Genomic DNA, 56,792 nt, shown 5'->3' on the forward strand with positions numbered 1-56,792 from the left:
ACGATCGTCCTGCAGGACGACCCGGCCGCCGGCGAGTGGCCGACGCCGGCCGCAACGGTCGGCGGGGACCCGACGGCGGTCGGACGGGTCCGGCAGGCGCTGGACTTCCCGAACACGCTCGACCTGTTCCTCTGCGGGGACAACCTGCGCAAGGGCGCCGCGCTCAACACCTACGAGATCGCGGAGACGATCGCCGACCAGGTGTGACCGGGATCGATCGGGTGGCTCGGTGACGACCGGGTGAGATTACTCGCAGACGGGCCGTCGGGACTCCCGGCGGCCCGTTCGGCGTGGTTGGTTGGGTGTCGTGAGCAACGAGGAACTCCTGCGCCGGTACGAGGCCGGCGGCGGACACCTGGCGGCGGCGCGCGCCGACGGGCTGGCGGTGCCGCCGTCGCTGCAGACCGCCGTGGTGACCTGCATGGACTCCCGCATCGACGTCTTCGCCCTCTTCGGGATGAAGATCGGCGAGGTGCACGTCCTGCGCAACGCGGGCGGCGTCGTCACCGACGACGTGATCCGCTCGCTGACGATCAGCCAGCGCAAGCTGGACACCCGGGACGTGCTGCTCGTGCAGCACAGCGGATGCGGCCTCGCCACCTTCACCGACGACGACTTCTCCGAGGAGCTCGCCGAGGAGACCGGGATGCGGCCGCCGTGGCGCACGCACGCGTTCCGGGACCCGAAGACGAGCGTCCGTCGGGGCATCGCCCAGCTGCGCCACGACCCGTTCCTGCACCCCGACACCCGGGTCCGGGGCTTCGTGCTGGACATCGAGTCGTTCGCGCTGGACGAGGTGTTCGTCGGCGACGGGACGGACGAGGTCAGGGCACCCGCAGCGTCGTGACGATCGGGCGGTGGTCGCTCCCGTCGACCTGCCGCACCTCGAACGACTCGGACACGATCCCCGTCGTCGCGAGCACGTGGTCGATCTGCGGGCCGACCCACTCCGGCGCCCAGGACGGCCACGTTCCGAGCAGTCCCTCGCCGCGCTGGGCGGCGGCGTCCCCGCATCCCTGGGCGTCCTCCCGCAGCGGGGAGTGGTCGTAGGTGGCGTTGAAGTCCCCGGCGACGATCGTCGGGAGGTTCCCGCTGCACCAGTCCCGCAGGTGCGCGAGGTCCTCGGCCCACAGCCGCGTCGCGCCCGGGGTGGGGGCGACCGCGTGGAAGCCGATGAAACGCAGGGAGCCGAGGGCGCCGCCGGTCACCTCCATGTTGGTGAAGGCCTTGCCCCGGATGCCGCGCTTGATCGTCACGTCCCCCATGCGCTCGGAGACCGCGACGGTGACGCCGGCGACGTCGCCCTGGCGGGGGCCGACGGAGGCCTGGATCCGGTAGCCGAGGGGTGCGATCAGCGGACCCAGCCGGGTCGCGAACCCCTGGCCCGCCTCCGGCATCGCCACCAGGTCCGGCCGCTCCTCGGCGATCAGCGCGGTCAGCTGGTCCAGGTCCGCGGAGCCCTCGAAGACGTTGAAGGAGAGGACCTTCAGCGCGGTCCCGGTGGTCGGCACCGGTTCGGCGGTGGTGCGCGGCACCACCATCGCGACGCCGACGCCCAGGATGACGAGCAGCGCCGTCGGGATCGGCCAGGTCCAGCGCAGCTGCAGCGCGACCAGGACGAGCACGACGATCACCACGGCCAGCGCGACGAGGAGCGCCGGCCGGAACGAGACGAGCTGGGCGAACGGGCTGAAGCGGTCCAGGCCCACGAGGTCCGGGAGGATCGCGAGGGCGGTCGCGGCGGCCAGGGCCACCGCGAAGACGAAGCGCCCGGCACCCGGGCGCGGGCGGGTGAGGGGGCGCGCGGGGGAGGGGGGTTGCGACGGGGCGGTCATCACCCGCCAGTGTGCCCTATGCGGGATAGTAGATGTCACGGTCCGCCCCGCCCCGGGTGGCGACGAGAGCTGCGATCCCCGCCACGGCGACGCCCGTCGCACCCACGAGCAGCAGGGCCGCCGCGGGCGACAGGAGGTCCACCGCCAGCCCGGTCAGCGGGGTCGCGAGCGCGGCCCCGAGGGTGATGGCGGAGCCGAGCAGCCCGGTGACCAGGCCGCGGACCCGCTCGGGCGCCAGCTCGGTGACGGCGGCGGTGCTCGCCGCGAGGGACGGGGCGCAGAAGAGCCCGGCCGGGACGAGCAGGAGGGCGGCAGCCCACCACGGCCCCGCGAGCGAGACCGGCAGGGTGGCGACGCCCATCGCCGCGAGCAGCAGGTACGGGGACACGGGCCGGGGCAGGGCCCCGTAGAGGAACCCGCCGATCAGCGACGCCACGCACCACACCGCGTTGACGACGGCGATCCAGCCCGCCCGGCCCGTCGTCTGCAGGTGGGCGATCACCGCGAGCTCGGTGCCGAAGACCAGCAGCGACGCCGCCGCCGCGCCGAGCAGCGAGGCGACGAGCGGGGCCCGCAGCCAGCTTCGCGTGGGCGGCCGGGCTGCGCGCCCGCCGTCGTCGTCGAGCTCGTGGACCGGCGGGTCCAGCACCAGCAGCGCGATCGCCGCGAGCACGAAGCAGACCCCCACCACCCGCATCGCCACGGCGCTCGAGAGTCGCAGCACCAGCACGGACCCGAGCGCGGGCCCGAGGATGTAGGACACCTCGACGGACATCGAGTCCAGCGCGAACGCCGTGCGCCGACGGGCCTGCGGGACGAGCACGGCGATCGACTGCCGCACCACGGAGTACACCGGCAGCCCGAGCAGGCCGCCGAGGAACGCTCCCGCGAGCAGCGCCGGGAGCCCCAGCACCGGCGCGACCGACCAGAAGACGGCCGCGCTGACCAGCGCGAGGACGAGCACGGGCCGCAGGCCGCGGGCGTCGACGACCCGGCCGAGCAGCGGCGCGCCGAGGGCCATCCCGACCGTCGTCGCCGCGCCGACGCTCCCCGCGGCGGCGTAGCCGTGTCCCAGGGTGAGCACCACGTGCAGGGTGATCGTCACCGCCGCGGCGGAGGCCGGGACACGCGCGAGGAACGCGAGGGCGGACAGCCCGGGGAACCCGGGGACGGCGAGGACGGCCCGGTACCCGGCCATTCCCGCGGAGCTCACCGACGCATCGTGCCTCCCCTCCCGCCCGTCGCTCCACCGGCCACCCCCGGTCCCGACGAAATTTGACTCATTCCAGAAAAGGTGGTCAGGTGTGCCCGATGGAATCTTCAGCCGCCGAGGTCGTGCAACGGCTCCGAGACGCCGGGCTCAGGGTCACCGCGCCCCGCGTCGCCGTGCTCGAGGTGCTGGCCGGGCACCCGCACGCCACGGTGGACACGGTGGCCACCCTGACCAGGCAGCGGCTCGGCCGCGTCTCCACCCAGGCCGTGTACGACGTGCTCGCCGCCTGTGCCGACGCCGGGCTCGTCCGGCGGATCGAACCCGCCGGCTCGGCGGCTCGATTCGAGACACGCACCGGTGACGACCACCACCACCTGGTATGCCGATCATGCGGCCGCACGACCGATGTCGACTGCGCGATCGGGCAGCGGCCGTGCCTCACCCCCAGCGATGACGCCGGCTACCTGCTCGACGAGGCCGAGGTCGTCTTCTGGGGCCTGTGTCCGGGCTGCAGGACGGACCGGGCGGGCGCCCCGGCTCCGAGCTCCACCCGCTCCACCTGATCGACACCGAACGACCGCACCAGAACCGAAGAAGGAGGCGTCCGTGACCGCGACGCAACCCCGTCCGACGACGAACAACGTCGGCATCCCCGTGGCCAGCGACAACGATTCGCTGACCATCGGCACCAACGGCCCGATCCTGCTGCAGGACCACTACCTCATCGAGAAGAACGCCCAGTTCAACCGGGAGCGCGTGCCCGAGCGCGTGGTGCACGCCAAGGGCGGTGGCGCGTTCGGCTTCCTCGAGGTCACCAACCCCGAGATCGCCAACTACACCAAGGCCGCGCTGTTCCAGCCGGGCGTGCGGACCGAGAGCCTTGTGCGCTTCTCGTCCGTCGCCGGCGAGAACGGTTCGCCGGACACCTGGCGTGACCCCCGCGGATTCGCGGTGAAGTTCTACACGACCGAGGGCAACTACGACATCGTCGGCAACAACACCCCGGTCTTCTTCATCCGTGACCCCATCAAGTTCCCGGACTTCATCCGCTCCCAGAAGCGCCGCGCGGACAACCACCTGCGCGACCACGACATGCAGTGGGACTTCTGGACCCTGCGGCCGGAGTCGGCGCACCAGGTCACCTGGCTGATGGGCGACCGGGGCATCCCGTCGTCGTGGCGGCACCAGAACGGCTACTCCTCGCACACCTACCTGTGGGAGAACGCCGGCGGCGAGAAGTTCTGGGTCAAGTACCACTTCAAGACCGACCAGGGCCACGGTTACCTGACGCAGGCCGACGCGGACCGGATCGCCGGTGAGGACGCGGACTACTTCATCCGCGATCTCTACAACTCGATCAAGAAGGGCGACCACCCGAGCTGGTCGCTCAAGGTCCAGGTCATGCCGTACGCCGACGCGGCGGACTACCGGTTCAACCCGTTCGACCTCACCAAGGTGTGGCCGCACGGCGACTACCCGCTGATCGACGTGGGCCGCTGGGTGCTCGACCGCAACCCGGAGAACTACTTCGCGCAGATCGAGCAGAGCGCGTTCGAGCCGTCGAACCTGGTCCCCGGCATCGGCCCCTCGCCGGACAAGATGCTGCAGGGCCGCCTGTTCGCCTACCCGGACGCGCACCGCTACCGGATCGGTGCGAACTACCAGCAGCTCCCGGTCAACGCCGCGAAGTCGCCGGTGAACAGCTACGGCAAGGACGGCGCCATGCGCTTCTCCAACCCGAGCGACCCGGTGTACGCCCCGAACTCCTACGGTGGCCCGCACGCCGACCCGGCGATCGCCGGCGAGACGGCTTCGGCCTACGGGGTGGAGGACGAGGTCGTCCGCTCGGCGTACCGGCTGCACTCCGAGGACGACGACTTCGGCCAGCCCGGCACCATGGTCCGCAACGTGTGGAACGACGGCGAGCGTGAGCGCTTCGTGGACAACGTGACCGGCCACCTGCTCGCCGACGTCTCCGAGCCCGTCCTGCAGCGCGCGTTCGAGTACTGGAAGAACGTGGACAAGGAGCAGGGCGAGAAGATCGAGGCCAAGGTCCGCGAGGGTCTGGGTCAGCCGTACGACAAGTGAGCCCGAAGCCCAGGTGAGTCGCCACGCGCTGCACCACCACCGTGGACGGCCCCCGCACCCGCGAGGGTGCGGGGGCCGTCCCGCGTCATGGAGCCACAACGCGGTCAGAACGGCTCAGGAAGCGCGTGGAGCCATGACGCGGTCCTCGGGCGTCCAAGACCGCGTTGTGGCTCCGTGACGCGGCTCTAGGATTCCGCGCGTGGACCCGACCGAGCCCGTCACCCTCTGGCACAACCCGCGCTGCTCCAAGAGCCGCGGGGCGCTCGCGCTGCTCGCCGAGCAGGGCGTCGAGCCGGAGGTGGTGCGCTACCTCGACGCCCGCCCGGACCGGGCCGCGCTCGAGGACGTCCTGCGCCGCCTCGGGACGGACGACCCGCGCGCGATCCTCCGCACCGGTGAGAAGGCCTACCGCGAGCGTGGCCTCGCCGACGCGGACCGGGACACGCTGCTGGACGCGATGGCAGCCGACCCGATCCTGATCGAGCGGCCGATCGCGATGGTCGGGGACCGGGCCGTCGTCGGACGGCCGCCGGAGCGCGTGCTCGAGCTCCTGGACGCTCCTACGCCACCCCGTGGCGGCCGCTGACGGCTCCCGCGGGGGACAACAGCGGGGCCCTGACCTGCAGCATTCCGCCGGCGATCTCGGCCGTCGGGCGCAGGCCGGCGCGGCGGAGCAGCCGGGTGATCCGCAGGTTGTGGGTGGGCGTGGTGGCGGTGAGCTCGTCGTTGCCCTGCTCGGTGGCGAGCTCCGCGGCCCGGCGGACCAGCGCGGTGCCCAGCCCACGGCCCTGCCACGCGTCCTCGACGACGACGGAGAAGCCCGCGCCCTCGGCGTTCGTGCGCTCGAGGTTCATCATCCCGACCGCGCTGCCGCCGTCGGTCGTCAGGGCCAGCACCGTGCGCGCCGCGCCCAGCAGGCCCTCCGCGCCGCCGAGCAGCCGGCCCAGCTCCGCCGGCTCCATCCGCGGGGCGGGGAGAGGAACCGCGCGTTGCGCGTCGACGGCGAGCAGCGGGCGTGCATGGCCCCGACGAGCGGGGCGTCCGCCGGGAGGGCGGCGCGCAGCCGCACCTCGGAGCCGTCGTGCAGCAGCAGGATGTGGTCCACGACCGGCACGTGCCGCGCGGGCGGGTCCGTGAGGCTCAGCTGCGCCGCCAGCTCCAGCAGTGCCGCGGCCCGGGACAGCTCGGTGGCGGTGAACGGCCACGCCCGGCCCAGGTGCACGTGCCGCTGTCCGACGCGCAGCGTGTGCGAATGCCCGGTGGGCGGGGCCGACGGGTCCACGAGCCGGGCCCGAAGCAGCGTCGCGACCGCCTCCGGTGCGCTGCCCGGGTCCGCCGCGACCATCCGGGCCAGCGCGAGTGCCGTGGTGGCGCCGTCCGCGAGCTCGGCGGCGTCCGCCGGCACCATGAGGGTGCACGGGATCCGGGCCGCCTCGACGGCCCTGGCCAGCTCCGTGTGCGTCGTCCCCTCCGGGACCTTCACCAGCAGCTCGTCGGTGACCGAGCCGTCGTCGGCCGGTTCCCCCACGACGTGCAACGAGAGGATGTTGCACCCGGCGCCGCCGACCGCCGTGGCCAGCTCACCGAGCCGGCCTGGCCGGTCCTCCAGCTCCACGTGCACGCGCCATAGCGCCACCGCGACCGCCTCCTTGCAGAACGACCTCCATCGTCCCGACGGAGTGTTACCGATCAGTTACGTGAGGATGTCCCATGGTGGATCGGCTCTGTGATCCTTTCCAGCGTCCGCCGCGCGAAGTCGATCTCCGTGGCGACGTGCCGGATCGTCTCCTCGACCACGAGCGACCCGTGCCCGGCGTCGAACCGGGCGACCTCGTAGGGCAGGTTCCCCCGGCGCCGCAGAGCATGCAGGTAGTTGTCGATTTGACGGATCGGGCACCGCGGGTCGTTCTCTCCGGCCAGGACCAGTACCGGAGCCCGCACCGCATCGACGTAGGTCAGCGGGGACCCGGCCCGGTAGGTCTCCGGGACCTGCTCCGGGGTGCCGCCGAAGAGCGCCCGGTCGAACGCCCGCAGCTGCTCCATCTCGTCCTCGAAGGCCGCCAGGTAGTCCGCGACGGGCACGCCCGCCAGCGCCGCCGCCCACCGGCCCGGCTGCGTCCCGGCGGCGAGGAGGGCCAGGTAGCCGCCCCAGGACCAGCCCTCGACGACGGTCCGCGCGGGGTCCGCGAGCCCCGAGCCGACGACCGCGTCGTACACCGCGGCGACGTCCTCCAGCTCGGTGAGCCCGGGCCGCCCCTCGATCGCGTCCCGCCAGGTCGAGCCGTAGCCCGTCGAGCCGCGGTAGTTGACCTCGACGACCGCGAACCCCGCGTCCACCCACGCCGCGCGCATCGCGGAGAACCGGTCCTCGTCCGCCGCGTGCGGGCCGCCGTGCAGGCTGAAGACCGTCGGGAAGGGGCCCTCACCGGAAGGGGAGGCGACGAGCGCGTGCACGCGTCCGCCGGGGCCCTCGACCCACAGGTCCTCGACCGGGACCGACCCCGGGGCGGGCTCGCCCGGCGGGAGCAGCAGCCGGCGGTCCGTGCCGTCCGGGTGCAGCGCCCGAACCTCCGACGGCGTCGCGGCGGACGAGCAGGAGTACTCGACGGTGCCGTCCGGCCGGACGTCCGCGGAGCCGACGCAACCGGGCGCGACCTTCAGCTCGGTGAGCGCGCCGGTGGAGAGCTCGTAGCGGTGGAGCCGGGTGCGGGCGGCGTGGGTGTGCCACACGAGCAGCGCGTCCGGGCCGCCCGCGGTCACCGGGTAGAAGTCCGCCGTGATCTCGCCCGGAAGGTCGAGCGTCAGCTCGGTCTCGGTGTCCGCCTCCACGTCCCAGAGCAGCAGCTCCTCGCGGCCGTGGCGCTCGTGCAGCAGGAGCATCCGCTGGTCCCCGGGCACGGGGGAGAAGGCGAGCGGGCTCAGGCCCTTACCCGGCCCGTCGGACTTCTCGACCAGGGTCTGCACCCCGTCCTCGGAGATCCGCAGCACGCGCACGTCCGGGTGCCGGGAGTCCCCGTGCTCGGAGATCGAGATCGCGAGCAGGGTCTCGTCCTCGGACAGCGCGCCGATGCCCGCGTCCTCGAGGTGCCGGTAGATCAGCTCGGCCGGGGCGTCGGAGTCCCGGCGGTGCAGCCAGATGGACGTGCCGTCGTCCGTCGAGGTGCCGATCGCCGTCAGCCGCCGGCCGATGTCCAGGCCGGCCGGGTAGCCGTCCTCGACGCCGGGCACGGCGAGCGCGGGCTCGTCGTCCGGCCCCCGGCCGCCGTAGGGCTCGGTGACCCAGTGGCCGAACTCGTCCCCGTCGGTGTCGTCGAACCACCAGATCAGCCCGCCGTCCGGCGGCAGCGTCGCCATGTGCGTGCCCGAGCGCCGGTCGGTGACCTGGCGGTGGGTGTCCGTCGCGCGGTCCCAGGCGTGCACCTCGGTCGTCCCGCTCACGTTCGACGAGTAGACGGTGCGGTCCGGCGCGTCGAGGGCCCAGTTCGGGCGGGACATGCGGGTGGCGGTGAACCGCGCCCGCCAGCGCTGCTCCCGCTCGTCGTCGAAGAGCCGCTCCGGGACAGGTGCGGTGGGGTGGGTCGTCGGCTCGCTCACGTCACCGATCCTCCCCCACGCGGGGGACCCGATGCGGCGCGCGTGGGGAGACTGCGCCACCCTTGGGGAGATCGCCGTCCGTGACGGAAGGGAACGGGACGTGACCAGACGCCGGGCCGTCCACGTCACCGCCGTCGTGTTCGCCCTGGCCGTGGCCTCGACGGGCTGCGGAGCGGCGCCGATCGCCCCCGCCGGGGCATCCGTCACCGCCGTCCCTTCCGTCGCGCCGGACGGCGTGCGGCACGTCGCCTTCGCCTACTCGGACGTGGCACCCGCGTCCCCGGGCGCCGTCGACGTCCCGCGGAACGCGACCGTGATGCTGGTGGTGGGCAGCGACGTGACGGACCAGGTGCAGCTGAGCGGGGCCTACTCGCGCGCCGCGTTCGTGACGGCGGGGGCCACCGTGACGCTGACGTTCGTGGCGAACGTGCCCGGCCGGATCGACGTCCGGCTGGTGCGGCGGGACGTCACGCTCGGCACCCTCGTGGTCACCAGCTCAGCTCCGAACAGCGGGTCTTCGCGCCCGGGGGTTCGACCTGCACCGTGACGTGCTCCATGTGGTGCTTCTCGGCCAGCACGGTGCGGGCCTCGAAGAGCACCCGCCCGGGATCGCACGCGTGGCCGACGCCCAGGTGGACCGACCCGACCTCCATGCCGGAGGTGAGTGTCCAGACGTGGACGTCGTGCACGTCCTCGACGCCCTCGATGTGCCCGAGGTCGTGCCGGACGGCGGCGACGTCGATGTGCGCGGGCGCGGCCTGCACCAGGATCCGGACGGCCTGTTTCGCGAGCAGCCAGGTCCGCGGCAGCACCCAGAGCCCGATCGCGATCGCGACCACCGGGTCCGCCCACCACCAACCGAGGCCGAGCATCACCGCGCCGGCGAGCAGGACGCCCACCGAGCCGATGGTGTCCGCGAGGACCTCCAGGTAGGCGCCGCGGACGTTGATGCTCTCCTTGGCGCCCTGCCTGAGCAGGGCGAACACGACGAGGTTGGCGAGCAGGCCGGCCGCGGCGGTCACCATCAGCGCCACTCCGGGGATCTCCGGCGGCTCGTCGAACCGCTGCACCGCCTCGACGATGACCCAGACGGCGACCCCGACGAGCAGCGCGGCGTTGGCCAGCGCGGCCAGCACCTCGGCGCGGTAGAGGCCAAACGTGCGGCTGTCCGAGGCGGACGAGCGCCGCGCGGCGGTGATCGCGGCGAGGGCCATGGCGACGCCCAGGACGTCCGTGAACATGTGCCCGGCGTCCGACAGCAGGGCCAGCGAGCCCGTCGCGAAGCCGACGACCGCCTCGAGCACTAGGAAGGTGACGAGCACGCCGAGCGCCGCCCACAACCTGCGGACGTGCCGCCCCGAGGCGCTCGCCGCCTCCGCGGCTCCGCCTCCGTGGCTGTGTCCATGCCCGTGCCCGTGTCCCACGCCATCAATGTATGCACGCATTCGCATGCGTGCAACAGCGGTCTCAGCTGCTGGACCCCTCCAGCATCCGGGCGAGCCGGAGCCGGTTGATCGCGGCGAGCTCGACCCGCAGCCGCCGGCGTGAACCAGCCGATCCACGTCGTGGCCCGGGCCGTCTCGGCCACCGACGGTGGGGCGACCTATCCCTGGTTCGTGTGGAACGTCCTGCCGCTGGTGGTGCTCGGCGTGCTCTACGTCGCCGGGTTCGGCCGCCCGAACCGGGAAGGCTAGACGGGCAGGCTCTCCGGGGTGGTCAGCAGCCGCAGCGCCTCGGAGATGTCCGTGCCGGACGGCGCGTTCTCCGGGTCCAGGAGCCACTGCATCATCACGCCGGTGAGCAGCGCCTGGTAGAAGCTGCCCAGCACGTGACCCTGCCGGTCCGCGGCGTCCGGGTCCTCCGGCAGCGCGTGGAACATCGACGCCAGCTCCTCGCGGGTCGCGCCCTGCGCGTCCGCGAGGACCTCCCGCAGCCGCGGCATCCGGCCGGCCTGCGCGAGCGTCTCGATGTAGGTGACCCACAGGCGCCGGTGCGTCCGGAACAGCTCGACGACCTGGATCCAGGTCTGCTCCATGCGTTCGGCGGGCGCGGCCGTGGGGTCGACGCGGGCGAGGGCCTTGTCGAGCTCCTCGTTCCACTCCGCCGCGGCGCGCACCGCGGCCTCGGTCAGCAGCGCGTCCTTCGAGCCGAAGTGGTAGCCGATCGAGGCGAGGTTCGTGCGCGAGGCGGCGACGACGTCGCGGGCCGTGGTCTGTCCGAAGCCCTTCTCGTAGAGGCACTGTGCCGCCCCGGTGAGCAGGTCCTCGCGATGTCCCATGAGCGGCGACCCTAGAGGATGGTCCCGACTCCTCGTTCAGGACAGTCGTCACATGTCGGGTGTCAGGAAAACGCACAGTTCCGAGCAGGTGACCGACGTCATGATCTGGCTGTCCCGGCCCGCGCCACGGGCCGTGGCGTGTCGATCAACGAAGATCAGGAGCACCTGTGAGCAGATTGCGTTTCGGTACCTTCCTCGCGCCCTTCCACGTCCCGGGGCAGAACCCGACGCTGGCGCTGCAGCGCGACCTCGAGCTCGTCGAGCACCTGGACAGGCTCGGCTACGACGAGGCCTGGATCGGCGAGCACCACTCCGCCGGCAGCGAGATCATCGCGTCCCCGGAGATCTTCATCGCCGCGGCCGCGGAGCGCACCCGGCACATCAGGCTGGGCACCGGCGTGACGTCGATCGCCTACCACAACCCGCTCTGGGTGGCGGACCGGATGGTCATGCTCGACCACCTCACCCGGGGCCGCACGATGCTGGGCGTCGGGCCCGGCTCGCTGCCCACGGACTCGTCGATGATCGGGCTGAACCCGACGGAGACGCGGGAGCTGCTCGCCGTCAACCTGGACATCATCATGCGGCTGCTCCGCGGCGAGACGGTCACCGAGCAGACGAGGACACACAACCTCGTCGACGCGCAGCTGCAGCTCGCGCCGTACACGGACCCCTGCTTCGACGTCGCCGTCGCGGCCGTGGCATCGCCGACCGGGCCGAGGATGGCGGGCCAGCACGGCGTCGGCCTGCTCTCCATCGGTGCGACCCTGACCCAGGACGGCTTCGACGCCCTGGCGCACCACTGGAGCGTCGTCGAGGAGCGGGCGGCGCACTACGGCCAGCCGACGCCGGACCGCTCGGGCTGGCGCCTCGTGGGGCTCATGCACATCGCGGAGACCAAGGAGCAGGCCTACCGCGACGTCGAGTTCGGCATCGTGCCCTGGTTCAACTACTTCCAGAAGGTCGCCGCGTTCCCGCAGATGGCCGTGGGCGACAGCACGGACGTCAAGGGCATGATCGACTTCGTGAACGAGGCCGGCATCGGCGCGATCGGCACCGTCGAGGACGCCCGGGCCCAGGTCCAGCGCCTGATGGACCAGAGCAACGGCGGCTTCGGCGCGATGCTGCTGATGGGCCACGACTGGGCGAACCCGGAGGCCACGAAGCGCTCCTACGAGCTCATCGCCCAACAGGTGTTCCCGCACTTCCAGGGCCAGGCGGCCGGCACCCTCGCGGCCAAGCAGCGGGCGTTCGACACCCGGGACGCGCACTCGGCGTCGCAGCTGGCCGCGGTGGACCACATGACGAAGAAGTACGAGCAGGAGCTGGCGGAGAAGGGCTGATCAGGGCAGGCGGCGGGCTCCGGCCAGGAGGTGGGAGCCCGCCGTCGCACCGGTCAGTCGCGGGTGTTGTCGTTCCAGTAGCCGTCGAAGACGACCTTGAACTTCGTCAGCGGGGCGGTGACGCAGTCGCCCTCGAGCGGGACGAAGCCGTAGGTGCCGCTGAACTTCGTACCCTGGGACGCCCCGATGACCGCGGTGAAGTCGTTGCGCACCGTCACCACCCCGTCCGCGGTGGGCCGGCAGGTGCTCGGCTCCAGGGCGGAGAGACCGGGCGAGACCTCCAGGGTCTCCTCCCCGACGCAGGCCGGGCCGGGCTCGGCGGGGGCGGCGCTCGTGAGCGGGGCGACGGCGAGCAGCGCGCCGACGGTGATTCCGCAGGCCGCCAGCACCACGGCGATCCGCCGGATCCGCCGCGATCGGCGGCGCACGGGAGAGGGGGACGTATCGGACTTCGTCGAGGCCTCCGCCTGGTGTTCCCGGCAGGCCACGATGCCCGCGCGGTATTAGTCCAAACGGTCTAATCGGCCAAAGGTTACCGAGGAGGTCGGCGGGGGCGGTGCGGCAGGAACGCCGACCCGATCCCGAGCACCCCGCCGGCGAGGATGACGGAGAGGCCGGCGCCCGTCGACGACGTGAGCAGGGCGTGCACCAGCAGAACGGCCGCCAGCCGGTTCCGGATCTCGATCATGAACGCGACCGCCAGCACGGCCACGACGAGCCCCACGACGCCGGACGCCACCCGGACGGCCACGTGGTGGCGGCCCACGAGGCGGGCGGCGCCCAGCACGGCGAGCCCCAGCCCCGCGACCAGGGTGAGCACGCCGTAGTTCCGCGCGTCGAACCCGTCGACGGACAGGGTGCCGAGGGGGCCGGCGCTGACCGTGACCCACGGCAGGAACGTGCCCGCGATCGCGAGCAGCCCGGCGAGGAGAGCCAGGATCCCGCCGAGCGGCCCGCCGGTGCGCGGGGGCCCGGGCGGCTGCGGGCCCCCGTGTTGCGGCGCTCCCCACTGCGGTGCTCCCCACTGCGGCGCTCCCTCTCGGGGCTGACCTGCGCTCATGGCGTGAGACGGTAGCGCCGATCTACAGCGACGAGAGCCAGGACGCCCACCGCGGGTCGTCCATCGCGATCCCCGCGCGCATCAGCTTCCACACCCCGTACTTGTGGTAGTCGTAGTCCCAGCTCGTGTTGAGCACGTGGTTCACACAGCCCCACAGGCCCCACCGCACGTCGGCCAGGGCCCGGAACACCTGCACGCGCGAGACGAGCGGCCGGGCCGTCGAGCCGTGGTAGGCCTCGATCAGCGCGAGGGTGCGCTGCTCGTCGTAGAACATCTCGGTGGCCAGCACGGCGACGTCCGAGGCGCGGTCGTTGTTCGAGGCGAACTCGTAGTCGATCATCCGCATCGGCAGGCCGTCGGCGACGAGGAAGTTGCCGGGCGTCGGGTCGTTGTGGCACACGACGAGGTCCAGGCCCGACGCGAGCACCGCGGCGCGGGCGGCCTCGTACCCGGCGAGCACCCCGGCGACGTCCGCCGGCAGCCGCACGCCGAGCGCCCGGGCCTGCTCGAGGTGCTCGTCCGTCATGTCGAAGACGGTCTTGGTCAGGCTCAGCGGCGCGGCCGAGTGCAGCGCCCGGTAGAGCTCGACGACCTGTCCGGACAGCTCCGGGCGCCGGAAGTCCCCGGTGGTGCAGGCACGGTAGGACTCCAGGTACTCGGTCACCTCGACGCCGGTGGCCGGGTCGAAGAGCACCGGGGCCGGCCCGATGCCGAGCTCGGCCGCCCGCAGCGCCGCCTCGTGGGCGGCGCCGCGGTCGATGAACGCCTCGCTGCCCGCGCCCGGAATCTTGATCAGGTACCGCCGCGGTTCGCCCTCGACCGTGAGCCGCCAGGCGTCGTTCTGCAACCCGCCCCGGACCGGGGCGTACCGGATCGTGCGGCCGGACCAGCGGTCGAGCGTGCCGAGGGCCTTCTCCACCGCGCGGTCGGCCTCGGTGCGGGCCGAGCCCAGGAACCTGTCGTCCATCGCCCTACAGGCTCCGGAGGTGCGCGGCGAATCCGGGTCCGCGGAGTCCGGCCCGAGCGCGCAGGAGCTGCCACTCCGCGAACTTCGCGTAGTCGAGGGTGCCCGGCCGGACCGCGTCCGCGTAGAGCCCGACGAGCGCCCACCGCAGCTGGTCCGCGACACCGTAGACACGGGCGCGGGCGAACAGTTCGGCGTCCCACGAGCCGTGGGCCAGCTCGAACACCTCCCGCGCCTCCTCGTCGCGGGGACGTAGCTCGGCGAGCAGCACCCCGAGATCCTGCATCGGGTCCATCAGCCCCGCACAGTCCCAGTCGACGAGCAGTAGCCGGTCCTCCGCGACGAGCACGTTCGACACGGTGCCGTCCCCGTGGCAGGGCACGAGATCGACGCCCGCAGCCGCGATCCGTTCCTCGGCGGGCGCGAGCATCCGCACCATCCGGTCCAGGTCCTCCGGCACCGCCGCGCCGGCGTCGAGGGCCAGCCGGGCGGCGACCCGGACCTCGTCGAACACCGTGCGGCGACGGGTGAGGCCGCGCAGCTCGTGCACCCTGCGGCGGAGCGCTACGAGCCGCTCCACGTCGGCCGGGTCGTCGAACCGGTCGAGCGTCGCGGTGGACGTCCGGCCGGTCAGGTCCTCCATGACCAGCAGCCCGAGCCCCGCGTCCGCGACGAACACGCGCGGCCCGATCCCCGCATCGCCCGCCGCCCGGGCCGCCGCGAACGCGCCCGGGACGTCGACGTAGCCGCGGGCGTGCGGCTCCATGACCTTCACGAACGCGGTCTCGCCCGCCACCGGGTCGGGCGCCGCCGCCCGCAGCGACCATCGCTGCGAGTCCGCGCCCCACCAGCTCGGGCTGGCCACGGTCGGGGCGGGGTCGACGTCGGGCTCCGTGCCGGCCCACAGCCCGGCCCGGCCGAGAACCTCGTGCACGTCCATGGCCTCACGATGCGGCCCCGCCGGAAGGCGCGGGCCACCGGGTCGCCGATCCTGCCGCCCGAGCGGCCCGCCCGGCATCCGGGTAGGTCGGTCGGGTCGCCGCGGGGCCGGGGCCGGGCTCAGGTTCGGGTGCCGACCGGCCGGCAGACGCAGCCGCGGTCCCGGGACATCCGGACCGTGGCTGTGCAGAACCGCACGTCGATGGCGGTGTGGTCCGCCCATGGGTGTTCGCAGGCGTGGCAGACCTCGTCGTGCGGATCCGTCTCGGTGCTGTGGATCGGCGCGGAGTCCGCCACCGTGGTCATCGGACGACCTCGGGGATGTGGTCCAACGCGCTCAGGGCGTGCACGGCGAGCGCGTGGGCCGCGTCCTGCGTGAGATCCGAGTTCGTGCGAAGCGCCTCGGCGACGAGGGCGACCCGGCGTTCGTAGGGAGAGAGAAAGGTGATCGATGCCGACGTCATGTCAGGTGTTCCGTCCCCCGGCACAGGGTGTCCGGCGGTGGCCGATCGCCGAGGACGACGCGGACTCGAACGCCCGCATACAGGAATGCTCCCGGCGGGCGGACTCTACGCCCTGCGCGATGTGTGACGGACGGCGCGCAGCCGCGGAGGCACCGACCGCCGGTACGGACGCGACCAGCGACGTGATCACGATCTACGCGGGAGTTCTCGTTCGCGGTACATCTCTCGTACGGCACATCTCTCGGCGGCGGACGACGGGACTCGCGTGATGCGAGCCGCCGCGGCTGTTGCGGCGCCGATCCCGCGGCTACGGCTCACCGATCAGAACGCCGGCCCGCCGGTGTTGCCCGCCGGGGAATAGCGGCACACGACCACCTGCGTGTTGTTCTGCGTGTCGCCCTGCGTCTCGGACTTGGTGGCAACACCGCACCCGACGTTCGTGGTGTCCTTCCACACCATCTGGGTGTAGTGCCCCCCGAGGGCAGCCTTCTCGGCGTACCAGCTGATCGGCGCGCTTGTGGCGTTGAGCGTTGCCGCGGGCTGGCCCGTGCCGTTGCTCGCATCCCAGTAGAGGTTCTCACCGACCGGCCCCCGATTCGGGTCGTGGTCCCGATTGCCGCTCGCCAGCAGCTGGTCGGCGTACTGCTGGGCCGAGGCCTGGAGAGTGGCGTCCCACTGCAACGGGGCGGTTCCCACCTCCGCACGGTACTGGTTGTGCACTGCGAGAATTGCGTCCGCGTCGCTCGTGCTGGTGTCGGCGAATGCCGTGCCGGCAATGCCGACCAGCGCGAACACAGCGGCAAGGACTGCCGTTACACACGTGGCGATCGTCTTCATTCTTCCTCCCCTGTCTGTGAGAGACTTCAGCTCTGTCCGGCCATTTCCGCTTCCGAGGAAAGGGCCGCCCGGGCAGCGGAAACCCGGTGGTCGCGGATCAGTTGGTGCGCGGGCGCCGCAGGCCCTCCGATCGGGCGGACGCCCGTGCATCCCTCCGGCCGGCCGGCCGACCGCCCGGGATTTTCCGGCGGTCGGCTTGTTGGCGCACCACCTTGCGAAGGTGAGACAGGCTTCTGTCATCTGCTCGGAACCCGACGTCCAGACAGACTCGGTACGAAGATCCCCAGGACGCGTCCTGAAGATTTCGAGATCACCTTCTCGCGGGTGCGGGGGAGCGCTGGACGATCCTGCTGACCTGCATGGGAGTTTCTGACGGTCGGCGCTTGCTGCCGCCGCTCGTGCTCGTGCCCGTCACCGTCATGCGGTCGGCACCTTGGGGGCCATCAGTGGCGCCGTCGCCCGGGCAGCGCCACGTCGGAGTCCTGGTTGACAGCGGCATCGGTCGGAGTTTGATGGTGGAGTGCAGGTGGAGAGGGTCCTGCAAGCTCATCGTCCGCTCGTTGTCGGCGTCGCTGCCGTGGTGCCGCTGGTGGCCTGCGGGGTGCTCGGCCTGTTCCGAGACAGCGTTGCGAACACGAATGCGGCCCTCGGCCTGGTGCTGCTCATCGTCGCGGCGGCCTCCACCGGCATCCGAGCAGCCGGCCTCGTCGCCGCACTTTCGAGTGCGGCCTGCTTCGACTTCTTCCTCACCGAGCCGCACAACCAGTTCGTCATCACCGATCGCGCGGACATCGAGACTGCCGTGCTGCTCATGCTCGTCGGTGTGGCCGTGACCGAGGTAGCGCTCTGGGGGCATCGCCAACAAGCCCGCGCCAGCCGCGAGCGAGGCTACCTCGACGGCGTGCTGAGCACCGCTGCGACGGTCGGCGCCGGCCGCTCGTCCACCAGATCGCTCATCGATCGCGTGTGCGAACAGATCGTCGATGTCCTCAAGATCGACCGCTGTCGGTTCGATCCCGGTGGTGGTCAAGTCCTGGCGACCCTCGACAACGACGCGACTATGACTTACAACGGTCATCCGTTCAATGTCGGTCGGCTCGGACTGCCCACCGATTCGGAAATTGCCCTCGTGACCCGAAGCGGTGGCGTGGCTCGCGGCCAATTCCTGCTGACCGCCGCTACCCGGGTCGTCAAGCCGACCCCGGAACAACTCCGCGTCGCGGTCGCGCTGGCCGACCAGGTAGGCGCCGCACTCGCCGCATCTGACCACGACGCACAACCACCGGGCAGCACTTCCTAGGACGCCGGCCGTAGATCGTGCGGATGCGCGTGAGGACCTGGCGAAGATTGCCGCTCTGTCTGCGGATCATGGGCACGCTCGGCGACCAGGCCGGAGGATCACCTCAAGTGGCCTGATCGGGTACCTCGGCTTCGTCATGGCAGGCCGAGGTGGACGGGTCTGCCGGCGGGCATCTTGCGTTCGATGGCCACAAGCAGTTCGGCCCGGTTGGCCGAACCCCATGTGTGGCATGAGCTCGACCGCCGTCCTCGAGGAGGCGCTTGCAGGTGGGCAAGGATGCCAACGGGCGTGGGGGCACGCGGGCAGCCCTGACGGTTCGACTCGACCATCCCCGGACCGGCGTGCTGGTCATCCAGGTCAGCGGGCGTCTGGACGCGGTGACGGCACCGGGACTCCGACACCTGCTCGACGACCAGCTTGCCGCCGCACCGCCGGCGATCGTGCTCGATCTCAGCTCGCTGTCGGTTCTCGGACCGGGCGCCGTCCACGTCCTCGTCCACGTCGCGTGTGGCGCCGGCGAGGCCGACATCGGCCTGAGTCTGGTCACCATCGATGAGGCCACAATTCGGGCCCTCGTGACCGCTGGCGTAGACGATCTGTTCGACATCCACCCCAGCATCGAGGCCGCCCGCCGCGCCCTGAGCTTCTTGCCCCCACGCTCCGGGACCTGGTGGTGATCTCGCGGCGCGGGCCCGGGCGGAGTCGACTTCAGATCGTGCGAGTAGGTACCGAAGAAACGGGTAGGAGTACGCGGGAGTGCAGACGAGAGAGCCTCGCGATGCGGGCCATCTACATGCGGCCTCGGCATCGGGAAGGAGCCGGTGTTGCTGCTGTGTACGAGCCCGATGCAGCCGAGCTCAGCAACGTCCGTGCCGATGTCGGCCGCGCCATCGTGGCCCTGGGAGTGACTCCGGAGAGCGAGCTGGCCGCCACAACGCTGCTCATGGCTGACGAGTTGGCGTCCAATGCCATCACCCACGCCTGTACCCCGTTCAGTGTGTCGGTCATGTCGACCCGTCGCGGGGTGTGCGTAGAGGTGCGGGACGGCTCACCGGCGATGGCGGTGGAAGTTGATCGCGTGGACGCGAACTCCGGCCGCCGGCCCGGGCTTGGGCTCGCTCTGGTTCGCCAGTTCAGTGCGGCGTGGGGTGTCGATCGGGATGGCGATGGCAAGACGGTGTGGTCCGTGATCCGCCGCTGACGTCTTGCACGGACGGAGTTGGACGTGGATGAGCAGGACTGGACCGGGCTTTGGCCGAGGGCACAGGCCAGCCACGATCGCGCTCGCGACCTTCGAGCTCGGTTGGCCTTCCTTGCCGCGAAGATCGCCGACACCGAGGACGTCGTTGCCGCCACTTTCGAGCGCGGGGCCGACGAGGGTTCCGAGCGCGCCGCCGGGCTGCGCGCCAAGGCAGGGGCCGCGCGGAGGTTCGCCGAGTTCGAGCGCCGCGAGTCGTTCGCTTTGCGCCAGCGCCCATGCGGCTCATCAGGGATGGACAGGCCTGACTGTCGTCGTCGGGTGCGTGGTCAGCGCTCCTCGGGCCGCTGGGCAGGCGGGTGTCGGACCCGCCGGCCGCGAGCGGGGGAACCTACGTGTCGCTGCTCTCCGACAGCGGGATGCCGATCGAGCAGATCTCGCGTCTCGTCGGTCACAGTGGGACGACGGCGACCGAACTCGTCTACCGGAAGCAGATCCGCCCGGAGGTGGAGGACGGGGCGACGGCGATGGACGTGATCTTCCCGAGCGCGGGGGCGTAGTTGCTCGGTTGGTCACTCGGTAGCCCGACAACGACGAACGGCCAGGTCCGGGAGCATCTTGCGATGCCCGGCCCTGGCCGTTGGTGGTCGGGGTGACAGGATTTGAACCTGCGACCTCTTCGTCCCGAACGAAGCGCGCTACCAAGCTGCGCCACACCCCGAAGGCTCAGTTCGTGTTTCCCTGAGCCGTGGAGAACTCTACCCGACGTCCGCGGACGCCGTCGCGGGGGGCGCCTTCTCCGTCCGCACCCTCGCCGGGCGCGGGACGAGGGTCAGCAGGCTGGCCTCCGGCGGACAGGCGAAGCGCACCGGGGCGAACGGCGAGGTGCCCAGGCCGGCGGAGACGTGCAGGTGCATGTGGGCGCCCCAACGCGAGACGCCGCGGGCCCGGGAGCGGTCGATGCCGCAGTTCGTGACCAGGGCGCCGTAGCCGGGCAGGCGGAGCTGGCCGCCGTGCGTGTGACCGGCGAGGACGAGGTCGTAGCCGTCCGCGGCGAAGGAGTCCAGCACGCGCGGCTCGGGGGAGTGGGTGAGGCCGAGGCGCAGGTCCGCGGTGATCGGGCCGGAGACGCCGTCGTAGCGGTCCAGGGCGAGGTGCGGGTCGTCGACGCCGGAGACGCCGACCCGCACCCCGTCGAGGTCCAGGAACACGCGCTGGTGCGTCGCGTCCTGCCAGCCGTGCTCGGCGAACGCCGCGCGCAGGTCCCGCCACGGCAGCGGCTCGCCGTGGATGCGGCGTTCGCTCGGGCGCAGGTAGCGCATCGGGTTCTTCGGGGTGGGGCCGAAGTAGTCGTTGCTGCCGAACACGAACAGGCCGGGCTTCTCCAGCAGCGACCCCAGCGCGGTGAGGACGCCGGGGACGGCCTTCGGGTGCGCCAGGTTGTCCCCGGTGTTGACGACGAGGTCCGGCTCGAGCGACGCCAGCTCCGACACCCAGCGCTTCTTGCTCTCCTGGCCGGGCGTGAGGTGCAGGTCCGAGACGTGCAGGATCCGCAGGGGACGCGTGCCCGGCGGGAGCACGGGCACCGTGGCCTCGCGCAGGGTCCACCGCCGCCGCTCGTACCCGGCTGCGTACGCGACCGTCGCCGCCCCCGTGGTGGTGGCGCCCAGCGCCACCCGTGCCCAGCTGTTCACGAACGCCAGGGTACGTCGCGGCCCGGTGGACTACCGTCTGCGTCCGTGAGCGCCTTGAAGGACCAGCTGCGGACCGACCTGACGGCCGCGATGAAGAGCCGCGACGAGCTGGTGAAGTCCACCCTGCGGATGACCTTGACCGCGATCGGCAACGCCGAGGTCGCGGGCACCGAGGCCCGCCAGCTCGACGACGCCGAGGTGCTGAAGGTCATCTCCAAGGAGGCCAAGAAGCGGGCCGAGTCCGCCGAGGCCTTCGCCGCCGCGGGCCGCGACGAGCTCGCCGCGCAGGAGCGGGCCGAGGGCGAGGTCCTCGCCCGCTACCTGCCCACCCAGCTCACCGACGACGAGCTGGCCGCGATCGCCGAGCAGGCCGTCGCGGACGTCACCGCGGAGACCGGGGAGAAGCCCGGGCCGCGGCAGATGGGCGTGGTCATGAAGAAGGCCACCGCCGCCGCCGAGGGGCGCGCCGAGGGCGGCCGGGTGGCGGCGGCGGTGAAGAAGCTGCTGGTCGGCTGAACCTGTTCAACCAGGTCGGCCCGGGTCGTGCGCGAGAAACCTCGTTCTGGCGAGGTTTCCCGCGCACAGGCCCCTACTTCGTGGTCTTCCGCTTCGAGACGGTGCGCGTCGTCGTCTTCGGCGGGGTCTTGCGGGCCGCCGCGGGCTTCTTCGCGGCCGCCTTCTTCGGCGGGGCCTTGAGGCGACGTTCGGCGAGCAGCTCCGAGGCGCGCTCATCGGTGATCTCCTCGACCGAGTCCCCCTTGCGCAGCGACGCGTTCGTCTCGCCGTCGGTGACGTACGGGCCGAACCGGCCGTCCTTGATCACCATCGGCTTGTCGGTGGCCGGGTCCTTGCCCAGCTCGCGCAGCGGCGGGGTCTTCGCCGCGGACCCGCGGCCGCGCTGCTTCGGCTGCTTGTAGATCTCCAGCGCCTCGTCGAGCGTGACCGTGAACAGCTGGTCCTCCGACGTGAGCGACCGGGAGTCCGTGCCCTTCTTCAGGTACGGGCCGTAGCGGCCGTTCTGCGCGGTGATCTCGTCCCCGCTGTCCGGGTCCTTGCCGACGAGCCGCGGCAGCGACAGCAGCTTGAGCGCGTCCTCGAGGGTCAACGACTCGACGGACATGCTCTTGAACAGCGAGCCCGTGCGCGGCTTGGCCTTGGCCTTCTTCGCCGCGGCCGCCTCCTCCTCGGAGAGCAGTTCGGTGACGTACGGGCCGAACCGGCCCTCCTTGGCGACGATCTCGTGCCCGGTCACCGGGTCCGTGCCGAGCGTGCGGCCCTCCTGCGGCACCGAGAACAGCTGCTCGGCGATCTCCGCGGTGAGCTCGTCCGGGGGCAGGTCCTCGGGCAGGTTCGCGCGCTGCGTCTTCGGCTTGCCCTCGTCGTCGGTCTCGCCGGTGGCCCGCTCCATGTACGGGCCGTAGCGCCCGACGCGGACCACGACGTCGCGGCCCTCGGCGTCGGTGAACAGCGGGATCGAGTTGATCGTGCGGGCATCGATCTCCTCGAGGTTCACCCCGACCAGCTTCTTCAGCCCGCCGGCGCGCGCCACCGAGCCCTCGGCGCTGGCCCCGTCGCCGAAGTAGAAGCCGTTCAGCCAGGCGTTGCGGGTGAAGTTGCCCGACGCGATGGAGTCCAGCTCGTCCTCCATGGCGGCGGTGAAGTCGTAGTCCACCAGCCGGCCGAAGTGGTGCTCGAGCAGCCCGACCACCGAGAAGGCGACCCACGACGGGACGAGCGCGGAGCCCTTCTTCCAGACGTAGCCGCGGTCCTGGATGGTCTTGATGATCGACGCGTACGTCGACGGCCGGCCGATACCCAGCTCCTCGAGCTGCTTGACCAGGCTCGGCTCGGTGAAGCGGGCCGGCGGGTTGGTCGAGTGGCCCTCGGGGATGAGCTCGGCAGCGGTGATGACCTGGCCCTCGGTGAGCTCCGGGAGCCGGGACTCGGCGTCGTCCGCCTGGCCGCCGGTCTGGTCGTCGACCGTCTCGACGTAGGCCTTCAGGAAGCCCGGGAACGTGATCGTCCGGCCGGAGGTGGCGAACACGACGTCCTCGCCGGTCGCCGCGCTGCCGTTGATCCGGATGCTGACCGTGGTGCCGCGCGCGTCGGCCATCTGCGAGGCGACGGTGCGCTGCCAGATCAGCTCGTAGAGCCGGAAGTCGTCCCCGTCGACCTCGCGGGCGATCTCGCCCGGGGTCCGGAACGTCTCGCCGGCCGGGCGGATGGCCTCGTGGGCCTCCTGCGCGTTCTTGACCTTCCGCGTGTACTGCCGCGGCGCGGACGGGACGTAGGAGTCCCCGTACAGCTCGCGGGCCTGGGCGCGGGCGGCTGCGATCGCGGACTCGGACAGCGTGGTCGAGTCCGTACGCATGTAGGTGATGTAGCCGTTCTCGTACAGCCGCTGCGCGCCGCGCATCGTGCGCTCGGCGGAGAACCGGAGTTTGCGGCCGGCCTCCTGCTGCAGCGTCGAGGTCATGAACGGGGCGTACGGCTTGCGGGAGTACGGCTTCGACTCGACGGACGCGACGGTCAGGTCCCGGCCCTCGAGGGACTCCGACAGCCGGCGAGCACTCGCCTCGTCGAGGACGCGGACCTCGTCGTTCTTCAGCCGGCCGTCCGGTCCGAAGTCCCGGCCGGTCGCGACGCGGCTGCCGTCGACGCTGACCAGGCGCGAGCCGAACTGGCGCGGCGTGGCCTCGGCACCGGCGTCCATGGTCGCGGCGATGTCCCAGTAGCCGGCGGAGACGAACGCCATCCGCTCCCGCTCGCGCTGCACGATCAGCCGGGTCGCCACGGACTGCACGCGGCCCGCCGACAGCCTCGGCATGACCTTCTTCCACAGCACGGGGGAGACCTCGTAGCCGTAGAGCCGGTCCAGGATGCGCCGCGTCTCCTGCGCGTCGACGAGGTCCTGGTCCAGGTCCCGCAGGTTCTCCGCGGCGGCCTGGATCGCCGTCTCGGTGATCTCGTGGAAGACCATCCGGCGCACGGGGACGGTCGGGCGCAGGGTGTCCAGCAGGTGCCAGGCGATCGCCTCGCCCTCCCGGTCCGGGTCCGTCGCGAGGAGGAGCTCGTCGACGCCCTTGAGCAGGTCCTTGAGCTCGGCGACCTTGCCCCTCTTCTCCGGCGTCACGATGTAGAGGGGGTGGAACTGGTTGTCGACGTCCACGCCGAGCCTCGCCCAGCTCTCGCCCTTGTACTTGGCGGGGACGTCCGCGGCGCCGCGCGGCAGGTCCCGGATGTGCCCGACGGAGGACTCGACGACGTAGTCGTTGCCCAGGTACGGGGCGATCTTCTTGGCCTTGGTTGGCGACTCCACGATCACGAGCCTGCGCGTCGGACGCCCGGTGTCCGTGGACGCGGGCGTGCCGGTGCGGCGGCCACCACGGGCCGCTCGGGTGCGCTTCGGGGCAGCTGCCACGACGCCGTCGGCGCTCGTGTCGCTGTCCTCGGAGCTCGTCGTTCGGGTTGCCACCTGGTCCTACTCCATCCCTCCGGGTGCGCCGCCGTCCGGCTCGCACCCGCCGTTCGGACCCGTTCCGATACGGATCCGCCAGTATCCCCGAACCGGGGACCTCGGCCGCCACGGTCGCACACCGACGCTGTGTATCGCATCGGTCACACCGTGAGCGGAACGTGACGAGCGGGAGCGTAACCGGCGCGTCAAGCGATGTTCCGCCCCCAGTACCTGGGCCATTCGGCGGCCGGGACGCCCCGGGGGGTGCCCCGACGAACTCGGCGAGCCGCTGTATGCGGCGTGTTCCACTGATCCGCAACGCCGGCCCGGCGGCCCGGCATTCCCGCGGTGCGGGTGGCGGGACGCCGGCCCCGTCGAGGTCCGGGACGTGGAGGGCTGTCGCGTCCGGCGCGACGACGCCGTACCCGGCCGGCTCCGGCCCACGGGCTCGGACCGCGACGGGCCGGGGCCTGCCGGGCGCCGCCCGGTCCGGGCGCGGGGCGGGCGAGCCGCCGCCGATGACGGTTCCCGACTCGTCCTCGTCGATCGGCCAGTCCTCCGCCGACCAGTGATCCTCGGCCCAGTCCTCCTCCGGCCAGTCACCGTCGGTCCAGCCGGAGCCGGGTCTGTGCGCGGGGTCGCGATCGGCGAGGTACCGGCGGATCGGCGGCCGGCCGCCGTCGTCCGGGTGCTCCTCGGGGTTCCCGTCGCGGGCCGGGTGCTCATCGTGCGGCGTGAGCCCGGGCAGAGTGACGGAACCGGATCCCGCGCCGGCCGCCACGGCGAGCCCGGGGCTCTGGAGCGGCAGCGGGCCGAGTGTGCCGTGCCGAGCACAGGGCCGCGTGCCCCCGCAGCTCGGGGAACCCACCCGGGCCGGCGGCAACCCGACCCGGGTGGCGGCGGCGATGAGCCGCTCGTGGGTCCAGGGCGCGTCCGGGTCGAGCAGCAGCAGGTAGCCGCCCCGATCGTCCGCCAGACCCGCGGCGAGGCTCCACAGCCTCAGCAGCGTGCCGTCGAGCTGCAGGTCCGGCGGCACGACCTTGCGCCCGTCCGGCCCGGTCCACGCGGCGGCGAGCTCCGCGAGGTCCCGGCGGTAGGTGGTGCGGAGCTCCGGGCTGCCGCACGGGGCGACGCCGACCTCGAGCGGGATCGACCGCGCTGTGGCCTCGGCACGCAGCACCGGCACCCGGGACTCGTCCGCCACGACGACGCTCAGCCGGGCCGTGTCACCCGCGCCGAACCGGCTGATCCGCCCCGGACCGCACAGCAACCCGGCCAGGTCCCCGAGCCCGGCCGGCCTGGCGTCGGAGGAGAAGAGGGACAGCTGCGCCACAGGCGCGACGATAGAACATGCGTTCGATCTCCGGGAGTGGGACGCGCCGGGCGGTCGTGAAGATCAGCCGGGCGGGTCAGCCGGGAGGGGCGAGGGACTGCAGTTTCTGGCAGTTCGCCGCCTGCCCGGCCGCCTTGTCCAGGCGCGGGGAGGCCTTGATGTTCCCGATCGCGTCGGGGGCGGAGACCTCGTTGAGGCTCTTCTCGGCCTCGGTCAGGGCCGCCTGGAAGGAGGCGATGTCGTTCGGGTTCGCCGCATCGACCTTGGCCTTGGCGCCCCCGACGTCGCCCTCCAGCTTCTTCAGGCCGTCGCTGATGGTCGTGGCGGTCTCGTCTCCGCCGCTGACCGGGGACCGCCCGACCGCGCCCAGCTGCGCCTGGCTCTGCTGCAGGCCGGTGACGGTGGAGCCGAGGTAGTCCGAGAGCCGCTGCTTGATCGTCGGCAGGTCCAGCCGGCCGGCGAAGTCCGGCGCGCTGAGCGCCGGGGTGGTGTAGGTGAGGACGGCGCCGCAGACCTTGTCGACCCAGGCGACGGGATCGCTGCCCGGCCCCTCGGTGGGCTGGGGCGCGGGGTCCGCGGCGGGAACCCCGGCGACGACGGACGAGCAGCCGCCGCCGAACAGCAGCGCGCCGACGACGGCGGCCACGGCGACCCGGGACGGGCGCGGCGTCAGCGGCACGGACCGCCTCCTGTCTCCTCGCGGCGCCCCGGCCGGGCCGGGGCGCATTATCACTACGACGGCCCGACCCTATACGGGGCGCGCCGTGAGGGTCTGCACGTCAGCCGCCGGGGCCTTCTGGCGGGGCCTCCCCGAGCCGCTCACAGGCGGGGGCCCGACCGGCCGCGGCGCTGAGCCGGGAGTCCCCCGCAGGTCGTCGGCGGTGGGGATGTGCAGCTGGTCCAGCGGCGCGAGGGCGGCGGGCAGGCCGCCGCGGATCGCGTCCACGTCGGTGGTGCCGAGGGCGTCGACGGCGGCCCGGGCGCTGCGGAACGCCTCGCGGTACTGCCGGAGCCGGTCGCCCAACCCGGTCACCGCGTCGTCCCCGCCGGCGACGGGGGAGGGGCCGAGCCGCCCGAGGCCCGAGGCCGTGGCGTCGAGCGCCGTGAGGGTCGTGTCGAGGTAGCGGCGCAGCTCCCGGGCCTGCGTGAGCGGATCGGCCGTCGCGGTGGGCGTGGAGCGGACCGCCTCGAGGAAGGAGTGAGTGGTGTCGCAGAGCCGGCCGGTCCACGCCACGGCGTCGTCCTGCGGGTTCGCTGCGCAGCCGGCGACACCGAGGGCGAGCACGGCCGCGGCGGTGGCCGGCAGCCGGCGGCGCCGCACCCGGCTTCCCACCCCGCTGCCCACCCGCGGACCGTAGCGGCCCGGAACGGCGAGAGGCCGCCCGCCCCGGAGGGGGACGGACGGCCTCTCGACACCGCTCCGATCTGCCACGCCGGCGGTGCCGGCGCTGCAGGGCACTAGCCGACGGTGGTGTCCGCCGGGGTGTCCGCGATCTGCGACGACCGCCGCTTCGACACCACGACCGCCGCGACGATGATCGCGACCGCGACCAGCGCGATCACGATGCGCACGGGCGTCGACGCCGAGTCCCCGACCGAGAACGCCACGACGGCGGGGGCGATCAGCACGGAGACCAGGTTCATCACCTTGATCAGCGGGTTGATCGACGGGCCGGCGGTGTCCTTGAACGGGTCCCCGACGGTGTCGCCGATGACGGTGGCCTCGTGCGCGGGGGAGCCCTTGCCGCCGTGGTTGCCGTCCTCGACCAGCTTCTTCGCGTTGTCCCAGGCGCCACCGGAGTTGGCCAGGAAGATGGCCATCAGGGTGCCGGTGGCGATGGCGCCGGCCAGGTAGCCGGCCAGCGGGCCGACGCCGAGACCGAAGCCGACCGCGATCGGCGCGAAGATCGCCAACAGGCCGGGGGTTGCCAGCTCGCGCAGCGAGTCCCGGGTGCAGATGTCCACCACGCGGCCGTACTCCGGCCGCACGGTGCCCTCCATGATCCCGGGGTTCTCCCGGAACTGGCGGCGCACCTCGAACACGATCGCGCCCGCCGCGCGGGTCACGGCGTTGATCGCGAGGCCGGAGAACATGAACACCACCGAGGCGCCGATGATCACGCCGACCAGGGTGTTCGGGGAGAACACCTGAAAGTTGAAGGCCGTCCTCGCCGCGACGTCGGCGCCCTTCAGCGCGGTGGTGATGGCGTCCCGGTAGGAACCGAACAGCGCCGTGGCCGCCAGCACCGCCGTGGCGATCGCGATGCCCTTGGTGATGGCCTTGGTCGTGTTCCCGACGGCGTCGAGCTCGGTGAGGATGTCGACACCGGCGCCCTGGACGTCGCCGGACATCTCCGCGATCCCCTGCGCGTTGTCCGCGACCGGGCCGAAGGTGTCCATCGCGACGATGACGCCGACCGTGGTGAGCAGGCCGGTGCCGGCGAGGGCCACGGCGAACAGTGCGACCGTGATCGAGCCCGTGGCCAGCGCGAACGCGCCGAACACGGCGGCGCCGATGACGAGCGCGGTGTAGACGGCGGACTCGAAGCCGATCGAGATGCCGGACAGGATGACCGTCGCGGCACCGGTCAGGGACGACCTGCCGACGTCCTGCACGGGCTTGTCCTCGGTGCCGGTGAAGTAGCCGGTCAGCTTGAGGATGACCGCCGCCAGCACGATGCCGATGATCACGGCGATGGTGGCGATGATCCGCGGGTCGCTGCCCGCCATGGCCGCGACGACGGTGGTGTCCGTCGGGCCGTTCAGCGCGTCGAAGCTGCCCGGGAGGTAGACGAACGCCGCGACCGCGCAGAGCACCGCGGAGACGACCGCGGAGATGTAGAAGCTGCGGTTGATCGTCTTGAGGCTGCCCTCGTTCGCCCGGGTCCGGGTGATGTAGACGCCGAGCACCGCCGTCAGCACGCCGATCGCGGGGATGATCAGCGGGAAGAGGAGGCCCTGGAGGCCGAACGCGGCGGTACCGAGGATGAGCGCGGCGACGAGCATCACCGCGTAGGACTCGAAGAGGTCCGCGGCCATGCCGGCGCAGTCGCCGACGTTGTCGCCGACGTTGTCCGCGATGGTCGCGGCGTTGCGCGGGTCGTCCTCGGGGATGCCCTGCTCGACCTTGCCGACCAGGTCCGCGCCGACGTCCGCGGCCTTGGTGAAGATGCCGCCGCCGACACGCATGAACATCGCGAGCAGCGCCGCGCCGAAGCCGAAGCCCTCCAGCACCTTGGGTGCCTGGCCTGCGTAGACCAGCACGACCAGCGCCGCGCCGAGGAGGCCCAGGCCGACGGTGAACATGCCGACGACGCCACCCGTGCGGAACGCGATGCGGGTCGCCTTCTCCCGGCCGCCCGGCTCGTTCGAGGCCGCGGCGACCCGGATGTTCGCGCGCGTCGCGAGCCACATTCCGAGGTAGCCGATCGTCGCCGAGAAGATGGCCCCGATGATGAAGAAGACCGAGCGCCCTATTCGTTCGCCGAGGTCGTCCGCCGGTAGGGCGAAGAGCAGCAGGAACACGACGACGACGAAGCCGCCGAGGGTCTTGAACTGCCGGTTGAGATACGCCGCGGCGCCTTCCTGGACTGCTCGGCCGATCTCCTGCATCTTCGGGGTGCCGTCGCCGGCGGCGAGGACCTCCCGCAGGAGCGTGTAGCCGATCGCCAGTGCGACGAGCGCGACCACCGCGACCACGCCGACTATGACGCGGTCACCCCCTCCGAGCTCGAGGCCCTGGGCGAGGGTCATGGCGGACACGGACATCCGTCCTCCTGGGTTCGCGTGATTTCTCACGCCAGGGGCGGCCGGCGGCGGATCTGGACTGCGTGACGGCTTCCCTGACGTCGATCGCACCCGTCGGCGCTGGTAGGCGTCGCGGGTGTGTGCAGTGTAAGAGTGTGGTGGATCTCCCACGTGAGAGGGAGGTCACGCGCGAAGATCGAATCGCTGTCGTGATGAAACACACACGGATTCGAGTGGTCGGTCGGGCCGGTCTCGATCATCGTTGACCCCCGAGATGATCAGAGGCCGCAACGTCCGCGGGATCCGGGGACCAGGCTTCCTGCTGGCGGCGGCAGGGCTCCTCGCGATCCCGATCGCCGTGTCCGTCGAACCCACCGCGGACGCGCGGTCCCACCTGTCCGCACCCACGGGCACGCACACCCCGGGCGCGCCGGGGCCCGGCGACATCCTGCGCCTGTCCGCGCTCGCCCCTTCCGCCGCGCCCACTCCCGTAGCGCCGCCCGAGCCCGAGTTCGAGACCGGGCTGGCGGACGCGGCGGTCGCCGCCGCGCAGGCCGTCGTGTCCGGGGGCACCGAGCTCGCGGTCGCGGTGCTGGACCGCGCCACCGAAGAGACGGCGCTCGGCGCGCTCGCGGCCGAACCCTTGTACACCGCGTCGCTGTCGAAGCTCCTGGTCGCCGTGGACCTCGTCGAACGGCGGCGCACCGAGGGCCTGGTGCTGGACCCCGCGGTGCTGGACCAGCTCCGCCGCATGCTGAGCGCGAGCGACGACTCGGCGATGAGCGCCCTCTGGTCGCGCTTCGACGGCGCGGGGGCGCCCGGCCGGGTCAGCGCCCGGCTCGGGCTGCAGGACACGAGCGCCGCGTCGGACGCGTCGCAGTGGGGCGAGGTCAGGGTCTCCGCCCGGGACTACCTGCGGATCTACGACTACATCCTCGGCGAGATGCCCGCGCCGGACCGCACCCTCCTGCTGGACGCACTCGCTGCCACCACGCCGACAGCCCGCGACGGCTTCGACCAGGACTTCGGGCTCCTCGCCCCCGCGATCGCCGGCCGGATGCGGGCGACGGCGAAGCAGGGATGGATGTGCTGCTTCTCCGGCGAGTACTACCTGCACAGCGCCGGGCTGCTCGGCCCGGACGAGCGGTTCGTCGTCGCGCTGCTGAGCGTGCAGCCCCGGGCCCGCGGCTGGGGCGGCGCGCGGAACGAGCTGACGAGCGTGGCCAGCGCTCTGGCGGCGCCCCTCGGCTGACGCCTCGACGGCGGGAGTGTCGGTGCGGTGTGCCAGTGTCGTCGTCCGTGACGTCGTTTCGGAGGACCGGTTCCCGTGGGTGAGCGGGTGACGCGGTCCGCGCGCGGGGTCGAGCTGCTGCACCGGGTGCTCGCCGGTTCGGGGCAGGACCCGGACGTCACGATCGTCGACGCGGGGGTGTCGGGCATTCCCGGCGCTGCGGAACCCGTCGAGGACGTCCCGGACGACCTGCATCCCCTGCGGCACGCGATCCGGCTCCCGCCGCGTCCGGGCCGCCCGGTGCCGTGGCCGGAGTGGGTGCCGGAGAACGTGGTGCGGGCCCTGCGGGACACCGGGGTCGAGGCGCCGTGGAGCCACCAGGCCGAGGGGGCCGAGCTGGCGCACGCGGGGCGGGACGTGGTGGTCGCCACGGGCACGGCGTCCGGGAAGACCCTGGTCTACCAGCTGCCGGTGCTCGCCCGCTTCGCCGAGGACCCGCGCGCGACGGCGCTCTACCTGTCCCCGACGAAGGCGCTCGCCGCGGACCAGCTCCGGGCGCTGACGGCCCTCGGGGTGCCGGACGTGCGGCCCTCGCCCTATGACGGGGACACCCCGATGGACGAACGTGACTGGGCCCGCCGGCACGCGCGCTGGATCTTCAGCAACCCGGACATGCTGCACCGCTCGCTGCTGCCCCTGCACGGTCGCTGGTCCGCGTTCCTGCGCAGGCTCAGCTACGTCGTGGTGGACGAGTGCCACACCTACCGGGGCGTGTTCGGCTCGCACGTGGCGCTGTTGCTGCGCCGGCTCCTGCGGGTGGCCCGCCGCTACGGCGCCACCCCGACGATCGTGCTGGCCTCGGCCACGGTGGCTCGCCCGGCCGAGTTCGCGGGGGCGCTGACCGGTCGGGACGTCACGGCGATCGTCGAGGACGGCTCGCCGAGCGCCGGGCGCACGGTCGCGCTGTGGGAACCCCCGCTCCTGCCCGAGCTCGGCGGGGAGAACGGGGCCCCGGTGCGCAGGCCGGCGTCCACGGAGTCCGCGCGGATGCTGGCGGACCTGGTGGTGGAAGGGGCACGGAGCCTTGCGTTCGTCCGGTCCCGGCGCAGCGCGGAGACCACCGCGCTGAGCGCGCAACGCCTGGTCGCGGACGTGGACCCGGATCTGGTCGGCCGGGTCGCCGCCTACCGCGGCGGGTACCTGCCCGAGGAGCGGCGCGCCCTCGAGTCCGCGTTGGTCCGGGGCCAGCTGCTCGGTGTCGCGACCACCAACGCGCTCGAGCTGGGCGTGGACATCGCGGGCCTCGACGCCGTGGTCGTCGCGGGGTTCCCGGGGACCCGGGCGTCGTTCTGGCAGCAGGCCGGCCGAGCCGGTCGGGCCGGCGACGAGGCGCTCGTCGTGCTCGTCGCCCGGGACGACCCCATGGACACCTATCTCGTGCACCATCCGCACGCCCTGCTGGGCGCACCCGTGGAGAGCTGCGTGCTGGACCCCGGGAACCCGTACGTGCTCGCTCCGCAACTGGCGTGCGCCGCGGCCGAGCTGCCGCTCACCGAGGAGGACGTCGAGCGGGACTTCGGCGGGGACGCCGCCCGCACGGTACTGGACGCCCTGGTGGAGGACGGCGTGCTCCGCAAGCGGTCGGTGGGCTGGTTCTGGCCGTCGGCCCGGGAGCGGCCGGCCGCGACCGTGGACATCCGCGGGTCCGGGCTGGGTCAGGTCGCGATGGTGGAGGCCGCGACCGGTCGGATGCTGGGCACCGTCGAGGGATCCTCGGCGCCGGCGACCGCCCATCCCGGTGCGGTGTACCTGCACCGGGGCGAGAGCTACGTCGTGGACGAGCTGGATCTGGCGGCGGGGCTCGCGCTCGTGCACGCCGAGGACCCGGACTGGCGCACGGACGCCCGCTCCACCGCGGACGTCGACGTCGTCGACGTCCGTTCCCGCACGGACCACGGTCCGGTCAGCGTGTACTTCGGGGATGTGCGGGTGACCGGGCAGGTGGTGGCCTACCAGCGCCGGACGCCGGACGGCACGGTGCTGGAGACGGTGCCGCTGGACCTGCCCGCGCAGACGCTGGACACCCGCTCGGTCTGGTACACGATCGACGAGGAGGTCCTCGATGCCGCGGGGATCACCCCCGCGCGGATCCCCGGCGCGCTGCACGCCGCCGAGCACGCCGCGATCGGGCTGCTGCCGCTCTTCGCGATCTGCGACCGCTGGGACATCGGCGGCCTCTCGACCGCGCTGCACCCGGACACCGGCCTGCCCTCCGTGTTCGTGCACGACGGCCATCCGGGGGGTGCGGGCCTCGCCGAGCGCGGGCACGCGGTCCTCGAACGATGGCTCCGCGCCACCCGCGCGGCGATCGGGGACTGCGGGTGCCGGAGCGGCTGCCCGTCGTGCGTGCAGTCCCCGAAATGTGGCAACGGGAACGTGCCGCTGGACAAGGCGGGCGCGATCGTGGTGCTGGACCTCGTGCTGACGGCGCTGGCGGAGCACCCCGCGCCGGGGTGATCGCGGGAGGCGCCTGCCCGACGAGCCGCCGTGGGCGCGACGATCAAGCCGGGCCGCTCGGCGCCGGCGTGGTCGCGGCAGGCTTCTGTGTGATGGGCCGCCGCCGGTGGGCCCGTCGGGGGCCGGACCGACCGGCGGCGGCCGGGATGCGGTGGTGCCGAATGGGGGGTCGGCCATAAGGCGCTTCGACGCCACCGCTGTCTGGGGAGCGAACACTCGATCCCGGTGCTCCGGCCGGGGCCGGCACTCCGGAACAAGTCCAGTAGGCCCGTCCGTCGCGCGCGGGGCCAGACGTCGTCGCCGATCGGTGCGTGTGCAACGACGAGCGCGCCCAGCGGGGCGACCGAACGGCGAGCTGCATTTTCCTGATCGTCGTTGCCTCATCCGTACCAGAACCCTCCATTCGTCGTGTGGTCGATACCGCTCGCCGTCAGCCCTCGACTGGGAGGCGAGGACTCAATGCTGCGGATATCCGATTCGCCGGGCCCGATGCTGCGCCGCCCGACAGCGGCTCAGGGACCGGGCCGGCGCGGGCCCGGCCGACGGCGTCTCCGGCGGCCAGCAGCGACCAGGAGCGGCGGATCCGTACCTGCACCACGGCATCCCAGTCGTCGAGGGCGCAGTGGTCGAGCGTCGCCTGCATTCGTTCGATGAGACCGCGGGCGAGGTCGCACGCGGCGTCGGCGCCGTCGGTCGAGCGTCCGGCAGCCGCGAGCGCCGCAAGATCCGCCGCGGCCTCGGCGCGGTGCCGGGCGAGCGCCGCGCCGCCGAGGTCCACGCCGGCCATGAGCACCAGCAGGACCGCGAGCGAGGCGAGCGCGGCGAAGACGGTGGCGGAGCCCCGGTCGCCGTAGGCCAGGTCGTCGGGGTCCAGGTCGTCGGGGTTTAGGTCGCGGGGGTCCCGGGCGTCGGGGATCTGGCCACGGGGGATCCGGCCGTCGTCACGGATCACGGTGCACCACCGGGGCGTCGAGTTCGGGTGCTTGCGCGGCGGGCTCGAGAACCGCGTGCGCCGTGTTGCCGACCCGGAACGGCAGGAGACCGCCCGGCGCCGCGGTGACGGTCGCGGTGATCTCCTCGCCGTCGATCCGCAGGTCCGCCGAGGCGCCGCTGGGGGCGAGTCGCAGCGCGACCTCCCGGGCCCGCTCCGGCTCGCCGCGAGCGGCGAGCCGGGCCATCTCCCTGGCGGCGTCCATGCACCGCACCGACGCCGCGACGGTGGCGACCGAGCCGAGCGCCAGCACGGTGACCACCGTGAGCACGCCCAGGGCGATGGCGGCCTCGACGGTCACCGCGCCGCGGTCGTGCGGGCGGCGATCGGCCCGGTCGCGCATCAGAACGTCACCGAGAGCGCGCGCTGCACCAGCCCGGTGAGCGCGCTGACGATGCCGTCCCCGCTGACGACGGCATAGAGGACGGCGGCGAACGCGGCGGCGGCGATCGTGCCCACTGCATATTCCACAGTGGACATCCCGTCGTCGTCGAGGAACGTGCGTAGCGATCGGTCCGACATGGTCTTCTCCTTCATGTACTGGTGGAGCCCGGTGGTCACCACCGGGCGAGTGCCTCTCCCGCGAGGCCGATCACGACCGGCGCGATCCCGAGGGCCAGGAACGCCGGGAGGAAGCACAGGCCGAGCGGCCCGGTGATGAGGACCGCGGCGCGTTGCGCGCGGGCCTCGGCCGTGTCGACCAGCTCGGCGCGCAACCGGACGGCCTCGGCCCGAGCGGCCTGGGCCAGGCCCGCGCCGGTGCCGGCCGAGCGGCGGGCCGCCCGCCCGAACGCGGACAGCGCCGGGACGTCGTCGACCGCTCGCCAGGCGGCGGCCGGGTCCGCGCCGAGCTCGAGCAGCCCGGCCACGCGGCGCAGCGCCGCGCCCGGGCGCCCCGCGAGCCGGACGGCGGCCGCCTCGGCCGCCGCCGGGACCGGGAGCCCGACCTCGAGACAGACGGCCAGCAGTTCCCACGCCGCCGCGAGTCCCGCGGGATCGCGGACCTCCCGCGGCCCGCGGGCGGCGAGTCGCACCGCGCCGACCGCGAGGGCACCGCCGATCACCGTGCCGGTGACGGCGCCGCCGACCCCGCCCACGACGAGCCAGCACACCGCTGCCGTCGCAAGGCCACCGGTGACCGCCCATCCCGGACGCAACACCGGCGCAGCACCGGGAGCGTCGGCGACGCGGTCGAGCGAGGCGAGCCTGCCGCGACCCTCCCGGCCGTCCGCGGCGAGCAGCGCCAGCGCGAGGACCACGAGGGGGATCGCGCTCACCGGGGCACCGCCGCACGCAGGATCCGTTCGGTCCACAGCAGACCGGCGGCGACAAGGCCCGTGCCCACGAGCAGCAGCGCCTGGCCGAGCAACCCGTCGCGCAGCACGCCGACCGGATCCGCGCCCATCAGATGTCCCAGCCCGAGACCGAGCGCCGGTAGCGCGGTGAGCACCGCTGCGGTGGCGCGGGGACCTGCGAGCTGGGCGCGCACCCGGGCGCCGAACGCGACCCGCCACCGGATGTCCGAGAGGGCGCCGTCGAGCAGCAGGGCCAGCGGGGCGCCGTGCCGGTCGGCGAGGGTCCAGGCCGCGGCCACCCGCTCCAGGTCGTCGGCGCTCGACCCCGACGCCTTCGCCGCGGAGCGGCGCAGCGCGGCGGGCACGTCGTCGCCGAGCCGCGCGGCGGCGGCGGCCGGCCCGAGCACCTCCTCCGCCCACGGCCCGTCCTGTCGGACGCCGTCGAGCGCCGTCGCCGGATGGGCCCCGACACGCAGCTCGTCCGTCATCCGGGCGAGGGCGTCGGCGAGCTGGCCCGACGCCATGGCCGACGTGATCTCGGTGGCCCGGGTGGAGCGGCGGTGCCGCCACAGGGCGGCCGCGCCGATCCCGGTGATGCCGCCGGCCACACCGAGGAGCAGCACGCCGCCGACGCCTCCCGCGGCCACGAGCCAGAGCCCGCGCGGCAGCCGCAGGGTGCGGCGTGCAGTCGACCGGGGGAGGAGCGCCGCGAGCCGCGGAACCCCGGTGCGTCCCGGTGCGCAGAGCAGGGCGGCCCCGAGTGCAGCGAGGGCGGCGGCCGGCAGCGGGTTCACCACGGCGCACCGGTCCCGCGCTCGGCGAGCAGCGTGCCGAACTCCGCCCGGCCCTCACCCCACCCGCCTGCTCTCGTCCACACCTGACGGACGACGACGCCCCTGTCCTCCCGCCGCAGAACCCCGACGCCGTCGAGGACGCGGCCGGCGCCGGGGGGTCGGCGCATGTGCAGCACCACCTGGACCGCCGCGGCGAGCTGGCTATGCAGGGTCTCGCGGGCCATGCCGCCGGCGCCGGCGAGCGCCTCCAGGCGGGCCGGGACCTCACGGACGGAGTTGGCGTGCACAGTGCCGGCGCCGCCGTCGTGCCCCGTGTTGAGGGCCGCGAGCAGCTCGATGACCTCCGCTCCTCTGACCTCCCCGACGACCAGCCGGTCCGGCCGCATCCGCAGTGCCTGGCGGACCAGGTCCCGCAGGCCCACGCCGCCGGCGCCCTCGATGTTCGCCGGTCGTGCCACGAGCCGGACGACGTGCGGATGCCGCGGCCGCAGCTCCTCGGCGTCCTCGACGGTCAGGATCCGCTCGCCCGGGTCGACCGCGCTGAGCAGGGCGTTGAGCACCGTCGTCTTTCCCGAGCCCGTGCCTCCGGACACCAGCAGGGCGAGTCGCGCCTCGACGACCGTCCGCAGCAGGGCCTCGCCCGTGGCGTCGACCGTGCCCAGCCGGCGCAGGGCCGCGAGATCGTGCGCGGCGGGCCGCAGGACCCGAAGCGAGATGCAGGTGCCGTCCGCGGCGACAGGCGCGAGGACCGCGTGCAGCCGGACGCCGGACTCGGCCAGCCAGCCGTCGACGTGCGGGCTCGCGTCGTCGAGCCGGCGGCCCGCGGCGAGGGCGAGGCGCTGGGCCAGCCTGCGCACGGCCGCCTCGTCCGGGAACCGGATCCCGACGGGCTCGAGGCCTGCGCCGCGGTCCGCCCAGACCGACGTCGGGCCGGAGACCAGCACGTCCGTGGTCCGCGGGTCCCGCAGCAGCTCGTCGAGCGGGCCGGCGCCGGTGAACTCCTGGCGGATCGTCCGCAGCGCGCTGAGCACGTCGAGGTCCGAGAGGACGCCGCCGGACTCCGCCCGCACGGCCGCCGCGACGGCCATCGGCGTCGGCTCACCGCCGTTCGCCGCCAGCCGCGACCGGACCCGGTCCACCAGGCCGGCCGGGGCGGTCATCGCACACCTGCCGGCGGCCGGGCCGCGGTCGCCGGCCCCCCTGTCGTGTGCAGGGCACCCAACAAGGTCCGGGAGGCCGTCGTCAACGGCCCGTTGCCGCGTCCGGGCGGGACGCCGCGCTCCATCGCGCGAGCCAGCCCCTGCTGCGGGCGCATGGCCACGAGCAGCGGGAGGTCGAGCGCCGCGGCGATGTCCTGCGCTCCCACCCCGCCCGGCGCGGGGCCCCGCACGACCAGCGCCACCCGCCGGGTCTGCTCCGACAGCACGGCGGCGACCCGGGAGGCGGCGGCACAGGCCCGGACGTCCGCGGGCACGACGAGGGCGGTGAGATCGGCGTCGGCGAGCGCGGTGAGGGCCGCGTCCGTGGGGTAGCGGGGGACGTCGCAGACGACCGTCTCGCCCGCGCGTCGTCCGGCCTCGAGGACCGCCGCGACCGCGGCCGGCGACGGGCCCTGCGCCGCCCGGGCGCAGGACAGCACGCCGAGCTCGCCACCCGCGCGGCCGATCGCCGGCGCCGGCAGCGCGGCATGCAGGGCACCGGCCGGGACTCGGCCCTCGGTCACCGTGAGCTCGGGCCAGCGCATGCCGGCGACGTCCTCGGCGCCCAGCACGAGATCGAGCCCGCCGCCGAGCGGATCACAGTCCACCAGCAGGGTCCGGGCCCCGGCGCGGGCGGAGGTCACGGCGACCGCCGCGGCCAGTACCGACGCCCCCGCCCCGCCCCGGCCCGCGACGACGGCGAGCACACGGCCGCGGTCGTTCCGGCCGGCGGCCTGCTCGGCGGCGTCGGCGAACGCCGCCACCAGCCACGGCTCGGCCTGGGGCATCGAGACGACGTGTTCGGCGCCGAGTGCGACGGCATGCATCCAGTCCGGGGGCCGCGGCGTCCCACGGACCGCGACCACCACCCCCTCGCGGCGAGGCATGCCCGCCTCGACGCACCGTGCCGCCGACGCGCCGTCCAGCACGACGAACGGGGCGGTCAGCCACTGGCGGCGGGCATCGGCCGAGTCGACGGCGCGGTGCACCTCGGTCCCGGCCGCCGCCGAGAGACGCAGCAGCGCGTCGAGCAGGTCCGGGTCCTCGGCCACGAGCAGCGTTCGATCGTCCCTGCGGTCCGTCACGGCGGCTCCTCCTCCCGGTGGCCGCGAGGTGCGTTCCACCGGTGACGAGCGTGCGACGGATCGGGGCCGATCCACGGACGAGTTGCTCGGCTGTGGATGGTTCGAGGGGGATGTGGACAACTCGGTTCCGGCCCGCCCGGATCGGCCGGAACCGTCGGCGCGGTAGGGAAGAATTCGCGTCGGGGGTACCCGTCGCGCGCGCCCGCGCCGGTCACCAGGACCTCGCCGGCACCGCGGCGCCGGCTGCCGAGAACGTGCGACCGCCCGGCGGAGGGGACAGCCCGCGCAGAGATCGGGACGGCCCGCGCGGGAGACGAGACTCCCCCGGCGTCGGGGACGAGACGGTGCGCGCGGAGAACGGGACGGCCCGCGCCAGGGGGGATTGGCGCGGGCCGTCGGTGGTTCAGCCCCGGGGGGTCGAGCTGAACCGGGCCCGGACACAGTCCGAACCATCGCCACTGTAACCGCACTCCGGGCCCGCCGCCCAGATGTCGGTCCCGCCCGGTCGCCGGGTGACCGGAACGCGGGGCGCGCAAGCGGTTGCGCCCCGGACGGGTGCGTCCGACCGGTGCTCCACGGCGCCGCCGGAGCCCCCGCGGGCGGGTCTGGCAAGCTCGCGGAGGTGCCCGTGCCGTCCGTTCCAGCGCCCCGTCCGCACGAGGCGTCCGCGACGCCGGGTGCCGCCTTCTTCGACCTGGACAAGACGATCATCGCCGGATCGAGCGCGCTGGCGTTCAGTCGTCCGTTCCGGCGGGAGGGCCTGATCAGCAGCGCGGCCGTGCTCCGGTCCGGGTACGCCCAGCTGCTGCTGCTGCTCTCCGGCGCGGACGCGGACACGATGGCCGCACTCCGCACCCGGATCACCGCCCTGTGCACGGGCTGGGAGGTCGCGCAGATCCGGTCGATCGTGGCCGAGACGCTGCACGAGATCGTGGAGCCGATGATCTACGCCGAGGCGGCCGCGCTGATCGACGAGCACCATGCCGCGGGGGACGAGGTGATCGTGCTGTCGGCCTCCGGCCTGGAGGTCGTCGAGCCGATCGCGGCGCTCGTGGGCGCGGACCGGTGCCTGGCCACGCGGATGGCGGCGCGGAACGGCCGCTACACCGGCGAGATCGACTTCTACTGCTACGGCGAGGCCAAGGCCGAGGCGGCGCGCACCATCGCCGCCGAGCGCGGGTACGACCTCGCCACCTGCCGTGCGTACACGGACTCGATCACCGATCTGCCGCTCCTGGAGGCGGTCGGGCATCCGGTCGTGGTGAACCCGGACCGTCAGCTGCGCCGGGAGGCCGCCAAGCGCGGCTGGCCCGTGCTCACGTTCTCCGTCCCCGTGAAGGTGGGCTCGCGGCTGCGGCCCCGCATCGCCTTCGGCGCGGCCGGAGTGGGCGTCGCGGCGCTCGCCGGCGCGGGGGTCTGGTCCCTGCGCCTGCGCCGGCGCCGGCAGGGTCGCCTCGTCCGCATCGCGGCCGCGTTGGCCCAGCTCACCCGGGGTGTAGCGGAAAGGCGACGGCTGCCGCATCCACTGTCCGGGCGGTCCCTGCGGCGGAGGATCACCACGCTCCGTTCCTGAACCGGTGCACCTTCGGCAAGCCCTTGAAGTGGCGCCGGTCACGGGTTACAACTGGGTGCACGGACTCCGGGCGGCCAGGGTTGGTGCGGAAGAGAAGCGCCGGCTCCCCCGATCGGGCTCCGTGCGCGAGGCGCCGGACACTCCACGCACAGCACGCCGCGGGAGGCATGTCGTCGTGGGCCTGCGGACCGGGACGCCGGCCGCCGAGGCCGTGACCACGACACGTAGTGCACGCCTGGATCCCGGACGTCTCACGCGATTCGGGCGGCGGTTCCGATTTGTCGGGGCCGCCGCCCGAGCCTTGTCGTCGCGTGATGAGGAGCCTCAGGCCCGGGCGTCCGCGATCGACACTCCCTCGCGGGCACCGGCCTCCCACTCCGCACAGCAGTGCAGGATCCATGCCCGCACCCCCTCCGCCGTCCCTTCGGCGAACCCCGCCGCCGCCTTCCGGTACTCGACGCTGCGGCGCAGGTGACCCACCTCCGGCACCGCGAGGTTCTTGGGGTCCAGACCTGCCGCCACCGCCGTCAGCCGCGCCGCCGCCCGGGCCACCACGCCGTCCGCGCTCCCGAACGGCGCCAGCGCCAGCAGCTCCCCGTGCACGACGGCGACGAGCACCGGCGCCGGCGCGGACGTCCCGCCCGTCACCAGGTCCGCCAGCAGGGACAGCCGTGCGGACACGTCCGGCCCGCCGCGCGGACGGCCCAGCTCCGCGTCGTGCCGCTCGACCGGGACCAGGTCCGTGGCCGCCAGCATGTGCAGCCGCGCGAGTGCCTGCAGCGGCGAGCCCTTCCAGACCCCGAGCAGCTTCGACGACTCGTCCGCCACCCGCACCGCCCCGGCCAGGACCGGGTCCGTGATGTGCTCGTCGCGCGCGGGTTCGAGGGGCGCGCCGTCGAGCGCGGCGGAGGCGCGGGCGGCCCGCAGCGCGGCCTCGGCGGCCGTGGCCGGCCAGCCTCGCCGGTTCACCTTGTGGTTGTGCACGGTGACGAGCGCATCCCGGGCGCGCGCCACCGCCTCCGGGACACCGGGCAGCTCCGAGAGCGGCGCGAGCGGATCGGACGTACTGAGGGCGGGCACCCCGCCATGCTGCCACTGCCGAACCCGAGGAATCGGGGGTGTCCTGTCCGTACTGACGGTGCGCAAGGTGTCCGAGCGCACTACCGTTCGTCCCCGACGAGTGCGACGACGCCCGCCGGGCACCCAGGTCTCCGGGTCCGGGCCCGTCAGGGGACGAGGAGGACACGAGAAGATGGCCGAGTCGGGACCGACGCTGAGCAATCTCTCCACCGAGAACCGCAGCTTCCCGCCCAGCGAGGAGTTCGCCGCACAGGCCAACGCCACGGAGGACTGGTACGCCCGGGCCGACGCCGACCGCGAGGGCTTCTGGGCCGAGCAGGCGGACCGGCTGAGCTGGGACACGAAGTGGGACCAGGTCCTCGAGTGGGAACCGCCCTTCGCGAAGTGGTTCGTGGGCGGCAAGCTCAACGTCGCCTACAACTGCGTGGACCGCCACGTCGACGAGGGCAACGGTGAGCGCGTCGCCATCCACTGGGAGGGCGAGCCCGGCGACACCCGCACGATCACCTACGCGGACCTGCAGCGTGAGGTCTCCAAGGCCGCCAACGCCTTCGCCGAGCTCGGCGTGGGCAAGGGCGACCGGGTCGCGATCCAGCTGCCGATGATCCCCGAGGCCGTGATCGCCATGCTCGCCTGCGCCCGCCTCGGCGCGATGCACAGTGTCGTCTTCGGAGGGTTCTCCCCGGGCGCACTCAAGGCCCGCATCGAGGACGCCGAGTGCAAGCTGCTGGTCACCTCGGACGGCCAGTTCCGGCGCGGCAAGCCCGCGCCGATGAAGGAGAACACCGACGAGGCGGTCAAGGACACCCCGTCGATCGAGCACGTCGTCGTGGTCAAGCGGACCGAGACCGAGGTCCCCTGGACCGAGGGCCGTGACCTCTGGTGGCACGACGTCGTCGGGGCCGCGTCGGACCAGCACACGCCCGAGGCCTTCGACTCCGAGCACCCGCTGTTCATCCTCTACACCTCCGGCACCACCGGGACGCCGAAGGGCATCCTGCACACCTCCGGCGGCTACCTGACCCAGGTGGCGTACACCCACAACGTGGTGTTCGACCACAAGCCCGGCGAGAGCGTCTACTGGTGCACCGCGGACATCGGCTGGATCACCGGGCACAGCTACATCGTCTACGGTCCGCTGGCCAACGGCGCCACGTCCGTCATGTACGAGGGCACGCCGAACACGCCGCACGAGGGCCGGCACTGGGAGATCGTGCAGAAGTACGGCGTCTCGATCTACTACACCGCGCCCACGCTGATCCGTACCTTCATGAAGTGGGGCAAGGAGATCCCGGAGAAGTACGACCTCTCCTCGCTGCGGGTGCTCGGCACGGTCGGCGAGCCGATCAACCCCGAGGCCTGGATGTGGTACCGGGAGAACATCGGGCACGACAAGTGCCCGATCGTCGACACCTGGTGGCAGACCGAGACCGGGGCGATCATGATCGCCCCGCTGCCGGGCGTCACGGCGACCAAGCCCGGATCGGCGATGCGCACGATCCCCGGCATCAGTGCGGAGGTCGTCAACGAGGAGGCGCAGCCGGTCGGTACCGGTGGCGGCGGCTACCTGGTACTGGACAAGCCGTGGCCGTCGATGCTGCGCGGCATCTGGGGCAACGAGGAGCGGTACCGCGAGACCTACTGGTCGCGGTTCGCGGACCAGGGTTACTACTTCGCCGGGGACGGCGCGAAGTACGACGACGACGGCGCCATGTGGCTGCTCGGGCGCGTCGACGACGTCATGAACGTGTCCGGGCACCGGATCTCCACGACCGAGGTGGAGTCCGCGCTGGTCAGCCACCCGACGGTGGCCGAGGCGGCGGTCGTCGGCGCGTCCGACCCGACGACCGGTCAGGGCATCGTCGCGTTCGTCATCCTCCGCGGCAACGCGGCCAAGGACGGCGGCGAGGACGCGATCAAGGCGCTGCGGGACCACGTCGCCAAGGAGATCGGGCCGATCGCCAAGCCGCGGCAGATCATGGTCGTGGAGGAGCTGCCGAAGACGCGCTCCGGCAAGATCATGCGCCGGCTGCTGCGCGACGTCGCGGAGAACCGCGAGGTCGGGGACGTCACCACGCTCGCGGACTCCGCGGTCATGGATCTGATCTCGTCCGGCCTCAAGGAGGGCAAGAGCGAGGACTGAGCCCCGTCCTACCGCACGAAAGTGGCCGTTCGTGCGGAAGCGGGTGGGGAACAATGGCCCTATGACCGCCGGCGGGGACCTGGAGGGCGTGCTGCGTGTGCGGCGCGGCTTCGAGGTTCCCGCGCGTGAGCTCCACTGGCGGTTCTCCCGTGCCTCGGGGCCCGGCGGGCAGGGGGTGAACACCACGGACTCGCGAGTCGAGCTGTCCTTCGACGTCGCGCGCTCGCCCTCGGTGCCCGACGACCTGCGCGAGCGTGCCCTGACCCGGCTGGGGAACCGGCTGGTCGACGGGGTGCTCACGGTCGTCGCGGCGGAGACCCGCAGCCAGCTGCGCAACCGGGAGGCCGCGCGCGAACGGCTCGTCGAGCGGTTGCGGGAGGCGACGGCGGCGGAGCCCAGGGCGCGGCGCCCGACGCGGCCCACGGCGGGGTCGAAGCGCCGCCGGCTGGACGCGAAGACCCGCCGCGGCGCGGTGAAGAAGCTGCGCGGCCGCCCGGACGAGTAGGCGCACATGCTCGTCGCGGCGGGGGTGGCCGCTGCGCGGAACACCTTCGGGTCCACGCCGTGCCTGCCCAGGCGACGCGCAGGGGCCCGTGGCACGATGGCGATCCGCCGTCCACACAGAACATCGTGGACCCGGACGGCGCTTACCGGACACAGTCGAGCAGCAGGAGGGGACCGCGGTGGCCAGCCCGACCAGTTCCAGGGGCCCGTCCAGTTCCGGCGCAGTGGGCGACCCGCCCGTGCTGCCGTCGATCCCGTTGTCCGCGGAGCCCGCGCGCGGTGCGGACGAGCAGTCCATCGGCGACCTCGTCCGCGAGGTGACGACCCACGTCTCCACCCTGGTCCGCTCCGAGGTGGAGCTGGCCAAGGCCGAGGTCACGTCCGAGGTCAAGAAGGGCGTGCAGGGCAGCGTCTTCTTCATCGTCGCGCTCGTGATCGCCCTGTTCAGCCTGTTCTTCCTCTTCTTCGCCATCGCCGAGCTGCTCGCGATCTGGCTGAACCGGGCCGCGTCGTTCGGCATCGTGTTCGGCCTGATGCTCGTGGTGGCGGGCGTGGCCGCGTTCATCGGCTATCTGCGGGTCCGCAAGATCCGCAAGCCGGAACGCACGATCAGCTCGCTGAAGGACACCGCGCAGGTCCTGGGCAACCGTGGCAGGTCCACCACCCCGGAGCTGAACGGTCACCGGACCGCCGGCCGCTGACGCGCGTGGGCTCGCGGGGCGGACCCGAACCGTCCTCGGTCCGGCTGCCCGGCCCGTGGACGCACCGGGACGTCTCGGCGAACGGGATCCGGCTGCACGTCGCGGAGTACGGGCAGGGGCCCCTGGTCGTCCTGCTGCACGGGTTCCCGGAGTTCTGGTGGTCCTGGCGTCACCAGCTCACCGGCCTCGCCGACGCGGGCTTCCGAGCCGTCGCGGTGGACCTGCGGGGTTACGGGGACTCGGACAAGCCGCCACGCGGCTACGACCTCTGGACCCTCGCCGGTGACGTCGCCGGCTTGATCCGCGCGCTGGGCGAGCCCGAGGCCCGGATCGCCGGGCACGACTGGGGCGGCGTCATCGGCTGGACGGTCGCCGCGCTGCACCCCCGGCTCGTGCACTCCCTGGCGGTGCTCGCGGCCCCGCACCCGCTGGCGATGCGGGCCGCGCTCGCCACGGACCCGCGCGGCCAGGGCCGGGCCACCGCGAACTACGCGCTGGGGTTCCAGGTCCCGCGCCGGCCGGAGAACAGCCTCCGCGCGGACGACGGCGCGCGGGTCGAGACGATCATGCGCGAGTGGTCCGGCGAGGCCTGGACCCGGACCGAGGACTTCGCGGAAGCGGTGGCCCGCAACAGGTCCGCCATCCGCATCCCGGCCGTCGCGCACTGCTCGCTGGAGTACTACCGCTGGGCCATGCGCTCCCAGCTGCGGGCCGAGGGGCGTCGCTTCGCCGCCGCGATGGCCCGTCCGGCCCGGATGCCGGTGCTGCAGCTGCACGGCGCCGACGACCCGTGTGTCCTGCAGTCCACCGTGCTGCGTTCGCGCCGGTGGGCGGCCGGTCCGTTCACCCACCACCTGTTCGACGACACGGGCCACTTCCCGCACGAGGAACGCCCGGCCGAGACCACGGCGCTCCTCACGAAGTTCCTGAGGGGCTAGGCCGCCAGCTCCAGCGCCGCCACCGCGGTGTCCGGGTTGTCCGAGAACATCCCGTCGATGCCGAGGGCCAGGAACGCCAGGTACTCGGCGAAGGCGTCCCCGTAGTCCGCCTCCGCGCCCGGCGTCCGCAGCGTGGCCGGCAGGAACGCGTTCTCGTTGCGGAACGTGTAGACGTGCACGAGCAGCCCGGCGGCGTGCGCGTTCTCGACCAGGCCGGTCGGCAGGCCCAGGGCGCCGTCCGGGGTCCGGCCGATGACCAGGTCCTTCGCCGGCCCGATGCCGGTCGCGTAGGTCGCGATGTCCGCGAGGCCCTCCGGCGTGACGAGGTCCGCGACCGTCCGGCCGACGGCGACGAGGTCGGCGGGATCGTCCTCGTCGTCGAGCAGCTGGATGAGGCGGACCGGGATCTGCGCGTGCAGGGCGCGCAGGTTCGCCGTCTCGAAGGACTGGACGAACACCGGCGAGTCCGCGCGATCCAGCCCGGCCGCCCGCAGCGACGCGACGAGCGCGGGCTCCAGCGCGCGCCCGGTGGCGGCGAAGTAGCCGGGGTGCTTGGTCTCCGGGTAGATGCCGATCTCGCGTCCCAGCTCCGTGGAGAGCCGCTCGCGCAGGGCGAGGACCTCGTCGAACGACGGGACGAGGTGGCGCCGGTCGTAGAGGGTGTTCTCCTGGCGCAGGTGCGGCAGCCGCTCGACGGCGCGTAGGGTCCGGAGCTCGGCGAAGGTGAAGTCGTCGACGAACCAGCCGTCGAGGGTGTGCCCGTCGATCGTGCGGACGGTGCGCCGGTCCGCGAACTCCGGGTGCGCGGCGACGTCCGTGGTCCTCCCGATCTCGGCGTCGTGCCGGGCGACCAGCACGCCGTCGGAGGTCGAGACGAGGTCCGGCTCGATGTAGTGCGCGCCCATCCGGGCGCCCAGCTCGTAGGAGGCCAGGGTGTGCTCGGGCCGGTAGCCCGGTGCGCCGCGGTGGCCGATCACCAGCGCGCGGGGGGCGGCGGAGCGCCGGTGCGCGGCCGACGGGCCGAAACGGGTCTGCGAGGTCTGGTCAGGCGCCTGGGCGAGCACCGGGCCGGTCACGACCACGATGGGGGTGTCCTCTCGGGGGAGGTGCGAGCACGTCCACCCTGTCCTGCCGAGACGAGGGGAGGTCGACGTACGAGCGTCACCGGGACTACCGGTGAGTGAACTACGGGGGCGACCGTACCGGCCCCGCCCGACCCACTTCACGCGGGCGTGGCGCAGGTCGCGGCGACGGCCCGGGCGGCGAGGTTCTACGCTCTTCGTCCGTGCGCGTCCTGGTGATCGGTAGCGGTGCCCGTGAACATGCCCTCCTCCTGGCGCTGGCCCAGGACCCGGGGGTGACGGCGCTGGCGTGTGCACCCGGCAACGCCGGTACCGCCGCGGTCGCGGAGCAACGGGGGGTGGACGCCCGGAGCCCGAAGGCGGTGACGGCGCTGGCCCGCGACTGGGGCGCGGACCTGGTGGTGGTCGGCCCTGAGATCCCGCTCGTCGCGGGGGTGGCGGACGCCGTGCGTGCCGCCGGCTTCCCCGTCTTCGGGCCCGGGGCGGACGCGGCGCGGATCGAGGGCTCCAAGGCCTTCGCCAAGGACGTCATGGCCGCCGCCGGGGTGGCCACGGCCGCGTCGGTGATCGTGGACAACCCGGCCCGCCTCGACGCCGCCCTCGCCGGGTTCACCCCGCCCTACGTCGTCAAGGACGACGGGCTGGCGGCCGGCAAGGGCGTGGTGGTGAGCCCGGACATCGAGGTCGCCCGGGCGCATGCCATGCACCTGCTCGACGACGGCCATCCCGTGCTGCTCGAGGCGTTCCTCGACGGCCCCGAGGCGTCGCTCTTCTGCCTCGTCGACGGGCGCACCGTGGTGCCGCTGCTCCCGGCCCAGGACTTCAAGCGCGTCGGGGACGACGACACGGGGCCCAACACCGGCGGGATGGGCGCCTACGCGCCGTTGCCGTGGGCGGGCGACGACCTCGTCGACGAGCTCGTCGCGCGGGTCGTGCAGCCGGTGGCGGACGAGATGGCCGAGCGTGGCGTGCCGTTCAGCGGACTGCTGTACGCGGGCCTCGCGCTCACGTCCGCCGGGCCGGCCGTCATCGAGTTCAACTGCCGGTTCGGGGACCCGGAGACCCAGGTCGTGCTGGCACTCCTGCGCACCCCGCTGGCCGGGCTGCTGAACGCCGTCGCCACGGGCACGCTGGCCGAGCAGCCGCCGCTGGAGTGGTCGGACGGGGCGGCGGTCACGGTGGTCGTGGCGGCGGAGGGCTACCCGGGGACGCCGCGGCTCGGCGACGTCATCACCGGGGCCGAGGGCGAGGGCGTCCTGCATGCCGGTACGCGCCGTCGCGAGGACGGTGCGGTGGTCTCCGCGGGCGGGCGGGTGCTCTCCGTGGTGGGCACGGGCGCGGATCTCGCCGAGGCCCGCGAGGAGGCCTACCGGCGCCTCGGGGGGTCCGCCTCGCGGGTTCGCACCACCGCACGGACATCGGTCTCAAGGCCCAGCGGGGCGAGGTCACGATCCCGGCCCGGTGAGCGTCGGGCGGAGCAGGTGACGTTCGCCCCACCCGCACGTGGCCCGCGTTTCCGCAGCGTTGCCGCCGCATGTCCGGCATGGGTTCGAGAATTGACGAAAGGCGCGACAGCGCTACAGGGGTCATGACCTGCGTTAGGCCGTTCGGACGAGTGTGAGTAGCCCTTACGGCAGCCCGGAAATGCGTGCAAACAGCGTGTAAAGCGGTCCGCGTCCGGTTGATCACCGGGCGCGCCGGCGGCCAGGGTTGCGGCGTCGCGCCGCACATCGAGGTGTGGGCGACCGAGAGAATCCCGACGTTCCCCACCCTGAAAGCGAGATCCCCATGGGTTCCCACGCTCCCCGCACCCGCACCAAGGCCATCGCGCTCGGCGCCGGTCTCGCCGCCGTCGTCGCGCCCGCCGCCATGATGGCCGTCGCGGGTACCGCCTCTGCGGCCGAGGCGACCCCGGTCGGTGCCTACCTGGACGAGAACGTCACCTACGGCACCCCGCCGCTGGAGCCGGCCGGCCAGTACCTCGACGACACCGTGGCCGGCCTCGACGCCGACCTGCTCGACATCGCCACCGCGCTGCTCAGCTGACCCGTCCGCCGGGCGGCGGGGGTCTCCCGCCCGCCGCCCGGCGCCGGTCCCACCGAGGATGCGGCCCGGTCCTCCCCCGGAGGCCCTGCTCGCGCCACCGCGGATCGACGCGTCCACCGCCCTGGGGCCTGGTGGTGGACGCGCCGGACCCCGGACCCGCCCGCACCGGCGGGAAGTACATTCGGACCCTGTGAGCTCCTCCCCACCCGGCCTGCACCCCGCCGCCCGCGCCGCCGTCGCCCCGTTCCACGTGATGGACGTCTGGAGCGCCGCGACGAGGCGCCAGCAGACCCACGGCGACCTGGTCAACCTCTCGGCCGGTCAGCCCTCCACCCCCGCGCCCGCGGCCGTCCGCCGCGCCGCCGCCGCCGCACTGGAGGGCGAGGTCCTCGGCTACACCGTCTCCCTCGGCATCCCCGAGCTGCGCGCGGGCATCGCCGGGCACTACGGGCACACGTACGGCGTGGCCGTCGACCCGGACGACGTCGTGGTCACCACCGGCTCCTCCGGCGGCTTCCTGCTCGCCTTCCTCGGGGCCTTCGACGCCGGGGACCGCGTGGCCATGGCCCGCCCCGGCTACCCCTGCTACCGCAACATCCTCGGCGCGCTCGGCTGCGAGGTCGTCGAGCTGCCGTGCGGGCCGCAGACGCGGTTCCAGCCGACCGTCGCGATGCTGGAGGAACTCGACGAGCCGGTGAAGGGCCTGGTCGTCGCGAGTCCCGCGAACCCGACGGGCACCGTGCTGGACCCGGCCGAGCTGGCGGCGCTCGGCGCGTACTGCGAGGCCAACGGCATCCAGCTGGTCAGCGACGAGATCTACCACGGCATCTCCTACCCGGGGTCGCCCGCGACCAGCTGTGCCTGGGAGACCTCGCGCGAGGCGATCGTCGTCAACTCGTTCTCGAAGTACTTCTCGATGACCGGCTGGCGGTTGGGCTGGTTGCTGGTGCCGCCGCGGCTGCGGCGGGCCGCGGACAACCTGGCCTCGAACTTCACCGTCTGCCCGCCGGCGCTGCCGCAGCACGCCGCCGTCGCCGCGTTCACGCCGGAGTCCTACGCGGAGGCGGACTCGCACGTCGTCCGGTACGGGGTGAACCGCGACCTGCTGCTCTCCCGCCTGCCGAAGCTCGGCATCGACCGGCTGGCGCCCGCGGACGGCGCGTTCTACGTCTACGCGGACGTCGGGCACCTGACCGCCGACTCCATGGAGCTGACCTACCGGATCCTCGACCAGACGGGCATCGCGCTCGCCCCGGGGATCGACTTCGACCCGGTCGACGGCGGCCGCTACGTGCGGTTCTCGTGCGCGGGTGCGACGGAGGACGTCGAGGAGGCCCTGCGGAGGCTCGAATCCTGGTTGTGACGCGGTTTCCGCCGGTCGCGCCGTCTGGTGGAAGCTGACGACGATCTCCACCGTCGGCTACGGGGACCGCTACCCCGCGGGACGGGAGCGGCCACGGGAGACCGGGCGGGCCGTGCCGTTGCGGCCCGGCGGGGCCGTCTCGAGCGGACCGATCCGCGCCAGGGCGGTGCCGATGTCCGCGTCCGTCAGGTCCGCGTGGGTCATCAGCCGCACCTTCCCGGACATCGCGCTCGCCCGGACCCCCGCCTCCTCGAACCGCCTGAGCGTGCCCGGCAGGTCCGCCACGTCGACGAGGACGATGTTCGTCTCGGGGTCCTGCAGCCGCCAGCCGCGTTCGCGCAGGCCCGCGGCCAGCGTCGTCGCGCGCTCGTGGTCCTCGGCGAGCCGGTCGACCCGGTCCAGGGCGACGAGGCCCGCCGCGGCGAGCACGCCGCCCTGCCGGACGCCGCCGCCGAGCATCTTGCGCAGCCGCCGGGCCTCCTCGACGAAGTTCGCCGAGCCCGCGACGACGGACCCGACCGGCGCGCCGAGACCCTTGCTCAGACACACCTGCGCGGTGTCCGCGCCGACCGTGAGCGCCGCGGGCGGGACCCCGAGCTTGACCGCGGCGTGCCAGAGGCGGGCGCCGTCGAGGTGGACGGCGAGCCCGGCGGCCTTGGCCGCGGCGGCGACCGTCGCGTGCTCCTCGGGCCGGGTGACCGTGCCGCCCGCGGCGTTGTGGGTGTTCTCCAGGCACAGCAGCGTGGTGCGCAGGGTGAAGTACGGCCCCTCCGGCCCGGCGGCGCGGCGGACGGCGTCGGGGGTGACCTTCCCGGGCCCCCCGTCGTGCTCCATCGGCCGGGGCATGCCGCCGGCCAGCCACGCGGCGGTGCCGAGCTCGGCATCCAGGACGTGCGCGCCGAGCGGCGCCAGGAACGCGTCGCCCCGCCTCAGATGGGACATCAGGGCGATCAGGTTGCCCATCGAGCCGCTGGGCGTCCACAGGGCGTCCGCGGCGCCGAGGTACCCGGCGACCCGTTCCTCGAGCGCCCGCATCGTGGGGTCGCGGTCCAGCACGTCGTCGCCGACCTCGGCCTCGGCCATCGCCGCCCGCATCTGCTTCGTGGGCTTGGTGACCGTGTCGGACCGGAGGTCGATCGGCGCGTCACCGGATCGCGGACGGCGGCTTCGGCTCAGGGCGGGCACCTCCCGATCCAATCAGGGGGCGATCGGCAGGTCTCGGCGGGGTCACGAAAAGGTCACGGCAGGCCGTCGAACGGACCAACTGCTGTACCGGATGCGACCGTGGGCGCGCCGAGATCCGTCCCGGTGCTGAACGGGAGGAGAACCGTGGAGCCCGACGCGGAGCGCGAGTTCGCGGAGTACTTCCGCGCGCGCCGGGACGCCGTGCGCCGCACCGCCTTCCTGCTCTGCGGGGACCGGCACCGCGCGGACGACCACGCGCAGTCCACGTTCGTCGCCCTGCACCGGAACTGGCGGAGGATCAGGGACACGGGGGCGCTCGACGCCTGGGTGCGACGCACGCTGGTCCGCGCCGTCGTCCACGAGTCCCGGCGGCCGTGGCGCCGGGAACGGGCGACGGACACGGTGGCCGACCGCCGGCTGGGTGACACGCTCGACGACCTGCGACCGGCCGGCTGAGAGGAGGAGGACGTGAACGAGGACGACGACAGGCTCGTGGCCGCCTTCCGCGCCGCGGCGGACACCCCGCCCGAGGCGGGGTCCGACCTCGACGACGTGCTCAGCACCTCGCACCGGGTCACCAGGCGCCGTCGCACACAGCTCGCGGGCGGCTTCGTCGCGGCTACCGTGCTCCTCGGCGGGGGCGGGGTGGCGGCGGCCGTCCTGCCCACGTCGGCCGGCGAGACGACCTCCGCCCCCGCACCCGCGCGGGAGAGCGCGGACTCCGCGGCCGGTGCGGCCGCGGCGCCGCGCGCGGCGGTCCCGAACCCCGCACCGCTCGGCCCGACGGCCGGCGAGGACTGCGTACCGACCCAGGACCCCGCGCTCCGCGCCCTGGTCGACGCCGCGCTGCCCCCGCTGCGGGACGCCGTGGAGGCCCCGACGACGCTGGAGTGCCGCCCCGGGGCCGGTCGCGAGGTCGCCCTCGACGTCGTCGACGGGGACGCGTCCGGGCTGATCAGCGTGGTCTACACGGCCCCCGGCGAGCCCCGGACGGATGCAGCGCTGGCGGTCGGGTGGGTCCAGGCGGGCCGGTCGACGGCGTCGGGCGGGTACGTCTCGGTGACGTCCCGCGCGGCGTCGGACTCGGGGGCCGTGCCCTTCCGCGCACGAGTGCAGGAGCTGGCCGACGCCCTCGCGCCGCATCTCTAGATCCCTGGGGGACACTGTCCGGCGTGCCGAAGGAGAAGGGGGCGACCGAGAAGGGCGAGCGCCGCCGGCAGGCCCTCACCGACGCCGCCGCGCAGCTGCTGCGCGAGGGCGGGTTCGACGCGATCCGGCACCGGGCCGTCGCCGAACGGGCGGGGCTCCCGCTGGCGTCGACCACCTACTACTTCGACTCGCTCGACGAGCTGGTCACCGCCGCCGTCGAGCGCACGAGCCGGGACGAGCTGGCCGAGGGCCGCGCGCACCTCGACGCCGGCGGCCCGGGCGACCCGTTGGAGCTCGTGCTGGACCAGCTGCTCGGCGCGGAGTCCCGGGACGGCGGGCTCGACGCCGTCCTGCTGCGCTACGAGCGGCTCGTCGGCGCCGGCCGGCGGCCCTACCTCGCGCCCCTGATGCGCGAGCTGCGCGGCGAGCTCGACGCCGTCCTGGCCGAGGCGCTGGCCCGGGCCGGGCACACCCTCGACGTGGACGCGCTGCGGCACGTCGTCGAGGTCGTCGACGGGGCGGTGCTCTCGGCGCTCATCGAGGCGGACCCGGACCCCCGCAAGGCCGCGCACACCGCGCTGCTCAGAGTCCTCTGAGCATGCGGCCGCCGAGAAGGCCGTATCCTCATCTGACGTGATTCCCAATGTGCTGGCCGCCCGCTACGCGAGCCCGGAGCTCGTCACGATCTGGTCGCCCGAATACAAGATCGTCCTGGAGCGCCGGCTGTGGATCGCGGTCCTCCGCGCCCAGCGTGACCTCGGGGTCGACGTGCCCGAGCAGGCGATCGCGGACTACGAGCGGGTCGTCGACCAGGTGGACCTGGCGTCGATCGCCGAGCGCGAGCGAGTCACCCGGCACGACGTGAAGGCGCGGATCGAGGAGTTCAACGCCCTCGCCGGCCACGAGCACGTGCACAAGGGCCTCACCAGCCGGGACCTCACCGAGAACGTCGAGCAGCTGCAGATCCGGCTGTCGCTGGAGCTGGTCCGGGACCGGACGGTCGCGATCCTCGGCCGGCTCGCGCGCCGGGCGGGGGAGTACGCCGAGCTGGTGATGGCCGGGCGCAGCCACAACGTCGCCGCGCAGGCCACCACGCTCGGCAAGCGTTTCGCCTCGGCCGCGGACGAGCTGCTCGTCGCGTACGCCCGGCTCGAGGACCTGCGCGGCCGCTACCCGCTGCGCGGGATCAAGGGCCCGGTCGGCACCGCCCAGGACATGCTCGACCTGCTCGACGGCGACGCGGCCAAGCTCGCGCAGCTGGAGGAGCGGGTCGCCGCGCACCTCGGCTTCGCGGGCGTCTTCACCAGCGTCGGCCAGGTCTACCCGCGCTCCCTGGACCACGACGTCCTGTCCGCGCTGGTCCAGCTGGGCGCGGCGCCGTCGTCGCTGGCCACGACCATCCGGCTGATGGCCGGCGCCGAACTCGCCACCGAGGGCTTCAAGCCCGGCCAGGTCGGTTCCAGCGCCATGCCGCACAAGATGAACACCCGCTCGGCGGAGCGGATCAACGGCCTGATGGTGGTGCTGCGCGGCAACGCCTCGATGGCCGCCGAGCTCGCCGGCGCCCAGTGGAACGAGGGCGACGTGTTCTGCTCCGTGGTCCGCCGGGTCGCGCTGCCGGACGCGTTCTTCGCCCTCGACGGGCTGTTCGAGACCACCCTGACGGTGCTCGACGAGTTCGGCGCCTACCCCGCGGTGATCGGGAGGGAGCTGGACCGCTACCTGCCGTTCCTCGCCACGACGAAGGTGCTGATGGCCGCCGTCCGCGCCGGGGTGGGCCGGGAGACCGCGCACGAGGTGATCAAGGAGCACGCCGTCGGCGTCGCGCTGGCCATGCGGGAGAAGGGGCAGAGCGAGAACGACCTGCTCGCCCGCCTGCAGAACGACGAGCGCCTGGGCCTGCCCGCGGGCCTGCTGGACGGCCTGCTGAAGGACCCGCTGTCCTTCACCGGCGCCGCGACGTCCCAGGTCGCCGCGATCGTCGCCGAGGTCGGCGCGATCACCGGCGCCCACCCCGAGGCCGCCGCCTACGCCCCCGGAGCCATCCTGTGAAGCTGTTGCACTCCGGCAAGGTCCGGGACATCTACTCCGACCGCGGGGACATCCTGCTGGTCGCCTCGGACCGGCTCTCGGTCTACGACGTCGTCCTGCCCACGCCGGTCCCGGACAAGGGCAGGATCCTCACCGCGCTGTCGCTGTGGTGGTTCGAGCGGGTCGCGGACCTGGTGCCGCACCACGTGCTCTCCGCGACGGACGTGCCGGAGGAGTTCGCCGGGCGGGCGATCCGGTGTCGGACGCTGGAGATGCTGCCCGTCGAGTGCGTGGCCCGCGGGTACCTGACCGGGTCCGGGCTGAAGGACTACCAGCGCACCGGCGCGGTCTCCGGGGTCGCGTTGCCGCCCGGGCTCGTCGAGGGCTCGCGGCTCCCGGAACCGATCTTCACCCCGACTCCAAGGCGCCGCTCGGCGAGCACGACGAGGCCATCACCTTCGACGACGTCGTGGCGCTCGTCGGGGCGGAGACCGCCGCCCGCCTGCGCGACCTCACCCTGGACGTCTACCGGCTGGGCGCCGGGACCGCGGAGAAGAACGGGATCCTCGTCGCGGACACCAAGCTCGAGTTCGGGACCGACCCGTCGACCGGTGAGATCGTGCTCGGCGACGAGGTGCTGACCCCGGACTCCTCGCGGTTCTGGCCGGCGGACCAGTGGGAGCCGGGTCGCCAGCAGTACTCGTTCGACAAGCAGTACGCGCGCGAGTGGTCGCTCTCCACGGGCTGGGACAAGACCGAGCCCGGGCCGGAGGTGCCGGCCGACGTCGTCGACGCCGTCCGGGCCCGCTACGTCGAGGTCTACGAGCGCATCACCGGACAGGCCTGGAGCTAGGGGTCCGTCCTGCGGATCTCCGGCCCGGCACGGATCCGCAGGACGGACCCTCGACGCCCTGCGGGAACGCCGCGCTCACGCGGCGTTCATGTCGGTGGTGCGTAATGAGCACATGACCGCTGAACTGGTCGTGTCGCTGTCCGGGCTCACCGACGCGCCGGCGGGCGCGATCGAGCGCGCCCGCGTGCTCGTCGAGGAGCTGGAGCGCCGGGGCGTGCCCGTCACCCATCTCGTCCGGCCCCGTGCGGAGAGCGGCTCGCTGAGCGGCGACGACGCACTCGTCCGCTGGATCGCCGCGCGCCGGATCGCCGGGGACGCGCTGGCCCTGCACGGCTACGACCACGACCCGGACCCGACCCGGCAGGGCGCCCGGATCGGGCGCCGCGCGGAGTTCGCCATGCTCCCCCGGCACGAGGCGGGCCTGCGGCTCGTCGCCGCGCGCCGGGCCCTCACCATGGCCGGGCTGGGCACGGACGTCTTCGTCCCGCCCCGCTGGCTGGCCTCCCCGGGCACCCTGGAGGCGGTGCGCGAGCAGGGCTTCGCGGTCTGTGCCGACGAGAACGGCGTGCACCTCTTCGGCGAGCCCTCCGCGAGGCTGATCCGCTCCCGGGCACTCGGTTTCCGGCTCACCGGGGAGCGTCGCCCGGCCGCGGACGACCGGCGCCGCGCCGAGACGTGGCGGCGCCGCCTGCTGCAGGCCGAGGCCCGGCGCATCGCGCACCGTGGCGGGGTCGTCCGGATCGGCATGCGGGCCAAGGACCTGCGCAAGCCGGGCCGGGTACGGGCGCTGCTGGACTCGGTGGACGACGTCCTGGCCGCGGGCGCGGTCCCGACGACGTACGAGGGACTGGCCGCCGCGGCACGCCGGGCGGCGTGATGTGGATCCGACGCGAGACGGCGACTCGCGTCACCGGAAGTGCCGGCTCGCGGGGTGGCCGCGTGGACGGCCCGGCCCGGGAGGCTCAGAGGGCGCTCGCGGTCTCCCGCTCCAGCACTTTCACCGTCGTGCCCTTCGGCGCGAGGTTCGTGAACAGGCCGTAGTGCATCCCCGGGTCGGCCAGCACCGCCTCGTGGATCGGCACGGCGGTCCGGGGCGTCATCGCCCGCAGGTAGTCGACGGCCTCGGCCACCTTGAGCCACGGCGCACCGGTGGGCAGCAGCAGCGTCTCGACGGGGTCGAGGCCCTCCGGGAGCGGGACGTACGCGTCGCCGGGGTGCAGCAGCGTGCCCGGGGCGTCGACGTCCCCGACGAGGTAGCCGTTGTTGGCGATCATCGGGATGTCCGGGTGGATCACCGCGTGGTCCCCGTCGCCGATCACGTCGACGCGGGCGCCGGCGATCTCCAGCGAGTCCCCGGGTGCGACGACCTCGTGGTCCACGGCCTCCAGCTGCCCGGCGGTGCCGGGGTCCACGATCACCCGGGCGTCCGGATTCGCCCGCAGCAGGTCCGGCAGCCGGTCCGGCTCCAGGTGGTCGAAGTGCTGGTGGGTGATCAGGACGGCGTCCAGGCCGGTCAGCGACTCGAAGCCGGTGGAGAACGCGCCCGGGTCGATCAGCAGGCGCGCGGTCCCGGTGTCGATCAGGACGCAGGCGTGGCCGAAGTGGGTGAGCTGCACCCGTCCACTCTGCACCGGTTCTGAGGCGGTGGCGAGCGGGCTCGCCTCCTCCTCTCCGGTGAGTCCGGCGCG

The 56,792-nt window shown here is 73.4% G+C and carries 56 protein-coding genes, 1 tRNA gene and 3 pseudogenes (1 of these 60 running past the window's edge); 29 read left to right on the top strand and 31 right to left on the bottom strand.

Annotated elements, in window-relative coordinates:
* Together WBK50_RS00610 and WBK50_RS00615 are read left to right on the top strand one after the other, a co-directional pair.
* On the top strand, positions 1-207 hold the final stretch of the coding sequence (locus WBK50_RS00610; RefSeq protein ID WP_341333732.1) for an aspartate-semialdehyde dehydrogenase. The gene continues 855 nt to the left of window position 1, outside the view; the window shows 207 of its 1,062 coding nt (coding positions 856-1,062); its start codon lies off the left edge, out of view; the stop codon is at positions 205-207.
* 100 nt (positions 208-307) lie between these two features.
* Positions 308-847 carry a beta-class carbonic anhydrase gene (locus tag WBK50_RS00615; protein WP_341333733.1) on the top strand — a complete coding sequence of 180 codons (540 nt, stop codon included), beginning with the start codon at positions 308-310 and terminating at the stop codon, positions 845-847.
* On the opposite strand, the gene WBK50_RS00620 is transcribed toward WBK50_RS00615, so the two are convergent.
* Both WBK50_RS00620 and WBK50_RS00625 read right to left on the bottom strand, forming a co-directional pair.
* The gene (locus WBK50_RS00620) at positions 825-1,835 is read right to left on the bottom strand and encodes an endonuclease/exonuclease/phosphatase family protein (RefSeq protein WP_341333734.1); all 1,011 of its coding nucleotides are present in this window, start codon (positions 1,833-1,835) and stop codon (positions 825-827) included. The genes WBK50_RS00615 and WBK50_RS00620 overlap by 23 nt on opposite strands.
* Positions 1,836-1,851: 16 nt before the next feature.
* On the bottom strand, positions 1,852-3,048 hold the full coding sequence (locus WBK50_RS00625; RefSeq protein ID WP_341333735.1) for an MFS transporter: 1,197 nt from the start codon (positions 3,046-3,048) through the stop codon (positions 1,852-1,854).
* Between the two features lie 98 nt (positions 3,049-3,146).
* On the opposite strand from WBK50_RS00625, the gene WBK50_RS00630 reads away from it, so the two are divergent.
* From WBK50_RS00630 to arsC, 3 genes are all read left to right on the top strand, one after another.
* Entirely contained in the window at positions 3,147-3,611 is a 465-nt protein-coding gene (locus WBK50_RS00630; RefSeq protein WP_341333736.1) for a Fur family transcriptional regulator, read from the top strand.
* Positions 3,612-3,654: 43 nt separating this feature from the next.
* A complete protein-coding gene (locus tag WBK50_RS00635) occupies positions 3,655-5,136 on the top strand; it encodes a catalase (protein ID WP_341333737.1) in 1,482 nt (493 codons plus the stop codon).
* A gap of 199 nt (positions 5,137-5,335) precedes the next feature.
* Positions 5,336-5,722: an arsenate reductase (glutaredoxin) gene (gene arsC, locus WBK50_RS00640; protein WP_341333738.1), complete on the top strand. Its 387-nt coding sequence runs from the start codon at positions 5,336-5,338 to the stop codon at positions 5,720-5,722.
* Here the strand turns inward: arsC and WBK50_RS00645 are convergent.
* The 3 genes from WBK50_RS00645 to WBK50_RS00655 are packed head-to-tail and all read right to left on the bottom strand — an operon-like array spanning position 5,697 to position 8,730.
* Positions 5,697-6,098 carry a GNAT family N-acetyltransferase gene (locus tag WBK50_RS00645; RefSeq protein ID WP_341333739.1) on the bottom strand — a complete coding sequence of 134 codons (402 nt, stop codon included), beginning with the start codon at positions 6,096-6,098 and terminating at the stop codon, positions 5,697-5,699. The genes arsC and WBK50_RS00645 overlap by 26 nt on opposite strands.
* The gene (locus tag WBK50_RS00650; RefSeq protein WP_341333740.1) at positions 6,020-6,772 is read right to left on the bottom strand and encodes a hypothetical protein; all 753 of its coding nucleotides are present in this window, start codon (positions 6,770-6,772) and stop codon (positions 6,020-6,022) included. The genes WBK50_RS00645 and WBK50_RS00650 overlap by 79 nt, the downstream gene beginning before the upstream one ends.
* A 53-nt stretch (positions 6,773-6,825) precedes the next feature.
* Positions 6,826-8,730 (bottom strand): alpha/beta hydrolase family protein, encoded by a 1,905-nt coding sequence (locus tag WBK50_RS00655; RefSeq protein WP_341333741.1) that lies wholly within the window; start codon positions 8,728-8,730, stop codon positions 6,826-6,828.
* Between the two features lie 100 nt (positions 8,731-8,830).
* Here WBK50_RS00655 and WBK50_RS00660 point away from each other — a divergent pair, with 100 nt between their 5' ends.
* Positions 8,831-9,277: a hypothetical protein gene (locus tag WBK50_RS00660; RefSeq protein WP_341333742.1), complete on the top strand. Its 447-nt coding sequence runs from the start codon at positions 8,831-8,833 to the stop codon at positions 9,275-9,277.
* Here the strand turns inward: WBK50_RS00660 and WBK50_RS00665 are convergent.
* A complete protein-coding gene (locus tag WBK50_RS00665; protein WP_341333743.1) occupies positions 9,219-10,154 on the bottom strand; it encodes a cation diffusion facilitator family transporter in 936 nt (311 codons plus the stop codon). The two genes, WBK50_RS00660 and WBK50_RS00665, sit on opposite strands and share 59 nt — an antisense overlap.
* A 120-nt stretch (positions 10,155-10,274) precedes the next feature.
* Here WBK50_RS00665 and WBK50_RS00670 point away from each other — a divergent pair, with 120 nt between their 5' ends.
* The gene (locus WBK50_RS00670) at positions 10,275-10,424 is read left to right on the top strand and encodes a hypothetical protein (RefSeq protein ID WP_341333744.1); all 150 of its coding nucleotides are present in this window, start codon (positions 10,275-10,277) and stop codon (positions 10,422-10,424) included.
* Here the strand turns inward: WBK50_RS00670 and WBK50_RS00675 are convergent.
* Positions 10,421-11,008: a TetR/AcrR family transcriptional regulator gene (locus WBK50_RS00675; RefSeq protein ID WP_341333745.1), complete on the bottom strand. Its 588-nt coding sequence runs from the start codon at positions 11,006-11,008 to the stop codon at positions 10,421-10,423. The two genes, WBK50_RS00670 and WBK50_RS00675, sit on opposite strands and share 4 nt — an antisense overlap.
* Positions 11,009-11,175: 167 nt before the next feature.
* Here WBK50_RS00675 and WBK50_RS00680 point away from each other — a divergent pair, with 167 nt between their 5' ends.
* Positions 11,176-12,351: an LLM class flavin-dependent oxidoreductase gene (locus WBK50_RS00680; RefSeq protein WP_341333746.1), complete on the top strand. Its 1,176-nt coding sequence runs from the start codon at positions 11,176-11,178 to the stop codon at positions 12,349-12,351.
* A gap of 53 nt (positions 12,352-12,404) precedes the next feature.
* Here WBK50_RS00680 and WBK50_RS00685 read toward each other — a convergent pair whose 3' ends face one another.
* From WBK50_RS00685 to WBK50_RS00715, 7 genes are all read right to left on the bottom strand, one after another.
* Positions 12,405-12,779, bottom strand: a complete 375-nt coding sequence (locus WBK50_RS00685; RefSeq protein ID WP_341333747.1) for a hypothetical protein — start codon at positions 12,777-12,779, stop codon at positions 12,405-12,407.
* Positions 12,780-12,883: 104 nt separating this feature from the next.
* The gene (locus WBK50_RS00690) at positions 12,884-13,411 is read right to left on the bottom strand and encodes a hypothetical protein (protein ID WP_341333748.1); all 528 of its coding nucleotides are present in this window, start codon (positions 13,409-13,411) and stop codon (positions 12,884-12,886) included.
* A gap of 22 nt (positions 13,412-13,433) precedes the next feature.
* Positions 13,434-14,378, bottom strand: a complete 945-nt coding sequence (locus tag WBK50_RS00695; protein ID WP_341333749.1) for a phosphotransferase — start codon at positions 14,376-14,378, stop codon at positions 13,434-13,436.
* 4 nt (positions 14,379-14,382) lie between these two features.
* Complete coding sequence (locus WBK50_RS00700; protein WP_341333750.1) at positions 14,383-15,315, bottom strand: phosphotransferase family protein; 933 nt, start codon at positions 15,313-15,315, stop codon at positions 14,383-14,385.
* A gap of 119 nt (positions 15,316-15,434) precedes the next feature.
* Positions 15,435-15,620 (bottom strand): RGCVC family protein, encoded by a 186-nt coding sequence (locus tag WBK50_RS00705; RefSeq protein ID WP_341333751.1) that lies wholly within the window; start codon positions 15,618-15,620, stop codon positions 15,435-15,437.
* A complete protein-coding gene (locus tag WBK50_RS00710; protein WP_341333752.1) occupies positions 15,617-15,778 on the bottom strand; it encodes a DUF6307 family protein in 162 nt (53 codons plus the stop codon). Before WBK50_RS00710 ends, WBK50_RS00705 begins: the two co-directional genes overlap by 4 nt.
* A gap of 321 nt (positions 15,779-16,099) precedes the next feature.
* Positions 16,100-16,615: a CAP domain-containing protein gene (locus WBK50_RS00715; RefSeq protein ID WP_341333753.1), complete on the bottom strand. Its 516-nt coding sequence runs from the start codon at positions 16,613-16,615 to the stop codon at positions 16,100-16,102.
* A gap of 526 nt (positions 16,616-17,141) precedes the next feature.
* Between WBK50_RS00715 and WBK50_RS00720 the strand changes: the two genes are divergently transcribed.
* The 4 genes from WBK50_RS00720 (at position 17,142) to WBK50_RS00735 (ending at position 19,673) form a co-directional block, all read left to right on the top strand.
* Positions 17,142-17,915, top strand: coding sequence for a DUF4118 domain-containing protein (locus tag WBK50_RS00720; RefSeq protein WP_341333754.1), 774 nt, complete (start codon positions 17,142-17,144; stop codon positions 17,913-17,915).
* Between the two features lie 266 nt (positions 17,916-18,181).
* Positions 18,182-18,592 (top strand): STAS domain-containing protein, encoded by a 411-nt coding sequence (locus WBK50_RS00725; RefSeq protein WP_341333755.1) that lies wholly within the window; start codon positions 18,182-18,184, stop codon positions 18,590-18,592.
* A 155-nt stretch (positions 18,593-18,747) separates the two neighbouring features.
* Positions 18,748-19,116 carry an ATP-binding protein gene (locus WBK50_RS00730; RefSeq protein WP_341333756.1) on the top strand — a complete coding sequence of 123 codons (369 nt, stop codon included), beginning with the start codon at positions 18,748-18,750 and terminating at the stop codon, positions 19,114-19,116.
* Between the two features lie 392 nt (positions 19,117-19,508).
* A complete protein-coding gene (locus WBK50_RS00735) occupies positions 19,509-19,673 on the top strand; it encodes a hypothetical protein (protein WP_341333757.1) in 165 nt (54 codons plus the stop codon).
* 84 nt (positions 19,674-19,757) lie between these two features.
* Here WBK50_RS00735 and WBK50_RS00740 read toward each other — a convergent pair.
* Both WBK50_RS00740 and WBK50_RS00745 read right to left on the bottom strand, forming a co-directional pair.
* A tRNA-Pro gene (locus tag WBK50_RS00740) sits at positions 19,758-19,834 on the bottom strand.
* Between the two features lie 37 nt (positions 19,835-19,871).
* Positions 19,872-20,807 (bottom strand): metallophosphoesterase, encoded by a 936-nt coding sequence (locus tag WBK50_RS00745; protein ID WP_341333758.1) that lies wholly within the window; start codon positions 20,805-20,807, stop codon positions 19,872-19,874.
* A gap of 45 nt (positions 20,808-20,852) precedes the next feature.
* Here WBK50_RS00745 and WBK50_RS00750 point away from each other — a divergent pair, with 45 nt between their 5' ends.
* Complete coding sequence (locus WBK50_RS00750) at positions 20,853-21,323, top strand: GatB/YqeY domain-containing protein (RefSeq protein WP_341333759.1); 471 nt, start codon at positions 20,853-20,855, stop codon at positions 21,321-21,323.
* Between the two features lie 73 nt (positions 21,324-21,396).
* On the opposite strand, the gene topA is transcribed toward WBK50_RS00750, so the two are convergent.
* The 4 genes from topA to WBK50_RS00770 all read right to left on the bottom strand — a co-directional run bounded on the left by topA (position 21,397) and on the right by WBK50_RS00770 (position 29,359).
* The gene (topA, locus tag WBK50_RS00755; protein WP_445942200.1) at positions 21,397-24,282 is read right to left on the bottom strand and encodes a type I DNA topoisomerase; all 2,886 of its coding nucleotides are present in this window, start codon (positions 24,280-24,282) and stop codon (positions 21,397-21,399) included.
* Between the two features lie 1,391 nt (positions 24,283-25,673).
* Positions 25,674-26,276, bottom strand: coding sequence for a hypothetical protein (locus WBK50_RS00760; RefSeq protein WP_341333760.1), 603 nt, complete (start codon positions 26,274-26,276; stop codon positions 25,674-25,676).
* A gap of 69 nt (positions 26,277-26,345) precedes the next feature.
* Positions 26,346-26,942, bottom strand: a complete 597-nt coding sequence (locus tag WBK50_RS00765) for a hypothetical protein (RefSeq protein ID WP_341333761.1) — start codon at positions 26,940-26,942, stop codon at positions 26,346-26,348.
* A 113-nt stretch (positions 26,943-27,055) separates the two neighbouring features.
* Positions 27,056-29,359 (bottom strand): sodium-translocating pyrophosphatase, encoded by a 2,304-nt coding sequence (locus WBK50_RS00770; protein WP_341339241.1) that lies wholly within the window; start codon positions 29,357-29,359, stop codon positions 27,056-27,058.
* Between the two features lie 259 nt (positions 29,360-29,618).
* Here WBK50_RS00770 and WBK50_RS00775 point away from each other — a divergent pair, with 259 nt between their 5' ends.
* Positions 29,619-30,596: a hypothetical protein gene (locus WBK50_RS00775; RefSeq protein ID WP_341333762.1), complete on the top strand. Its 978-nt coding sequence runs from the start codon at positions 29,619-29,621 to the stop codon at positions 30,594-30,596.
* A gap of 162 nt (positions 30,597-30,758) precedes the next feature.
* On the top strand, positions 30,759-33,092 hold the full coding sequence (locus WBK50_RS00780) for a DEAD/DEAH box helicase (protein ID WP_445942332.1): 2,334 nt from the start codon (positions 30,759-30,761) through the stop codon (positions 33,090-33,092).
* 430 nt (positions 33,093-33,522) lie between these two features.
* Here the strand turns inward: WBK50_RS00780 and WBK50_RS00785 are convergent, their stop codons facing one another.
* Genes WBK50_RS00785 through ssd form a run of 7 tightly spaced genes read right to left on the bottom strand, consistent with a single transcriptional unit; the run spans position 33,523 to position 38,456 of the window.
* On the bottom strand, positions 33,523-34,044 hold the full coding sequence (locus tag WBK50_RS00785) for an Rv3654c family TadE-like protein (protein ID WP_341333763.1): 522 nt from the start codon (positions 34,042-34,044) through the stop codon (positions 33,523-33,525).
* Positions 34,034-34,426, bottom strand: coding sequence for a TadE family type IV pilus minor pilin (locus tag WBK50_RS00790; RefSeq protein WP_341333764.1), 393 nt, complete (start codon positions 34,424-34,426; stop codon positions 34,034-34,036). Before WBK50_RS00790 ends, WBK50_RS00785 begins: the two co-directional genes overlap by 11 nt.
* Positions 34,426-34,644 carry a DUF4244 domain-containing protein gene (locus WBK50_RS00795; RefSeq protein ID WP_341333765.1) on the bottom strand — a complete coding sequence of 73 codons (219 nt, stop codon included), beginning with the start codon at positions 34,642-34,644 and terminating at the stop codon, positions 34,426-34,428. Before WBK50_RS00795 ends, WBK50_RS00790 begins: the two co-directional genes overlap by 1 nt.
* The gene (locus WBK50_RS00800; protein WP_341333766.1) at positions 34,641-35,360 is read right to left on the bottom strand and encodes a type II secretion system F family protein; all 720 of its coding nucleotides are present in this window, start codon (positions 35,358-35,360) and stop codon (positions 34,641-34,643) included. The genes WBK50_RS00795 and WBK50_RS00800 overlap by 4 nt, the downstream gene beginning before the upstream one ends.
* Positions 35,357-36,175: a type II secretion system F family protein gene (locus WBK50_RS00805; RefSeq protein WP_341333767.1), complete on the bottom strand. Its 819-nt coding sequence runs from the start codon at positions 36,173-36,175 to the stop codon at positions 35,357-35,359. The genes WBK50_RS00800 and WBK50_RS00805 overlap by 4 nt, the downstream gene beginning before the upstream one ends.
* Positions 36,169-37,332, bottom strand: coding sequence for a TadA family conjugal transfer-associated ATPase (locus WBK50_RS00810; protein ID WP_341333768.1), 1,164 nt, complete (start codon positions 37,330-37,332; stop codon positions 36,169-36,171). The genes WBK50_RS00805 and WBK50_RS00810 overlap by 7 nt, the downstream gene beginning before the upstream one ends.
* A complete protein-coding gene (ssd, locus tag WBK50_RS00815) occupies positions 37,329-38,456 on the bottom strand; it encodes a septum site-determining protein Ssd (RefSeq protein WP_341333769.1) in 1,128 nt (375 codons plus the stop codon). Before ssd ends, WBK50_RS00810 begins: the two co-directional genes overlap by 4 nt.
* A 628-nt stretch (positions 38,457-39,084) precedes the next feature.
* Between ssd and WBK50_RS00820 the strand changes: the two genes are divergently transcribed.
* Positions 39,085-40,029 carry an HAD family hydrolase gene (locus WBK50_RS00820; protein ID WP_341333770.1) on the top strand — a complete coding sequence of 315 codons (945 nt, stop codon included), beginning with the start codon at positions 39,085-39,087 and terminating at the stop codon, positions 40,027-40,029.
* A 324-nt stretch (positions 40,030-40,353) separates the two neighbouring features.
* Here WBK50_RS00820 and WBK50_RS00825 read toward each other — a convergent pair whose 3' ends face one another.
* Positions 40,354-41,109: an oxidoreductase gene (locus WBK50_RS00825; protein WP_341333771.1), complete on the bottom strand. Its 756-nt coding sequence runs from the start codon at positions 41,107-41,109 to the stop codon at positions 40,354-40,356.
* A 172-nt stretch (positions 41,110-41,281) separates the two neighbouring features.
* Between WBK50_RS00825 and acs the strand changes: the two genes are divergently transcribed.
* The 4 genes from acs to WBK50_RS00845 all read left to right on the top strand — a co-directional run bounded on the left by acs (position 41,282) and on the right by WBK50_RS00845 (position 45,395).
* Entirely contained in the window at positions 41,282-43,252 is a 1,971-nt protein-coding gene (gene acs / locus WBK50_RS00830) for an acetate--CoA ligase (RefSeq protein ID WP_341333772.1), read from the top strand.
* 61 nt (positions 43,253-43,313) lie between these two features.
* Positions 43,314-43,757, top strand: a complete 444-nt coding sequence (gene arfB, locus WBK50_RS00835; protein ID WP_341333773.1) for an alternative ribosome rescue aminoacyl-tRNA hydrolase ArfB — start codon at positions 43,314-43,316, stop codon at positions 43,755-43,757.
* A gap of 178 nt (positions 43,758-43,935) precedes the next feature.
* Positions 43,936-44,457, top strand: coding sequence for a phage holin family protein (locus WBK50_RS00840; RefSeq protein WP_341333774.1), 522 nt, complete (start codon positions 43,936-43,938; stop codon positions 44,455-44,457).
* Positions 44,458-44,462: 5 nt separating this feature from the next.
* Positions 44,463-45,395, top strand: a complete 933-nt coding sequence (locus WBK50_RS00845; RefSeq protein ID WP_341333775.1) for an alpha/beta fold hydrolase — start codon at positions 44,463-44,465, stop codon at positions 45,393-45,395.
* Here the strand turns inward: WBK50_RS00845 and WBK50_RS00850 are convergent.
* A complete protein-coding gene (locus WBK50_RS00850) occupies positions 45,392-46,471 on the bottom strand; it encodes a glycerophosphodiester phosphodiesterase (protein WP_445942333.1) in 1,080 nt (359 codons plus the stop codon). The two genes, WBK50_RS00845 and WBK50_RS00850, sit on opposite strands and share 4 nt — an antisense overlap.
* Before the next feature lie 209 nt (positions 46,472-46,680).
* On the opposite strand from WBK50_RS00850, the pseudogene purD reads away from it, so the two are divergent.
* From purD to WBK50_RS00865, 3 genes and pseudogenes are all read left to right on the top strand, one after another.
* Positions 46,681-47,942: pseudogene (gene purD, locus WBK50_RS00855) on the top strand (phosphoribosylamine--glycine ligase).
* A gap of 323 nt (positions 47,943-48,265) precedes the next feature.
* Positions 48,266-48,523 carry a hypothetical protein gene (locus WBK50_RS00860; RefSeq protein ID WP_341333777.1) on the top strand — a complete coding sequence of 86 codons (258 nt, stop codon included), beginning with the start codon at positions 48,266-48,268 and terminating at the stop codon, positions 48,521-48,523.
* Positions 48,524-48,776: 253 nt separating this feature from the next.
* On the top strand, positions 48,777-49,886 hold the full coding sequence (locus tag WBK50_RS00865; protein ID WP_341339243.1) for an aminotransferase class I/II-fold pyridoxal phosphate-dependent enzyme: 1,110 nt from the start codon (positions 48,777-48,779) through the stop codon (positions 49,884-49,886).
* Positions 49,887-49,955: 69 nt separating this feature from the next.
* On the opposite strand, the gene WBK50_RS00870 is transcribed toward WBK50_RS00865, so the two are convergent.
* Positions 49,956-50,981: a threonine aldolase family protein gene (locus tag WBK50_RS00870; protein WP_445942334.1), complete on the bottom strand. Its 1,026-nt coding sequence runs from the start codon at positions 50,979-50,981 to the stop codon at positions 49,956-49,958.
* A 234-nt stretch (positions 50,982-51,215) separates the two neighbouring features.
* Here WBK50_RS00870 and WBK50_RS00875 point away from each other — a divergent pair.
* The 6 genes and pseudogenes from WBK50_RS00875 to WBK50_RS00900 form a co-directional block, all read left to right on the top strand.
* Positions 51,216-51,503: pseudogene (locus tag WBK50_RS00875) on the top strand (sigma factor); the annotation flags it as partial.
* A gap of 36 nt (positions 51,504-51,539) precedes the next feature.
* Entirely contained in the window at positions 51,540-52,220 is a 681-nt protein-coding gene (locus tag WBK50_RS00880; RefSeq protein ID WP_341333779.1) for a hypothetical protein, read from the top strand.
* Between the two features lie 23 nt (positions 52,221-52,243).
* Positions 52,244-52,816, top strand: coding sequence for a TetR/AcrR family transcriptional regulator (locus WBK50_RS00885; RefSeq protein ID WP_341333780.1), 573 nt, complete (start codon positions 52,244-52,246; stop codon positions 52,814-52,816).
* Positions 52,817-52,853: 37 nt separating this feature from the next.
* The gene (purB, locus tag WBK50_RS00890; protein ID WP_341333781.1) at positions 52,854-54,272 is read left to right on the top strand and encodes an adenylosuccinate lyase; all 1,419 of its coding nucleotides are present in this window, start codon (positions 52,854-52,856) and stop codon (positions 54,270-54,272) included.
* Positions 54,269-55,104, top strand: a pseudogene (locus WBK50_RS00895) (phosphoribosylaminoimidazolesuccinocarboxamide synthase). The gene purB and the pseudogene WBK50_RS00895 overlap by 4 nt, the downstream one beginning before the upstream one ends.
* Positions 55,105-55,216: 112 nt before the next feature.
* The gene (locus WBK50_RS00900; RefSeq protein WP_341333782.1) at positions 55,217-55,981 is read left to right on the top strand and encodes a DUF2334 domain-containing protein; all 765 of its coding nucleotides are present in this window, start codon (positions 55,217-55,219) and stop codon (positions 55,979-55,981) included.
* 85 nt (positions 55,982-56,066) lie between these two features.
* Here WBK50_RS00900 and WBK50_RS00905 read toward each other — a convergent pair whose 3' ends face one another.
* Entirely contained in the window at positions 56,067-56,720 is a 654-nt protein-coding gene (locus WBK50_RS00905) for an MBL fold metallo-hydrolase (protein ID WP_341333783.1), read from the bottom strand.
* Positions 56,721-56,792 lie beyond the last annotated feature (72 nt).

Source organism: Pseudonocardia sp. T1-2H, from assembly GCF_038039215.1.
Taxonomy (GTDB): Bacteria; Actinomycetota; Actinomycetes; order Mycobacteriales; family Pseudonocardiaceae; genus Pseudonocardia.

Coding starts and splice junctions, on each gene's coding strand:
- WBK50_RS00790 (WP_341333764.1), bottom strand. CDS start 34,426: ATGCGCGACCGGGCCGATCGCCGCCCGCACGACCGCGGCGCGGTGACC.
- WBK50_RS00900 (WP_341333782.1), top strand. CDS start 55,217: ATGACCGCTGAACTGGTCGTGTCGCTGTCCGGGCTCACCGACGCGCCG.
- WBK50_RS00710 (WP_341333752.1), bottom strand. CDS start 15,778: ATGACGTCGGCATCGATCACCTTTCTCTCTCCCTACGAACGCCGGGTC.
- arfB (WP_341333773.1), top strand. CDS start 43,314: ATGACCGCCGGCGGGGACCTGGAGGGCGTGCTGCGTGTGCGGCGCGGC.
- WBK50_RS00705 (WP_341333751.1), bottom strand. CDS start 15,620: ATGACCACGGTGGCGGACTCCGCGCCGATCCACAGCACCGAGACGGAT.
- WBK50_RS00860 (WP_341333777.1), top strand. CDS start 48,266: ATGGGTTCCCACGCTCCCCGCACCCGCACCAAGGCCATCGCGCTCGGC.
- WBK50_RS00690 (WP_341333748.1), bottom strand. CDS start 13,411: ATGAGCGCAGGTCAGCCCCGAGAGGGAGCGCCGCAGTGGGGAGCACCG.
- WBK50_RS00865 (WP_341339243.1), top strand. CDS start 48,777: ATGGACGTCTGGAGCGCCGCGACGAGGCGCCAGCAGACCCACGGCGAC.
- WBK50_RS00810 (WP_341333768.1), bottom strand. CDS start 37,332: ATGACCGCCCCGGCCGGCCTGGTGGACCGGGTCCGGTCGCGGCTGGCG.
- WBK50_RS00775 (WP_341333762.1), top strand. CDS start 29,619: ATGATCAGAGGCCGCAACGTCCGCGGGATCCGGGGACCAGGCTTCCTG.
- WBK50_RS00715 (WP_341333753.1), bottom strand. CDS start 16,615: ATGAAGACGATCGCCACGTGTGTAACGGCAGTCCTTGCCGCTGTGTTC.
- acs (WP_341333772.1), top strand. CDS start 41,282: ATGGCCGAGTCGGGACCGACGCTGAGCAATCTCTCCACCGAGAACCGC.
- WBK50_RS00700 (WP_341333750.1), bottom strand. CDS start 15,315: ATGGACGTGCACGAGGTTCTCGGCCGGGCCGGGCTGTGGGCCGGCACG.
- WBK50_RS00645 (WP_341333739.1), bottom strand. CDS start 6,098: ATGGAGCCGGCGGAGCTGGGCCGGCTGCTCGGCGGCGCGGAGGGCCTG.
- WBK50_RS00870 (WP_445942334.1), bottom strand. CDS start 50,981: ATGCGGGCGGCGATGGCCGAGGCCGAGGTCGGCGACGACGTGCTGGAC.
- WBK50_RS00620 (WP_341333734.1), bottom strand. CDS start 1,835: ATGACCGCCCCGTCGCAACCCCCCTCCCCCGCGCGCCCCCTCACCCGC.
- WBK50_RS00675 (WP_341333745.1), bottom strand. CDS start 11,008: ATGGGACATCGCGAGGACCTGCTCACCGGGGCGGCACAGTGCCTCTAC.
- WBK50_RS00630 (WP_341333736.1), top strand. CDS start 3,147: ATGGAATCTTCAGCCGCCGAGGTCGTGCAACGGCTCCGAGACGCCGGG.
- WBK50_RS00695 (WP_341333749.1), bottom strand. CDS start 14,378: ATGGACGACAGGTTCCTGGGCTCGGCCCGCACCGAGGCCGACCGCGCG.